We start from the raw sequence: 55,749 nt of genomic DNA, 5'->3' as shown, positions 1-55,749 counted from the left end.
AGGGGTGCTCGTCGGTGTAGGCGTGCTGGTCCGCGACCGGGTGCTCGTCGGTGTACGGGTGTCCGTCGGCGACCGGGTGCTCGTCGGTGTAGGCGTGCTCATCGGTGTACGGGTGCTCGTCGGTGACCGGGTGGTCGTCCCGGGCGGTGCCGGTGGCCACGGGGGCGTGCCGGTCGGTGGCGTCCTCGTCGTCCCAGCGGGCCAGCGGCTCGGGGGCGCGCACCGCGGGGCGCTCGCCGGTGGACCCGAGGACCAGGCCGGACAGGGCCGACACCGGGGGTCGCGGCAGCGGACCGCGGGCGGACGGGCGGGCGCCGGGCACCAGCGGGGTGCGCCGGGTGGCGTCGTCGTCGGGCTCGGCGGGGGCGGCGGGCCGCACCTCGCGGGCGGCCTCCTCGGCCGCCCGGCGCCGGGCCCGGCGACCGCTGGTCAGCGGACCGGTCGGGTCGTCGGTGACCACCGGGATCTCCCCGGTCTGCCACTCGCGCAGGATGTCCGCGGCGGGTCGGCCCTCGCCCTCGCCCTCGCCGCCGTGCCTGCGCCGTCGTCCGGTGCCCTCGTCGCTCACGCGGTCACCGACCGCCCGCTGTGCGGCTGCGATCCAGGTGGCTCTGCAGGATCACCACGGCGGCCTCCTGGTCGATCACGGAGCGCTGCCGACGGGCGTCGATGCCGCGCGCACGCAGGTGACTGGCTGCGGTCACGGTGGAGAGCCTTTCGTCGACGAGACGCACCGGGACGTCCCCGATCCGAGTGGCCAGTGAACCAGCGTAGGCGCCCGCATCGGCGGCAGAGGCCCCGGACGCACCCGAGAGGTGCCTCGGGTCCCCCACCACCACCTCCACCACCTCGTGTTCCACCACGAGCGCGGCCAACCGGTCGAGATCGGTGCCCTTGCCCGAGCGCCGCAGGGTCACCAGCGGCGAGGCCAGAAATCCGGTGGCGTCGGACATCGCCACGCCGACCCGGACGGTGCCGACGTCCACCCCGAGCCGCCGGCCGGGTACCCACACCGGCGGCTCCGGGGAGGTCACGCCTGCAGCGCCTGCTCGACGGCAGCCAGCGCGGCCGGGATGCCGGCCGGGTCGGTGCCACCGCCCTGGGCGACGTCGGCCTTGCCGCCGCCACGCCCACCCACCGGGCCGGCCGCGGCCTTGAGCAGGTCGTTGGCCGACAGCCCGCGCTCCTGGGCGACCGGGTTGACCGCGGCGACCAGCGCGACCTTGCCCTCGGACTCCGACGCCAGGACGACGGCGGCCGGCCGCTCGGTGCCCAGCCGGCCGCGGACGTCGAGCACGAGCCCGCGCAGGTCGCCGCCGGACAGGCCGGCCGGCGACCCGGTGACCAGCTGGACGCCGCCCACCTCGCGGGCCGCCGCGGCCAGGTCACCGGCGGCGGCGAGCGTCTGCGCGCCGCGCAGCTCGGCCAGCTCCCGCTCGGCCTCGCGCTGGCGGGCCAGCATGCCCGACACCCGCTCGACCAGGCCGTCCTGCGGGGTCTTGAGCAGGTCGGCGAGCTGGCGCACCAGGTCGCGCTCGCGGGCCAGGTAGCGGAAGCCCTCCAGGCTGACGACGGCCTCCACGCGGCGGGAGCCCGAGCCGACCGAGCTCTCGCCGGTCAGCGCCAGCGGGCCGATCTGCGCGCTGCCGCGGACGTGGGTGCCACCGCACAGCTCGCGGGACCACTCGCCGCCGATCTCGACGACGCGGACCTGCTCGCCGTAGGTCTCGCCGAACAGCGCCAGCGCGCCGAACTCGCGGGCCTCGGGCAGCGACATCCACAGCGCGCGGACCGCCTGGTCCTCCCGCACGGCGGCGTTGGCGACGTCCTCGATGTCGCTGCGCTGCTGCGCGGTCAGCGCCCCCTGCCAGGCGAAGTCCAGCCGGAGGTAGCCGGGGCGGTTGTAGGACCCGGCCTGCAGCGCCTGGGGGCCGAGCACCCGGCGCAGCGCCGCGTGCACCACGTGGGTGCCCGAGTGCGCCTGGCAGGCCGACCGGCGCCACTCCAGGTCGACCTCGGCGGCCAGCTCCACGCCACCGCGCAGCTCGCCCTCCAGCACCCGCACCTGGTGGGCCACCAGGCCCTTGACCGGGCGCTGCACGTCGACGACCTCGGCCCGGCCGCCGTCCCAGACCAGGTGCCCGGCGTCGGCCACCTGCCCGCCGGACTCGGCGTAGAAGGGCGTGGCGTCCAGGACGACGCGGGTCAGCTCGCCCGGGCCGGCGACGTCGGCGTCGCCGACCACGCCGAGCACCCGGCTCTCGGTGCGCAGCGTCTCGTAGGCCAGCCAGTCGGTCGGACCGTGCTGGGCCAGCAGCTCGGAGAACCGGGAGACGTCGACCCCGCCGGTGCGCTTGGACCGGGCGTCGGCCCGGGCGCGGTCCCGCTGCTCGGCCATGAGGGCGCGGAACCCCGCCTCGTCGACGGTGACGCCCTGCTCGGCGGCCATCTCCAGGGTCAGGTCGATCGGGAAGCCGTAGGTGTCGTGCAGCTGGAAGGCCTGCGCCCCGGGCAGCTGCGGGGTGCCGGCGTCCTTGAGCTGGGTGACCGCGGTGTCCAGCAGCGCGGTGCCGGCGACGAGGGTGCGCGCGAACGCCTCCTCCTCGGCGTAGGCGACCGAGCTGATCCGTTCGAAGTCGGTGGCCAGGTCGGGGTAGCTCGGGCTCATGGCGTCCCGGCTGACCGGCAGCAGGGTGGGCAGCACCGCGCCCTCCACCCCGAGCAGCCGCATCGAGCGGACCGCGCGGCGCAGCAGGCGGCGCAGGATGTAGCCGCGGCCCTCGTTGCCGGGCGTGACGCCATCGCCGATGATCATCAGCCCGGAGCGGACGTGGTCGGCGACCACCCGCAGCCGGACGTCGGTGTCGTGGTCGGCGCCGTAGGTGACCCCGGCGAGCTCGGCGGCCCTGCGCAGGACCGGGGCGACCTCGTCGATCTCGTACATGTTGTCCACGCCCTGCAGCAGGAACGCGACCCGCTCCAGGCCCATGCCGGTGTCGATGTTCTTGCGGGGCAGCTCGCCGAGGATCGGGAAGTCCTTGCCCTCCCCGTCGCCCCGCTCGAACTGCATGAAGACGAGGTTCCAGATCTCCAGGAACCGGTCACCGGTCGGGTCGTTCTCCGGCCCGCCGTCGGGGCCGTAGGCCGGCCCGCGGTCGTAGTGGATCTCCGAGCAGGGTCCGGCCGGGCCCGAGGCACCGGTGGACCAGTAGTTGTCGTCCATGCCCCGGCGCTGGATGCGCTCGGCCGGGACGTAGGCCTGCCACGCCTCGAACGCCTCGTCGTCGTCCAGGTAGACCGTCGGCCAGATGCGGTCGGCCGCCAGACCCAGCCCGCCGTCGTCCACGCTGCCGGTGACCAGCTCCCAGGCGAACCGGATGGCCTCGGCCTTGAAGTAGTCGCCGAAGGAGAAGTTGCCGTTCATCTGGAAGAACGTGCCGTGCCGCGTGGTCTTGCCGACCTCCTCGATGTCGAGGGTGCGCACGCACTTCTGCACGCTGGTGGCCCGCGGGTACGGGGCCGGCTCGCGACCGGTCAGGTACGGGATGAACGGCACCATGCCGGCGACGGTGAACAGCAGTGACGGGTCCGGGGACACCAGCGAGGCGCTGGCGACGACGGTGTGCCCGCGCGCCTCGAAGTGCTCCAGGAAACGACGGCGGATCTCGGCGGTCTGCATCTCAGCTCGTTCTCGGTCGGGCCCGGCGGGGCGCCCGGGGTGCGGTGGGGTGGGTCAGGAGTCGGCGGCGTGCGCGCCGCGGCGGGCGTTGATCGCGGCCTGGCCGCCGGCGGTGGCCTCGTCGCGGGTGGGGAGCGGGGCGTCCAGGCCGGTGCCCTCGCGCAGCTCGTCCTCGCGCGAGGCGGCCGCGGCCCGGACGTCGGCGCCGAAGTCGGCGATGGCGTCGCCCAGGTCGCGCAGGCCGTCGGCGAGCTGACCGGCGATCGACTGCGGGGTCAGCCGCTCGGCGGCGGCGGACATCTTGCGGACGACGAGCACGCCGATCGTGGCGCCCATGGCCAGCCAGAAGATGCGGCGCATCAGGCGGCCCGCCGTGCTGCCCGGCGAGCTCGGCGCTCGGCCTTCTGGTCACGCTGGCTGGAGGCGAGGGCCTGCCCCTCGCGCTTCTTGCTGACCGCGCTGCGCACGCCGTAGCTGAAGGCGGCGGCCTTGATCAGCGGGCTGCCCAGGGTGGCGGCGAACACGCTGGTCAGGGCTGCGACGTTGCTGGAGACGTTGGCGGCGTTGCCGGTGATGTCGTCGACCCGCTCCAGGTTGGCGTTCACGTGGGTGACCGTCGTGGAGGCCTGGCTGAGGATGGGCTGGCTCTGCTCGCGGACCTGGCGGATGGTCAGCGTGGTCTCGTCGAGCGTGCGGCCCAGCTTGAGCAGCGGCACGGCGAGCAGCACCACCAGCAGCACCAACGCGCCGGCGGCGACCAGCCCGGCGATCTCTCCTGCGGACACGTGGTGTCTCCCTGTACTCGTCGATGGGTGTTCGTCGATCGGTCTGCGGGCCCGGGTGTCTCCAGGCTCGGGTCACCCTAGCCGCGGGCCCCGACGGTCAGCGTCGGCGCCGGACGATCGCGCGCAGCTTGGCCAGCCGGGCGCCGATCGCGGCCTCGGCGCCGCGGCCGGTCGGGCGGTAGTAGTCCCGGCCCACCAGGGCGTCGGGTGGGTACTGCTGGGCCAGCACGCCGTCGGGGTGGTCGTGCGGGTAGCTGTAGGTCGACCCGTGGCCCAGCTTCTTCGCCCCGGCGTAGTGCGCGTCGCGCAGGCCCGGCGGCACCGGCCCGGCCAGCCCCGCCCGGACGTCGCCCACGGACTCCCCGATCGCCACGGTCAGCGCGTTGGACTTCGGCGCGGTCGCCAGGTGGACGGTGGCCTGGGCGAGGGCGAAGTGGCCCTCGGGCATGCCGATGAACGCCACCGCGTCGGCCGCGGCGACGGCCACCTGCAGGGCGGTCGGGTCGGCCATGCCGATGTCCTCGCTGGCGCTGATCACCAGCCGGCGGGCGATGAAGCGGGGGTCCTCCCCCGCCTCCACCATCCGGGCCAGGTAGTGCATCGCGGCGTCGACGTCGGACCCGCGGATGCTCTTGATCAGCGCGCTGGCGACGTCGTAGTGCTGGTCGCCCTGGCGGTCGTAGCGCACGGCGGCCTGGGCGACCGCGGTCTCCAGGGTGGCCAGGTCCAGCACGTCGACCCCGGCCGCCGTCGCCGCCCCGGCACCGGACTCCAGCGCGGTGAGCGCCTTGCGGGCATCGCCCCCGGCCACCCGCAGCAGGTGGTCCTCGGCGTCCTGCGCCAGCGTGATCGCGCCGGCCAGGCCGCGCTCGGAGGCGATCGCCCGGTGCAGCACCTCCCGGACGTCGTCGTCGGACAGCGACTGCAGGGCGAGCACCAGCGACCGGGACAGCAGCGGGCTGACCACCGAGAAGAACGGGTTCTCCGTGGTGGCGGCGATCAGGCTGACGATCCGGTCCTCCACCGCGGACAGCAGGGAGTCCTGCTGGGTCTTGGAGAACCGGTGCACCTCGTCGATGAAGAGCACCGTGCGCCGGTTGCCGTGCACCAGCTCGCTCTTGGCGGCCGCGATGACCGCGCGGACCTCCTTGACCCCGGCGTCCAGGGCCGACAGCTGCACGAACTTGCGCTTGGTGGCCAGCGAGATGACGTGCGCGAGGGTGGTCTTGCCGGTGCCCGGCGGGCCGTAGAGGACCAGCGACATGGGCTCGTCGGCCTCGACCAGGCGGCGCAGCGGGGCGCGCGGGCCGAGCAGGTGCTTCTGGCCGACCACCTCGTCCAGCGCGCGCGGGCGCATCCGGACGGCGAGCGGGGACCCGGGGTCCACGACGGTCGACCGTTCCTCCGGGTCGGGGTCGAACAGCGTGCTCACGGTTCGACGCTACCTGCGTGGGCAGTCACACCCGACGGATCTCCAGACCGAGAGGACCCCCTCGTGCAGCACCGCACCATCGGCAACGACGTCGTCGGCCGGGTCACCGTGTCGGCCATCGGCCTGGGCGCCATGCCCCTGTCCATCACCCCCCAGCGCCCGTCGGCGGAGGCGGCCGAGGCCGTCGTCCACGCGGCGCTGGACGCCGGGGTCACCCTCATCGACACCGCGGACGCCTACTGCCTCGACGACACCGAGGTGGGCCACAACGAGCGCACGGTGGCGGCCGCCGTCCGGTCGTGGGGCGGGACGGACGACGTCCTCATCGCGACCAAGGGCGGGCACACCCGGCCCGGCGGCACCGAGTGGGGCCTGGACGGCTCACCTGAGTACCTGGAGCGGGCGTGCGACGCCTCGCTGCAGGCCCTCGGCGTGGACGCCATCGGGCTCTACCAGTTCCACCGGCCCGACCCGCAGACCCCGTGGGCGGACTCGATGGGCGCGCTCAAGGACCTCTACGACGCCGGCAAGGTGCGGATGGTCGGGGTGTCCAACGCCGACATCGGCCAGATCGACGAGGCCCGGGCCATCTGCGGCGACGCCTTCGTCAGCGTGCAGAACCAGTTCTCCCCCGGCTACCGCTCGTCGGCCGGCGAGCTGGCGCACTGCGCGGCCAACGGCATCGCCTGGTTCCCCTGGAGCCCGTTCGGCGGGATGGGCGACGCCGGCTCGCTGGCGACCACCGCCGCCGAGTTCGGCGCGGTCGCCGAGGAGCTGGGTGTCTCGGTGTACCAGGTGACGCTGGCCTGGCACCTCGCCCAGGCCGACGTGGTCATCCCCATCCCCGGCGCGAGCAAGCCGCGGAGCATCCAGGACTCGGCCGCCGCCACCCACGTGCAGCTGACCGCCGAGCACCTGGCCAGGCTGAACAACGCCTGACCCCGCCCCCGCCCGGCGGAGTTGATCATCGTCAGCTGCAGGTCGGACACGCCGTCCCCCGGCGCGCCCTGGCTGCACCTGACGATGATCAACTCCCTGGGGGTTGGCCTAGCAGGCTGCACGGCCGGGCGTTCGTGGGCGTGCACATCAGGGGGTGTTGTCCACCGGTCGCCCGACCGGCCTCCACGGATGTCTGCGGCGGTCCACGGTCGCCGGCATGGACGTCCCCCGGGTGCTGACCTCCGCCGCAGCGACCGCCGCCGGTGCCGGCCGGGGTCGGCGGCAGGGCGCCGACTGGCTGCACCTGGCGCACGACCGCTGGGTCCAGCTCGACGACGCGCTCGACGGCAGGGAGCAGCTCGCGCTGCTCGCCCAGGGACTGCCGGACGACGCCGCCTTCAGCCACCTCACCGCCGCGCACCTGCTGGGCGCCCACGTCGACCTGCCGGCGCGGCCCACCGTCGCGCTCACCCCGCGCCGCGTGCTCCCCCAGCGGGCCGAGGTGGTCACCCGGATCCGCACGCTGGCCCACGAGGACGTCGTCGAGCGCGACGGGATGCGGGTGACCAGCGGAGCGCAGACCTTCCTGGACTGCGCTGCCGTGATGTCCGCCGACGAGCTGTGCGCCGTCGGCGACGCGCTGCTGCGCTCGGGAGCCGTGACCGCCGAGGAGCTGGCCGACCGCCTGGCCCGGGCCGGGCGGGCCCGCGGCGTGGTCCGGGCCCGGGCGGTGGCGCCGCACCTGGACGCCCGGGCGATGTCCCGGCCGGAGAGCCAGATCCGCTGGTGGCTGGTCGACAGCGACCTGCCGCCGGTCCAGCCGCAGGTGCCCGTCCGCGACCGGTGGGGCACGGTCGTCGCCCACGGCGACCTCGGGTGGGAGGAGTGGCGCGTGCTGGAGGAGTACGAGGGACGCCAGCACGCCGAGCGCGACCAGTTCGAGCGGGACGTCGACCGGTACTCGCTGATGGCCGCCGACGGCTACCTGCTGCTGCGCTTCGCCGCCCGGCACCGCAACGCCCGCACGGTCGTGGACCGCAGCCGCCGTGCGCTGCTCACCCGCGGCTGGCGCCCACCCCGTCGTTGATCATCGCCTCGTGCAGGTGGGACACGCCGTCGGAGGGCGTGTCCCACCTGCAGCTGACGATGATCAACAGGCCCCTCAGGCGAGGACGGCGTCCAGGGCGGCCAGGACGAGGGCGACCGAGTCCGGGCGGGCGTTGTGGCCCATCAGGCCGATCCGCCAGACGGTGGCGGCGAACTCGCCGACGCCGCCGCCGATCTCGATGCCGTACTCGTCCAGCAGGCGCTTGCGCACGGCGGCGGAGTCGACGCCGTCGGGCACCCACACGGTGGTCAGCTCCGGCAGCCGGTGGCCGGCCGCGGCGAACAGCCGCATGCCGCGGGCCTCGAGGCCGGACTGCAGCGCAGCACCGGCGGCGGCGTGCCGGGCGTGGACGGCGTCCAGGCCCTCCTCGAGCACCCGGCCCAGGCCGGCGTGCAGCGAGACGACCATGCCGGTCGGCGCGGTGTGGTGGTAGGTCCGCCCACCCGAGCCGCCGGCCTCGCCGGCGTACCCGCCGAGCAGACCGAGGTCGAGGTACCAGGACTGCGGCCGGGTGATCCGCCGCTCCCACGCCCGGTCGCTGATGGTGAACGGCGCCAGGCCGGGCGCGACGCCCAGGCACTTCTGCGAGCCCGAGTAGGCGATGTCCACGCCCCACTCGTCCAGGGCGACCGGGATGCCGCCCAGCGACGTCACGCAGTCGGCGACCAGCAGCGCATCGCCCTTGCCGGCGCCCAGCGCGGCCATGTCGGACTCCACGCCGGTGGAGGTCTCGGCGTGCACCGCGGCGATGACCTTGGGCGAGGGGTGCGCGGCCAGCACCCGGTCGGCGTCGACCGGCTGCCCCCACTCGTGGTCGACGGTGACCACCTCGGCGCCGGTGCGGGAGGCGACCTCGGCCATCCGTTGGCCGAAGAGCCCGTTGACCGCGACGACGGCGACGTCGCCGGGGCCCAGCGTGTTGACGAACGCCGCCTCCATGCCCGCGGACCCGGTGGCCGACAGCGGCAGCGTGCGCCGGTTCTGCGTGCCGAAGACGGTGCGCAGACGGTCGGACGTCTCGTCCAGCACCTGGAGGAAGAGCGGGTCGAGGTGACCCAGCAGCGGCTGCCCGAGGGCGACCGTCGCCTCCGGGTAGGGGTTGCAGGGTCCGGGTCCGAGCAGGGTGCGGGCGCGCAGCATGTGAGCCACGCTACCCAGCACCCCTGGACGTCCGGGTCAGGCCTCCGCGGCGGCCGGCTTCGCGGGGGGCTCGACCCAGTCGATGCCGGCCTCCTTGCGCTGCGCGTCGCTGATCGGCGTCGGGGCACCGGTCAGCGGGTCGTAGCCGGCCCCGGTCTTCGGGAAGGCGATGACCTCGCGGATGGAGTCCACGCCGGCCAGCAGCGCGGTCAGCCGGTCCCAGCCCAGCGCGGCGCCGGCGTGCGGCGGCGGGCCGTAGGCGAAGGCCTCCAGGAAGAACCCGAACCGGTCGCGGGCCTCCTCGCGGGACATGCCGAGGGTCTCGAACACCCGCTCCTGCAGCGCGGCGTCGTGGATGCGGACCGAGCCGGACATGCACTCGTTGCCGTTGATCACCAGGTCGTAGGCGTCGGACAGCGCCGCACCCTTGTCGTCGGCGAACCGCTCCCGCCACTCCGGGGTGGGCGAGGTGAAGGGGTGGTGCATGAAGGTCCACCCCCCCTCCTCGGTCTCCTCGAACATCGGGAAGTCCACGACGAACAGGAACGACCAGGACCCGGGCTCGATGAGCTCCAGCCGCTTGGCGATCTCGTTGCGGGCGGCGCCCAGCAGCTCCTGGGAGGTCCGGCGCTGGCCGGCGGCGAAGAAGATGCAGTCGCCGGGCTTCGCGCCCACGGCCTCGACCAGGCCGGCCCGCTCGGTGTCGGAGATGTTCTTGGTGACCGGGCCGCCCAGCGTGCCGTCCTCGGCGACGGTGACGTAGGCCAGGCCCTTGGCCCCGCGCGAGCGGGCCCAGTCCTGCCAGGCGTCGAACGTGCGGCGGGGCTGCGAGCCACCGCCGGGCATGACGACGGCGCCGACGTAGGGCGACTGGAACACCCGGAACGGGGTGTCGGCGAAGAACTCGGTCAGCTCGGTGAGCTCGAGGCCGAACCGCAGGTCGGGCTTGTCGGACCCGAAGCGGTCCATCGCCTCGCGGTAGGTCATCCGCGGGATCTCGCCGACGTCGTGGGCGGCGAGCTCCTTCCACAGCGCGGTGACCACGGAGGAGGCCACGTCCAGGACGTCGTCCCGGTCGACGAAGCTCATCTCGAAGTCCAGCTGGGTGAACTCCGGCTGCCGGTCGGCGCGGAAGTCCTCGTCCCGGAAGCACCGGGCGATCTGGTAGTACCGCTCGAGCCCGCCGATCATCAGCAGCTGCTTGAACAGCTGCGGCGACTGCGGCAGCGCGTACCAGGAGCCGGGCTGCAGGCGCACCGGGACGACGAAGTCGCGGGCGCCCTCGGGGGTGGAGCGGGTCAGCGACGGCGTCTCGACCTCGGTGAACCCCTTGCCGGCCATGACGCCGCGGGCCACCCGGTTGATCTCGCTGCGCAGCTTCATGACCGATGCCGGGCCCTGCCGCCGCAGGTCGAGGTAGCGGTAGGTGTAGCGGACGTCGTCCCCGGCGGCCTGCGCGGTCTCGATCGGGAACGGCAGCGGCGCCGACGTCGACAGCACCTGCAGGGTCGAGGCGACGACCTCGATCTCGCCCGAGGGCAGCTCCGGGTTCTCGTTGCCGTCCGGGCGGGCCTGCACCTGCCCGGTCACCAGCACGCAGAACTCGTTGCGCAGCGCGTGCGCGTCGGACTCCCGGACGACGACCTGGGCGTAGCCGGAGCCGTCGCGCAGGTCCAGGAAGACCACCCCGCCGTGGTCGCGGCGGCGGGCGATCCAGCCGGCGAGGGTGACGGTGGTGCCGGCGTCGGCAGCGCGGAGGGTGCCGGCGTCGTGGGTGCGGAGCACGGGAGTGCCTTTCGGGGCGGCGGGGTGGGACAGGACGCAGAGAGGTGGGACCTACCAGCGGGCGTGCACGTGGGCGCGGATGCGCTCGTCGTACACCCGCTCGAGGTCGGCGAGCTGGCCGTCGGTCAGCGGGGCGAGCGAGGCGGCGGCGACGTTGCCGAGCACCTGCTCGACGTTGCGCGCCCCGGGGATGACGCTGGTGACGCCGGGCTGGTCGATCACCCAGCGCAGCGCGAACGCCGCGGTGGTGGCCCCCTCGGGGGCGATCGCGGCGACCTCGCGGGCGGCGGCCAGGCCGACGTCGTAGGGCACGCCGGAGAACGTCTCGCCGACGTCGAAGGCCTCGCCGTTGCGGTTGAAGTTGCGGTGGTCGTCGGCGGCGAACGTCGTCGACTCGTCGTACTTGCCGGTCAGCAGACCGCTGGCCAGCGGCACCCGGGCCAGGATGCCGACGCCGGCGCGGGCCGCGGCGGGCAGCAGCTGCTCCAGCGGCTTGCGCCGGAAGACGTTGAGGATCACCTGGATGGACTGCACGCCCTCGTGCTGGAGCGCGGTCAGGCCCTCCTCGACCGTCTCGACCGAGACGCCGTAGGCAGCGATCGAGCCGTCGGCGACGAACCCGTCGAGGGTGTCGTAGACCCGCTGGTCGGAGTAGACGGCCGGGGGCGGGCAGTGCAGCTGGACCAGGTCGAGGGTGTCCACGCCCAGGTTGCGGCGGGACCGGTCGACCCAGGCCCGCAGGTTCTCCGGCGTGTAGGTGGCGGCCTCGAACGGGTCCGCGCGGCGGCCGGCCTTGGTGGCCACGAACGGGCGGTCCGACCGGGGTGCCAGGGCCTGCCGGATCCGCTCCTCGGAGCGGCCGTCGCCGTACACGTCGGCGGTGTCCAGCAGGGTGACGCCGGCGTCGAGGGCGGCGTCCAGGACCTCGGCGGCGCCCTCGGAGCTGACGTCGCCCCAGTCCCCGCCGAGCTGCCAGGTCCCAAGACCCACGACGGACACATCGGCACCGGTACGACCCAGGGGGCGCTGCTCCATGCTCATGCCCCCACCGTCGCACGCACCCGGTCGACCAGCTCGCCCAGGGGCACGGCCACCTGCTCGCCGGTGGCCATCGTCTTCAGCTGCGCGACGCCGTCGGCCAGGTCCCGGTCCCCGACCACGACGACCTGGGCCGCACCCGATCGGTCGGCGGCCTTCATGGCGCCCTTGAGCCCGCGGTCGCCGTACACGGTGTCGGCGGACACCCCGGCGGCGCGCAGCTGGCCCACCCACCGGACGGCGAGCTTCTTCGCCTCGGCGCCCAGCGGCACCACGAAGGCCTGCACGCCGGACTCGACGGCGATGTCCAGGCCCTCGGCCTGCACCGCGAGGATGGTGCGGTCGACCCCGACGGCGTAGCCGATGCCCGACACGTCGGGCCCGCCCAGCGCGGCGGACAGCCCGTCGTACCGGCCGCCGCCGCCGATCCCGGACTGGGAGCCCAGGCCGCCGTGCACGAACTCGAAGGTGGTCTTCGTGTAGTAGTCCAGCCCGCGGACCAGCCGGGGCGCCTCGACCCAGGCCACGCCGAGGTCGGCCAGGTGCTGCCGGACGGCGTCGTAGTGCGCCTTCGTGGCGTCGGAGAGGTGGTCGACCATCAGTGGGGCGTCGACCAGCTGGGCCTGCACCTCGGGGCGCTTGTCGTCCAGCACCCGCAGCGGGTTGATCCCCGCCCGGCGCCGGGTGTCCTCGTCGAGGTCCAGCTTGGCCAGGAACGCCGTCAGCAGCTCGCGGTACTGCGGCCGGCAGGTGCTGTCGCCCAGCGACGTCAGCTGGAGCTCGTACCCGGTGAGGCCCAGGTCGCGGTAGCCCTGGTCGGCCAGGGCGACCACCTCGGCGTCCAGCGCCGGGTCGTCGATGCCCAGGGCCTCGACGTCGACCTGGGTGAAGTGCCGGTAGCGGCCGGCCTGCGGGCGCTCGTAGCGGAACGCCGAGCCCACGCTCCACAGCTTCACCGGCAGCGGGCCGGAGTAGAGGCGGTGCTCGATGAAGGACCGCATCAGCCCGGCGGTCAGCTCGGGCCGCAGGGTCAGCGAGCGGCCGCCCTTGTCGGTGAAGGTGTACATCTCCTTGCTGACGACGTCGGTGGACTCCCCCACGCCGCGGGCGAACACCGCGGTGTCCTCGAAGACCGGGGTCTCCACGTAGCCGTAGCCGGCCCGGCGCAGCGGCGCGGTCAGCGTCTCGCGGACGGCGAGGAACCGCGCGGAGTCCGGGGGCAGGACGTCGAAGGTGCCCTTCGGGGCGACGAGGTCGCTCACAGCCCGCGGCCCTTCGGCGCGGCCGAGGCCTCGGCCAGGTAGGGGTTCGTGGCCCGCTCGCGCCCGATCGTGGTGGCCGGGCCGTGCCCGGGGAGGACGACGGTGGCGTCGTCCAGCGGCAGGACGACGTCGCGCAGCGAGCCCAGCATCGACTCCCACGACCCGCCGGGCAGGTCGACCCGGCCGACCGACCCGGCGAACAGCACGTCGCCGGCCAGCAGACCCGGGGAGTCGTCGAGGTCCAGGGAGAACATCACCGAGCCCTGGGTGTGGCCCGGGGCGTGCCGGACGGTGAGGTCGACGCCGGCCAGCGACAGGGTGGCGCCGTCGTCCAGGGCGAGCACGTCGGCCGGGTCGGGCAGCCGCACCCCGGAGATCAACGGGGCCAGGGCCGGGCCGTGCCAGCGCGCGGGGTCCGAGAGCATCCCGGAGTCGGCGGGGTGCAGGTAGGCCGGGATGCCGTACCCGTCGCAGACCGGCAGGACCGAGAACGTGTGGTCGAGGTGGCCGTGGGTCAGCACGACGGCGACCGGCTTCAGGCCGTCGGCGGCGAGCATCTCCGCGAGGGGCTCGACGGCCTCCATGCCGGGGTCGACGACGACGCACTCCGACCGCGGGCCGGACGCCACGGCGTAGCAGTTGGTGCCGAACGCGCCGGCGGGGAAGGAGCGGATGAGCACCTGCGCAGGGTACGTGCCACCCCCGACACGACCGGCGTCACAGCAGACCGCCAGGAAGGGTTGCCTAGACTCGGCACCCGTGGTCAGCAACAAGCAGCGCCGTCAGAACGCCCAACGTCACCTGCAGCGGCAGCTGGAGCGGCGGGCGGCCCAGCAGCGTCGCCGTCGGCGCAACGTCCTGATCGGGGTCACCGTCGCCGCCGTCGTGGTGGTCGTCGGTGCCGCCCTGCTGGTCACCGGCCTGGGCGGGGACGACGACAGCTCCACCGCCTCGGCCAGCTCGAGCGCGGCCACCTCCGCCCCGGCCGCCCCCACCCCCGGCCCGGGCGCCGAGCGGGCCGGCCAGACCACCACCGCCGGGGCGTGCACCTACACCTACGACGCGCAGGGCAGCTCCGGCACCTTCGCCGTCGACGCGCCCACCGGTGACCTGCCCACCGGCACCCAGGCCGAGACGATCTCGACCAGCGCCGGCGACATCGGCATCACGCTGGACTACACCGGCCCCGGCGCCTGCGCCGCGGACAGCTTCGCCACGCTGGCCTCGCAGAGCTTCTTCGACTCGACGCTGTGCCACCGGCTGACCACCTCCGACGGCCTGAAGGTGCTGCAGTGCGGCGACCCGTCGGCGACCGGCTCCGGTGGCCCCGGGTACTCGTTCCCGACCGCCGTGGCCGGCTCGGAGACCTACGGCCGCGGCGTGCTGGCGATGGCCAACGCCGGTGACGGCACCGACGGCAGCCAGTTCTTCCTGGTCTACGGCGACAGCCAGCTCGACCCGGCCTACACCGTCTTCGGCACCATCGACGAGGCCGGCCTCGGCGTCCTCGACCAGGTCGCCGCGCTCGGCACCGCCGACGGCAGCCAGGACGGCCAGCCCGCCACCGCGGTGACGATCGCCGGAGTGACCCCCGCCGGCTGAGCTCATCGCGATCCTCCGGATCGCACCGCGGCCGTCCCGACGACGGGAGGGCGCCGAGGAACGAGGCGTCCTCCCCGAGGAGGGACTCGTCCCCGTCCCGCCGACGGTCAGGGGCCGAGGCACGAGCGCCCCTGACCCGAGGCGGGAGCAGCGTCGCTCGTCGCCCCCGGGGCACGGCTCCTGGCCGCGGTGCGATCCGGAGGATCGCAATTCACGCCGTGACGCGCTCCACGTCGAAGACGCCTTCCACGTTGCGCACCGTCTGCAGCACCGCGCCGAGGTGGGCCGGGTCGGCCAGCTCGAAGGTGAACCGGCTGATGGCCACCCGGTCGCGGCTGGTCTGCACCGACGCCGAGAGGATGTTGACCCGCTCGTCGGCCAGGGCCTTCGTGACGTCGGAGAGCAGCCGGTGCCGGTCGAGGGCCTCGACCTGGATGGCGACCAGGAACACCGCGCCGGGCTGCGCGGCCCAGGCCACCTCGACCAGCCGCTCGGGCTTGCGCTGCAGGTCGTCGGCGTTGGTGCAGTCGGTGCGGTGCACGCTGACGCCGCCGCCGCGGGTGACGAAGCCCAGGATGTCGTCGCCGGGCACCGGGGTGCAGCACTTGGCGAGCTTGGCCCACACGTCGGTGCGGCCGGTGACCTCGATGCCGGGGTCGCCGCTGGCGGTGCGGGCCACCGAGCGGCGGGTGGGGATGGCGGTCTCGGCGATGTCCTCCGCGGCGCCCTCGGAGCCGCCCAGGGCGACCAGCAGCTTCTCCACGACCGAGGACGCCGAGAGGTGGTTCTCCCCCACCGCGGCGTAGAGCGCGCTGACGTCGGCGTGGTGCAGGTCAGCGGCCAGCGTGCTGAGCGCGTCGCCGCCCATGAGCCGCTGCAGCGGCAGGCCGGCCTTGCGCATCGCCTTGGTGAGCGCGTCCTTGCCGGCGTCGACGGCGTCCTCGCGGCGCTCCTTGGTGAACCACTGCCGGATCTTGGTGCGCGCCCGGGAGGACCCGACGAACTCCAGCCAGTCGCGGCTGGGGCCGGCGGTGGGCGACCGGGAGGTGAAGACCTCGACGACGTCGCCGTTGGCGAGCTTGCTGTCCAGGGACACCAGCGAGCCGTTGACCCGGGCGCCGATGCAGCGGTAGCCGACCTCGGTGTGCACCGCGAAGGCGAAGTCCACCGGCGTGGACTGCTCGGGCAGGCTGATCACGTCGCCCTTGGGCGTGAAGACGAAGACCTCCTGCGGGCCCAGGTCGTAGCGCAGGGTCTCCAGGAACTCGCCGGGCTCCTGCGCCTCGCGCTGCCAGTCCAGCAGCTGGCGCAGCCACAGCATGTCGTCGCCGGTGGACCCGGGCTTCATCGGCGTGACCGGGCCGCCGCCGCGCGCCTTCTCCTTGTACTTCCAGTGCGCGGCGATGCCGTACTCGGCCGTGCGGTGCATGTCGTGGGTGCGGATCTGCAGCTCGACCGGCTTGCCCTGCGGGCCGATCACCGTCGTGTGCAGCGACTGGTACATGTTGAACTTCGGCATGGCCACGAAGTCCTTGAAGCGGCCGGGGACCGGCTGCCAGTGGGCGTGCATGATCCCCAGCGCCGCGTAGACGTCGCGGACGGAGTCCACCAGGATCCGGATGCCGACGAGGTCCCAGATGTCGGTGAAGTCACGGCCGCGGACGATCATCTTCTGGTAGATCGAGTAGTAGTGCTTGGGCCGGCCGGTGACGGCGGCCTCGACCTTGGCTGCCTTGAGCTGCTCGGTGACCGCGCTGGTCACCTCGGACAGGTAGGTGTCCCGGGACGGCGCCCGCTCGGCGACCAGCCGCACGATCTCGTCGTAGCGCTTGGGGTACAGCGTGGCGAACGCGAGGTCCTCCAGCTCCCACTTGATGGTGTTCATGCCCAGCCGGTGGGCCAGCGGCGCGAGGATCTCCAGCGTCTCGCGGGCCTTCTTCTCCTGCTTCTCCGGCGGGAGGAAGCGCAGGGTGCGCATGTTGTGCAGCCGGTCGGCCAGCTTGATGACCAGCACCCGGGGGTCCTTGGCCATCGCCACGATCATCTTGCGGATGGTCTCGGCCTGGGCGCCGTCCCCGAAGCTGACCTTGTCGATCTTGGTGACGCCGTCGACGAGGTGGGCCACCTCGGGCCCGAAGTCCGCGGTGATGGTGTCCAGGGCGACCCCGGTGTCCTCCACCGTGTCGTGCAGCAGCGCGGCCACCAGCGTGGTGGTGTCCATGCCCAGCCCGGCCAGCACCGTGGCCACCGCGAGCGGGTGGGTGATGTAGGGGTCGCCGGACTTGCGCTTCTGGCTGGCGTGCGCGGCCTCGGCCACGTCGTAGGCCCGCTGCAGCAGGGCCAGGTCGGCCTTGGGGTGGCTGGAGCGGTGCAGGGCCGCCAACGGCTCCAGGACGGGCCGGACGACGGTCGAGCGCTGGCCGGCGACGATCCGGCGGGCCAGCCGGTCGCGGACCCGCCGACGCGGGACCGACTCCAGCGCGGTGCCCTCGTCGACGACCTCGAGCGGGGCGTCGCTCGGGACGTCGGTCGGCCGGGCGTCGGGCAGCTGCACGGCCGGCCGGTCGGGCAGCGCGGCCCGCGGCGTCGGGTCGGCCGGTGCAGCCCCGGACGCGGCAGGGGAAGCCACCTCGGATGCCATGGCCACTCCTGGGTCCTGGGGGGACTGGACCCACACCATGCTAGCCACGCCCTCCCGGCGGCGGACCGCTCGGGAGGGTGACCTGCGTCAGGTGGTCCAGAGGGCGTGCACGGTGTGCGGCGCCACCCGCTGCCGGCCGCCGAGCGCCGGGAGCTCGATCACCACCGAGACGGAGGTGACCACCCCGCCGACCCGCTCGACCAGCCCGATGGCGGCCTCCAGCGTGCCGCCGGTGGCCAGCACGTCGTCGACGACCAGCACCCGCTGGCCCGGGGTGATCGAGTCGGTGTGCAGCTCGAGGGTCGCCGTCCCGTACTCGAGCGTGTAGTCCGCCGAGACCGTGGACCGCGGGAGCTTGCCGGCCTTGCGGACCGGCACGACGCCGGTGCCGGCGACCACCGCGACGGCGGCCGCGAGCAGGAAGCCGCGGGCCTCCACCCCGACCACGACGTCGAACCCCGGGTCGTCCGGCCCGGTCCGCAGCGCCGCGCCCCGCGGGTCCTCCAGCACCGACCCGGCCAGAGCCTCGGCGACCTGCCGGAACGCCGAGGCGTCGGCGAACACCGGCGTCAGGTCGCGGAACACCACCCCGGGCTCCGGGAAGTCCGGGATGTCGACCGCGATGGAGGCGATCAGCTCCGCGAGCGGGGTGGTGCTCACCGACGCTTCTTGCCGCCGCCGGGCCGCTGCGGCCGGGCGCCCGGCTTGGGGGCCGTCGCCGTCCGGGTCACCGAGGCCGGCGACTCGACCTGCTCGAAGGACTCCGGGCGCTCGGGCAGCTCGTCCCGGTCGACCAGGGCGGTCGCCGAGCGGGCCGGCCGGGCCCGCCGGGCGCTGGCCACCGGGCCGGCCGCGGTCGCCCCGCCGGCCGCGCGGGCGTCGGCCGCGCGGCGGGCCAGCACCCGCTTGCGCAGCGCCTGCACGCCGGGCTCCCGGGCCTTGAGGTCGGCCAGCACCGGGGTGGCCAGGAAGATCGAGCTGTAGGTGCCGGCGGCCAGGCCGACGGTGAGCACCAGGGCCAGGTCCTGCAGGGTGCCGACGCCGAGGACGACGACCCCGACGACCAGCAGCCCCAGCACCGGCAGCAGCGCGATGACCGAGGTGTTGATCGAGCGCATCAGGGTCTGGTTGACCGCGAGGTTGGCCGCCTCGCCCCAGGTCATGCGGGCGCCCTTCTCCAGGTCCTTGACGTTCTCGTCGACCTTGTCGAAGACCACCACGGTGTCGTAGAGGCTGAACCCGAGGATGGTCAGGAAGCCGATGACGGTGGACGGCGTGACCTCGAAACCGACGATGGAGTACACGCCGGCGGTCAGGATGATGTCGTGCGCCAGGGCGACGATCGCGCCCACGGCCATCTTGGGCTGGAAGCGGATGGCCAGGAACACGACCACCGCGGCCAGGAAGACCAGCAGGGCGATCAGGGCCTGGTCGGTGATGTCCCGGCCCCAGTCGGCGCTGACCGACTCCGGGCTCACCTGGGCGTCGGTGACGCCGGCGGCATCGGCGATGGCCGACACCACGGTCGCCTCGGCGGCGTTGTCCAGCGTGCCGGTGCGCAGCAGCACGGTGTTGCCGCCGACGATCTGCGCGGTGGAGACCTGCGCGCCGGCCTCCTCGGCCGCCTCGCGGATGTCGGCCAGCTGGGACGTCGAGGCCGGCACCCGGAAGCTGTTGCCGCCCTCGAAGTCGATGCCGAAGTTGAACCCGCGGAAGATCATCGACGCGACGCAGACCAGCACCACGACGGCGGTGACCTTGTACCAGAACCGGCTGCGCCCCACGACGTCCAGCCCGGCCTCGCCGTTGTAGAGCCGGTGGGCCAGCGACGCCTTCCGCGGCGCCGTCCGCACCGCGGCGGAGTCGGCCGGGGTGTCCCCCTCGGTGGGCAGCCCGGCGTCCGCCAGGGCGCCGTCGTCGGCGTCCCGCGCGGCGTCCTCCCGGATGTCGGCGTCGGACTCGTCCGGCGTCTCGTCGGCGTCGGTCCCGACCGGGACGTCGGGCCCGTCGACGGGCTCCTCGGCGGGGTCGCTGCCGCCGTCGCGGGGGGTGCCGGTCATCGGTCGCTCCTGTCGCTGGCCGTGCTGGCCGTGCTGGCCGTGGGCCGCTGACCCGGCCGCGGCGCGGTCGTCGCGCGGCGGGTGACGTCGACGGCACCGAGGCCGGAGAACCGGCTCGAGCCGAACGAGCGGAACCGGCTGAGCACCGCCATCAGCGGGTGGGTGAAGAGGAAGACCACGAGCAGGTCGAGCACCGTGGACAGGCCGAGGGTGAACGCGAAGCCCTTCACGTCGCCGATCGCGAGCAGGTAGAGGATCGCGGCGGCCAGGAAGCTGACCGAGTCGGCGCTCAGGATCGTGCGCCGGGCGCGGACCCAGGCCCGCGGGACGGCGCTGCGCAGCGTCCGTCCCTCGCGGATCTCGTCCTTGAGTCTCTCGAAGTAGACGACGAAGGAGTCCGCGGTGATGCCGATGCTCACGATGAACCCGGCGATGCCGGCCAGGCTCAGCGTGAAGCCGATCTCCCGGCCCAGCAGGACCAGGCTGGCGTAGACCACGACCGCGGACAGCAGCAGGCTGGCGATCATGACCAGGCCGAGCGCGCGGTAGTAGAGCAGGGCGTAGAGGAACACCAGGGCGATGCCCACGGCCCCGGCGATCAGGCCGGCGCGCAGCTGCTCGCCGCCCAGCTCGGTGGTGATCGTCTGCGCGGTGGCCTGGGTGAAGGTCAGCGGCAGCGCGCCGTACTCCAGCTGGTTGGCCAGCGTCTGCGCCTCGGTCTGGCTGAACGAGCCGGTGATCTGGGTGGTGCCGCCGGTGATCGCGCTGTTGATGGTCGGGGCGGACACGACCCGGCCGTCGAGCACGATGCCGACCGCGCTGCCGACGCTGGCGGTGGTGTAGGCCGCCCAGGTTGAGGAGCCCTGCGAGGAGAAGTCGACGTTCACGACCCACTCGCCGGTCTGCGCCGTGGTGCCGGCGCTGGCCGAGGAGACCTCGGTGCCCTCGACGACGGCCGGGCCCAGCAGGTACTTGGCGGTGCCGTCCTCCGAGCAGGCGGCGAGGTAGGACTCGGCCAGGTCGACGTCGCCGGTGGAGGTGTCGTCGGCCGAGCAGATCAGGGTGGCGTACTCGGCGGCGGCCTGCTCCTGGGTCAGCGGGGTCGCGGCCGCGCCGTCCGTGGTCCCGTCGGTCGACCCGTCCGTCGCGGCGGGGGCAGTGGTCGCCGCGGCCGGGTCGGTGGTCGGCGTCGCGTCCGTGGCCGGGGCGGTGGTGTCCTCCGCGGCCAGCGAGTCCGGGGCGACCGAGCTGGTCGCGGCCGGGTCCGTCGTCGGCGCTGCGGGGTCCGTCGTCGGCGCTGCCGGGTCGGTCGTGGGCGCTGCCGGGTCGGTCGTGGGTGCGGCCGGGTCCGTTGCCGCCGGATCGGTGGCCGTGGTGGCCGCCTCGGGTCCGCCGACGACCGGCCGGAAGCGCAGCTGGGCGGTCTGGCCCAGCTCGCGGGCCTGGTCGCCGTCCTCGCCGGGCACCGAGATGATGATGTTGGAGTCACCCTCGGTGACCACCTCGGCCTCGGCGACGCCGAGACCGTTGACGCGCTGCTCGATGATCTGGCGCGCCAGCTCCAGGTCCTCGCGGCTGGGGGTGCCGCCACCGGGGACCGCGGCGGTGAGCGTCACCGTGGTGCCGCCCTGCAGGTCCAGACCCAGCTGCGGGGTCCGCTGCGAACCGGTGAGGAAGATCAGGCCGTACATGAGGGCCACGATCAGGATGAACGCCCCGAAGTACCGGGACGCCGGGAGCTGGCGGGAGGCCATGTCAGTCCTTGCGGTCGGTGGTCGAGCCCGGGTCGCCGTCGCCGTCCACGTACCCGGTGCGCTCGGCCGTCGGCGGGACGACCTCGCCGGCCTGCGCGTCGAGGACGGCGCCGTCCTTCGTGCGCACCTCCATCACGGCCGGGCGGGCGAAGGTGGCGACGACGCCGGGGGCGATCTCGATGTCGACGGTGCCCTCGCCGATCGCGGCGACCGTGCCGTGCAGGCCGCTGGTCAGCATGACCGGCGTGCCGACGGTCAGGGACTCCTGCAGCGCCTGGGCGTTGGCGGCCATCTTCTTGCGCTGCCGGGCAGGCAGGACGATCAGCAGTGCGAAGGCGAGCACCAGCAGGATCAGCGGGAAGAACTCCACGGTTGTCGTGCCTCTCCACCGCGCAGGGTTCGCGCGGTCGTTGTGGCCACCGGGGGGCGGCCACGTCGGGGACGTCGGCTGCGGTACGCCCGCAGGCGTGACCGGGCCAGGGCGCACCTCACCCAGGGGCGGGCGCTCCGGCGCCGAGGAGTCTAGGCGTCGAACAAGGTGGGCGACGCAGGCTGGTCACCCGGCGTGCCCCCGCGCAGCCACACGCCGTCGGGCACGGGCAGCCCCAGGTGGGTCCAGGCGGCCTCCGTGGCGACCCGCCCGCGGGGGGTCCGGGCCAGCAGCCCGGCCCGTACCAGGAACGGTTCGCACACCTCCTCGACGGTGTGCGGCTCCTCCCCCACGGCCACCGCCAGGGTGGCCACGCCGACCGGCCCGCCGTTGAACTTGGCGACCAGGGCATGCAGCACCTCGCGGTCCAGCCGGTCCAGGCCCAGCTCGTCGACGTCGTAGAGCGCCAGCGCGGCCCGGGCCACCGCCCGGGTCACCCGGCCGTCGGCGCGCACCTCGGCGTAGTCGCGCACCCGGCGCAGCAGCCGGTTGGCGATCCGCGGGGTGCCGCGGGAGCGGCCGGCGATCTCGGCAGCGCCCTCGGCGTCGATGGCCACCCCCAGCAGGTCAGCGCTGCGGCGCAGCACCAGCTGCAGGTCCTCGGTCGAGTAGAACTCCATCTGGCCCACGAAGCCGAACCGGTCGCGCAGCGGACCGGTCAGCAGGCCGGCGCGGGTGGTGGCCCCGACCAGCGTGAACGGCGAGATCTCCAGCGGGATCGCGGTGGCACCGGGCCCCTTGCCGACCACGACGTCGACCCGGAAGTCCTCCATCGCCATGTAGAGCAGTTCCTCGGCGGGCCGGGCGATCCGGTGGATCTCGTCGATGAAGAGCACGTCGCCCTCGCCGAGGTTGGACAGCATCGCGGCGAGGTCCCCGGACCGCTCGATCGCCGGGCCCGAGGTGATCTTCACGGTGGTGCCGAGCTCGGCCCCGATGATCAGCGCCAGCGACGTCTTGCCCAGGCCGGGCGGTCCGGACAGCAGCACGTGGTCCGGCGGCCGACCGCGGCGCTTGGCGCCCTCGAGCACCAGGTCCAGCTGCCGGGCGACCTTCGGCTGGCCGACGAACTCCCCCAGCGAGTGCGGGCGCAGCGCGGACTCCACGACGCGCTCCTCGTCACCGGCCCACGGGCTCGCCGCGGAGCCGGGCTCGGACTCGGGCGAGGTCATGCGCGGCCCAGCAGCCGCAGCGCCTGCCGGAGCAGGACGGCGACGTCGACGCTGCCGTTCTCCGCGATCTGCTCGTCGACGACCGGGGCGAGCTGGGCCAGCGCGCCCTCGGCCTCGCGCACGCTCCAGCCCAGCCCGACCAGGGCGGTGGTGAGCTGGTCGCGCCAGGGGGCGACCGGGGCGACCTGGCGACCGGTGGCACCGGCCGCGGCGCTGGCGGCGTCCAGGCTGGTGTCCCCGGTGGGCGAGCCCAACCGGTCGCGCAGCTCCAGGACCAGCCGCTCGGCGCCCTTCTTGCCGATGCCGGGCACCTGCATGAGCGCCTTGAGGTCGGCGGTGGCCACCGCCCGGCGCACGTCGCGCGGCGGGTGGATCGCCAGCACCGCCTGGGCCAGCCGGGGGCCGACGCCGTTGGCGGTCTGCAGCAGCTCGAACAGCTGGCGCTCGTCGTCGTCGGCGAAGCCGTAGAGGGTCAGCGAGTCCTCGCGCACCACCAGGCTGGTCGCCAGCCGGGCGTCCTCGCCGACCTGCAGGCGGGCGATCGTGCCCGGGGTGCACTGCACGGACAGGCCGATGCCGCCGACCTCGACGACGGCGCCGTCCGGGGAGACCGCGGCCACCCGTCCCGCGACGCTGGCGATCACGAGGCCATCACGACACGCTCCCGATGCCCTGCCAGCGGCTGGCCCGCACGGCCGGCCGCGGTGCGGTGGTCAGCGGGCCCTGCGCGATGCCGGCGCCGGTGGCCAGCGCGGCGACCCGCAGCCGGTCCTGGGTGGGGCCGCGCCAGACGTGGCAGACCGCCAGCGCCAGCGCGTCGGCGGCGTCGGCGGGCCGGGGTGGGGTGTCCAGCCCGAGGATCCGGGTGACCATCAGCGTGACCTGCTCCTTGCCGGCGCGGCCGCTGCCGGAGATGGCGGCCTTGACCTCGCTCGGGGTGTGCCAGTGCACCGGCCGGCTGGCCTGGGCGGCGGCGAGGGCGGCGACCCCGGCGGCCTGCGCGGTGCCGATCGCCGTCCCCTTGTTGTTCTGCTGGAAGACCCGCTCGATGGCCACCACGTCGGGCTGGTGCTCGCGGACCAGCGCGGTGACCGCGGTGTGCAGCTCGAGCAGGCGCAGCTCCAGGGCCAGGGTGTGGTCGCTGCGGACCACCCCGACCCCGACGGCCGCCGGACGGGCCCCGGGCCGACCGTCGACGACGCCCCACCCGCACCGGGTCAACCCCGGGTCGATCCCCAGCACGCGCACGGCTCCCCCTCGGACGAACAAGTGTTCGACAGGGTACGGGCCACCGAGGCCCGACCCGGGCGCGACACGTCAGGCGTCAGCGGCGATCTTCTCCATGACGTCGTCGGACACGTCGTAGTTGGCGTACACGTTCTGCACGTCGTCGCAGTCCTCGAGGGCGTCGATCAGCCGGAAGACCTTGCCCGCGGCGTCCTCGTCCAGCTCGACCTGCACGCTGGGCACGAAGGCGGCCTCGGCGGAGTCGTAGTCGATCCCGGCGTCCTGCAGCGCGGTGCGGACGGCGACCAGGTCGGTGGGCTCGCTGACCACCTCGAAGGTGTCGCCGAGGTCGCGCACCTCCTCGGCGCCGGCGTCCAGCACGGCCTCCATGACGGCGTCCTCGCTGGTGCCGGTCGAGGGCACGACCACGACGCCCTTGCGGCTGAACATGTAGGACACCGAGCCGGGATCGGCCATCGAACCGCCGTTGCGGGTCATGGCGGTGCGGACCTCCATGGCCGAGCGGTTCTTGTTGTCGGTGAGGCACTCGATGAGCACCGCGACACCGCCGGCGGCGTAGCCCTCGTAGGTGATGCCCTGGTACTCGACACCGCCGGCCTCCAGGCCCGCACCGCGCTTGACCGCGCGGTTGATGTTGTCGATCGGCACCGAGGACTTCTTGGCGCGCTGGACGGCGTCGAACAGCGTCGGGTTGCCCTGCACGTCACCGCCGCCGGTGCGCGCCGCGACCTCGATGTTCTTGATCAGCTTCGCGAAGAGCTTGCTCCGCTTGGCGTCGATGCCAGCCTTCTTGTGCTTGGTCGTCGCCCACTTGGAATGGCCGCTCATCGCTGCTCCTCACCTGGTGGCGCCGTCGTCGGCGCCGTCCGCACGTCTCCTCCGCTCAGGCGGCGGCGCGCACCAACTCGACGAAGAGCCGGTGCAGCCGGGTGTCGCCGGTGAGCTCCGGGTGGAAGCTGGTGGCGACGACGCTGCCCTGGCGGACCGCGACGATCCTACCGTCGGCCGGTCCGCCGGAGACCCGGCCGAGGACCTGCACCTGCTCGCCGGCCTCCTCGACCCACGGCGCGCGGATGAAGACCGCGTGCACCGGGCCACCCGGGACCCCGGCTACGTCGACCTCGGACTCGAAGCTGTCGACCTGCCGGCCGAAGGCGTTGCGCCGCACGGTGACGTCCAGCCCGCCGATGGTCTGCTGGTCGGCCGGGGCGTCCAGCAGCCGGTCGGCCAGCAGGATCATCCCGGCGCAGGACCCGTAGGCGGGCAGCCCGCCGCGGACGGCAGCGCGCAGCGGCTCCAGCAGCCCCCAGCGGTGGGCGAGCTTGGCGATGGTCGTGGACTCCCCGCCCGGGAGCACGAGGCCGTCGAGGCCGTCGAGCTCCTCGGGCCGCCGGACGGCCGACGTACGGGCGCCCTGCGCCTCGAGCACGGCGCGGTGCTCCCGGACGTCGCCCTGCAGCGCGAGCACCCCGATGCGGGGCGCGCTCACCAGCCGCGGTTCGCGTACCGCTGCTCGGCCGGGATCTGGTCGATGTTGATCCCGACCATGGCCTCGCCGAGACCGCGGCTGACCTTGGCGATCACCGACGGGTCGTCGTGGAAGGTGGTGGCCTGCACGATGGCGGCCGCGCGCTGCGCCGGGTCGCCGGACTTGAAGATGCCCGAGCCGACGAAGACGCCGTCGGCGCCCAGCTGCATCATCATCGCCGCGTCCGCGGGGGTGGCGATGCCGCCGGCGGTGAACAGCACGGTCGGGAGCTTCCCGGTGCGGGCGACCTCGAGGACCAGGTCGTAGGGCGCGCGCAGCTCCTTGGCCGCCACGTAGAGCTCGGTCTCGTCCAGGGTCGACAGCCGGCGGATGCCCGCACGGATCGAGCGCATGTGCCGGGTGGCCTCCACGACGTTGCCGGTGCCGGCCTCGCCCTTGGAGCGGATCATCGCCGCGCCCTCGGAGATCCGCCGCAGCGCCTCGCCCAGGTCGGTGGCACCGCAGACGAAGGGCACGGTGAAGTCGGTCTTGACGATGTGGTGCGCCTCGTCGGCCGGGGTCAGCACCTCGGACTCGTCGATGTAGTCCACGCCCAGGCTCTGCAGCACGCGGGCCTCGACGAAGTGCCCGATCCGGGCCTTGGCCATCACCGGGATGGAGACCGCGGCGATGATGCCGTCGATCATGTCCGGGTCGCTCATGCGGGCGATGCCGCCCTGGGCGCGGATGTCGGCGGGGACCCGCTCGAGGGCCATCACGGCGACGGCGCCGGCGTCCTCGGCGATCCGGGCCTGCGCGGCGTCGACGACGTCCATGATCACGCCGCCCTTGAGCTGCTCGGCCATGCCGCGCTTGACGCGGTCGGTGCCGGTGGTGCTCGGGGTGGTCTCGGACATGGTGGTGCCTGCCTCGGAGTCGGGTCGGTTGCGGACGACCCATCCTAGGTCCGTGTCAGCGGCCCTCCGACCGCCCGGCACCGACCACCGCGTCCAGGCCGTCGTCGATGTCGAAGAACCGGGGCAGCGGACGACGGCCGGGCAGCCGCAGCACCCGCGCCAGCGGCCGGCGGCGCAGGGCCCGGGTGTCCCGGACCGCGTCGTTGTAGAACCGGCGGGCCAGCCCGACGCGCCAGCCGGCGTCGTCCAGCTCGGGTCCGCGCAAGGACCCGGGCAGCTCCCGCAGCACGCGGCCCAGCGCGTTCTCCGCGGCCTCCCGGTCCCCGCCCGGGGGACGGCGGGACACCTCGACGGCGCCGGTGAGCGCGGCGCCCCGGTCGGGGCCCAGCTCGGCCGAACGCTCCCGGCCCACCGCGGCCAGCAGGTCGGCCCGCCGGGCCAGCGCGACGTCCAGCACGTCCCAGGCGCGGGTCACCCGGCTCTCCAGCCGGCGCAGGCGGGTGAGGGTGAACGTGACCCAGACCAGCAGCAGGACGAGCAGCACCCCGGCGACGAGGAGGGTCCAGCTGGTCGGTGCCACGCCGGAGGACGCTACCGCCGTCCTCAGGCCCCCGGTCCGCGGCGCAGCCAGCGGGGCAGGAACCGGTCGGCGGCCGGGGTCTCCGCGGGCTCGACGTCGGGCGGGTCGTCGTCGGCCGCGGTGACCTCGCCGCCGCCCGGCGGCGCGACGGTCTCGTAGACGGCGAGCACCTGCTGGGCCAGCGTGGCCCAGTCGAAGTCCGCGGCCCGGCGGTGCCCGGCGGCGGTCAGCTCCGCCCGCCGCGCCGGGGAGGCCAGCAGGTCGACCAGCACCCGGGCCAGGGCGCTGGCGTCGCCGCGGCGGACCAGCACGCCGGCGTCGCCGTCCTCGAGCACGCGGGCGAACGCGTCGAGGTCGGCGGCGACCACGGGGGCACCGGCGGCCATGGCCTCGACCAGCACGATGCCGAAGCTCTCCCCCATCAGGTTGGGGGCGCAGTACACGTCGACCGACCGCAGGAAGGCGGCCTTGTCCGGCTCGGACAGCTCGCCGAGCAACGTCACGGCCGGTTCCAGGTCCGGCCCCAGCAGGGCGCGCAGCTCGTCGGGGTCGCCGCGGCCGGCGACCAGCAACCGGGCACCGGGGCACTCCCGGACGACGGTGCGCATCGCCTCCAGCAGCACCGGCAGGCCCTTGCGCGGCTCGTCGTAGCGGCCCAGGAAGCCCACCGTCGGCGTGCTGCTCCCCCGCTGGTACCCGGGCAGCACCGGGCCCTCGGCGAAGGCGTGCACGTGCACGCCGTTGGGGATGACGACGGCGTCCCCGCCCAGGTGCTCGACCTGCAGCCGGCGGGCGAAGTCCGACACCGCGATCCGGCCGGCGATCCGCTCCAGCCACGGGCGCACGACCGGGCCCCAGGCGGAGAGGAACAGCGAGCGGATGGCGGCGGCGTGGAAGGTGGCCACGATCGGCCCGCGGGCCAGCATGCAGACCAGCAGCGACACCGACGGCGGCGCCGGCTCGTGCACGTGGACGACGTCGAAGTGCCCGTCGCGCAGCCAGCGGCGGACCCGGGTGGCCGACACGGGGCCGAACTGCCAGCTGGCCATGGACCCGTTGTAGGGCACCGCGTTGGCCCGGCCGGCCCAGGTGACGTGCTCGGCGGGCAGGTTCTCCTCGTGCAGGGCCGGGGTGAGGATCTCGACGTGGTGGCCCAGCCCGCGCAGCGTGTCGGCGAGGTCGCGCACGTGGTACTGCACCCCGCCGGGCACGTCCCACTGGTACGGGCAGACCAGGCCGATCCTCACCGGGCCGGGTCCGGGGTGACGTCGGCCCAGATCCGGCCGAGCTGGTGCCAGTCCACGGGCCGCTGGGCGATGCTGACCGCGAAGGCGTCGGCCACCCCCTGCATGCCGGCGTGCACCCGCTCGCGCAGCCGGCCCGCGCCGTGCACGTCGACCTCGGCGTGGACGGTGTGCCGCCAGCCCGTGCCGTCGAAGTGCGAGACCACCGGCATCAGCGCGGCACCGGTCTGCGCGGCCAGCAGGGCCGGGCCGCCGGGCATCGTGGTGGGCCGGTCGAAGAAGGTGACCGGGATGCCGGCCGCGGTCAGGTCGCGGTCCACCAGCAGGCACGCCGACCGGCCCGCGCCCAGCCACTCCTTGAGCAGCGCGGAACTCGGCCGGGCTCCCCCGGTGAGCGGCACGACGCGGAAGCCCAGGGACTCCCGGTAGGCCAGGAAGCGCTCGTACAGCGCCTCGGGCCGCAGCCGCTCGGCGACGGTCATGAACGGCCCGCCGAGCCAGTCGACGAGCCAGACCCCGGCGGCGTCCCAGTTGCCGCTGTGCGGCAGCGCGAGGACGACGGGCCGGCCGGCGGCGCGGGCGGCGTCCAGGTGCTCGGTGCCGACGACGGTGGTGCCGGCCAGCAGCCGGGGCACCCCCAGCGTGGGCAGCCGGAAGGCCTCCATCCAGTACCGGGCGTAGGAGCGCAGCGCGTCGGCGGTCAGGGCGTCGAGGTCGTCCCCGGTCAGCCCGGTGACGACGGCGAGGTTGGCCCGCAGCTGGCGGACGCCCTTCCCCTGCCGGCCGGCGGCCCAGCCGCCGGCCCGGTCGAACGCCGCGCGGGCCACCGGCTCGGGCAGCGCCTTGACCGCGCCCCAGCCAGCGGCGTACCCGGCGTCGACCAGGCGGTCCCGCAGGGCCTCGACCCGGCTCACGGGGTCGGGGGCGTCACCGGCAGCGCCTGCCCGCGGGACTGCTGGTAGACCGTGGCGAACCGCTGCCCGACCGTGATCGTGGAGCCCACCAGCAGCAGCCAGAGGCAGACCTGCAGCGCGTACGGGATGCCCAGGCCGGTGAAGCCGGTGCCGACCAGGATCAGGATCAGCCGCTCGGTGCGCTCGACCAGGCCGACGTCGCAGGTCAGGCCCATTCCCTCGGCGCGGGCCTTGACGTAGGAGGTCAGCACGCCCAGCACCAGGCAGGTCAGCGACAGCCACACGACCATGCGGTTGTCGCCCTCGCCGGAGAACCACCAGACCAGCCCGGCGAAGATCGCCGCGTCGGCGGCCCGGTCGCCGGTGGAGTCCAGCACCGCGCCGAAGACCGAGCCGCCGCCGCGGGCCCGGGCCAGCGCGCCGTCGAGCATGTCCAGCAGCACGAACACGGTGACCGCGAAGGCGCCCCAGAACAGCACGCCGTTGCCGATGACGAACACCGCGGAGACCACCGCCCCGACCGTGCCGAGGAGGGTGATCGCGTCGGCGGTGACCCCGAGCCGCAGCAGGGTGCGGACGACGGGCGCCCACACCTTGGCCACGGCCGGCCGCAGGTTGACCCCGAGCATCAGCCGGCCTCGGGGGCGGGCCAGGCGTCGGCGAGCAGCTGCCGGGTGTCGGTGAGCACCTGCGGCAGCACCCGGGTCAGCCCGAGCACCGGCATGAAGTTGGTGTCCCCGCCCCAGCGCGGGACGGCGTGCTGGTGCAGGTGGTCGGCGATGCCGGCCCCGGCCACCGAGCCCTGGTTCATCCCGATGTTGAACCCGTGCGCGCCGCTGACCTCGCGCACCACGGCCATCGCGGTCTGGGTGCAGGCCCCGAGCTCGGCGACCTCGGCGACGGTGAGGTCGGTGTAGTCGGCGACGTGCCGGTACGGGACGACCATCAGGTGCCCGGGGTTGTACGGGAACTTGTTCAGCACGGCGTAGACGGTCTCGCCGCGGGCCACGACCAACCCGTCGACGTCGCTCATCGCCGGGATCAGGCAGAACGGGCAGTCGTGGGCGTCGGTCGGCTTGCCCTCGCCCTGGATGTAGGCCATCCGGTACGGGGTCCAGAGCCGCTCGAAGACCGTCGTCGGCCCTCCGTCGTCCGGGTTCACGCGGTGGTCTCGGCGGCGGCGACCTCGGCCGGGGCCGTCGGGTCGTCGTTGCGGCGCTGGGCGACCCAGTCGGCGACCGCCTCGACGGCCTCGGCGACGGGCACCCCGTTGCGCTGGCTGCCGTCCCGGTAGCGGAAGGACACCGCGCCGGCCTCGGCGTCGGTGGCCCCGGCGATGAGCACGAAGGGCACCTTCTGCTTGGAGGCGTTGCGGATCTTCTTCTGCATCCGGTCGTCGGAGTCGTCGACCTCGACCCGCAGGCCGCGGGCCCGCAGCTGCCGGGCGACGTCCTCCAGGTACGGGATCTGGTCGTCGGTGATCGGGATGCCGACCACCTGCACCGGGGCCAGCCACGCCGGGAAGGCGCCGGCGTAGTGCTCGGTGAGCACGCCGAAGAACCGCTCGATGGAGCCGAACAGCGCCCGGTGCAGCATCACCGGCCGCTGCCGGGACCCGTCGGCGGCGGTGTACTCCAGACCGAAGCGCTCGGGCAGGTTGAAGTCGACCTGGATGGTCGACATCTGCCAGGTGCGCCCGATGGCGTCCTTGGCCTGCACGGAGATCTTCGGGCCGTAGAACGCCGCGCCGCCCGGGTCCGGGAAGAGCTCGAGGCCGGAGTCGACGGCGGCCTGGCGCAGCGCCTCGGTGGCCCGCTCCCAGCTCTCGTCGGTGCCCACGGACTTCTCCGGGTTGCGGGTGGACAGCTCCAGGTAGAAGTCGCTGAGGCCGTAGTCGGCCAGCAGGCCCAGCACGAAGTCCAGCAGGGCCTTGAGCTCGCCGGCCATCTGCTCGGGGGTGCAGTAGATGTGCGCGTCGTCCTGGGTGAACCCGCGGGCCCGGGTCAGGCCGTGCACCACACCGGACTTCTCGTACCGGTAGACGGTGCCGAACTCGAACAGCCGCAGCGGCAGCTCGCGGTAGGACCGGCCGCGGGAGTCGAAGACCAGGTTGTGCATCGGGCAGTTCATCGGCTTGAGGTAGTAGTCCTGCCCCTGCCGGCGGACGACGCCCTCGCTGTCGCGCTCCTCGTCGAGCTGCATCGCCGGGTACATGCCCTCGGCGTACCAGTCCAGGTGGCCCGAGGTCTCGAACAGCTGGCCCTTGGTGATGTGCGGGGTGTTGACGAAGGAGTAGCCGGCCTCCTCGTGCCGCCGCTGGCTGTACTTCTCCAGCTCGCGCCGGATGATCCCGCCCTTGGGGTGGAAGACCGCCAGCCCGGACCCGACCTGGTCGGGGAAGCTGAAGAGGTCCAGCTCGGCGCCCAGCTTGCGGTGGTCGCGGCGCTCGGCCTCGGCCTGCTGCTCCTGGTGGGCCTTCAGGGCGTCCTTGGACTCCCACGCGGTGCCGTACACCCGCTGCAGCTGCGGGTTCTTCTCGCTGCCGCGCCAGTAGGCGGCGGCCGCCCGGGTCAGCGCGAACGCCGGGATGGTCGAGGTGCGCGGCAGGTGCGGGCCGCGGCACAGGTCGGTCCAGACCCGTTCCTTCGACCTCGGGTCGAGGTTGTCGTACATGGTCAGCTGCGCGCCGCCCACCTCGACGTCGGCACCCTCGGCTGCCTCACCGGCCCCGCCCTTGAGGCCGATCAGCTCGAGCTTGTACGGCTCGTGCGCCAGCTCGGCCCGGGCGTCGTCGTCGCTGATCTCGCGGCGGGCGAAGAACTGGCCCTCCTTGACGATGGCCTGCATGCGCTTCTCGATCGCCTGCAGGTCCTCGGGGGTGAAGGGCCGCTCGGGGTCGACGTCGTAGTAGAAGCCGTTCTCCACCGGCGGGCCGATGCCCAGCCGGGTGCCGGGAAACAGGTCCTGCACGGCCTGGGCGAGCACGTGGGCGGTGGAGTGCCGGATCACCGCGCGGCCGTCCGGGCTCGCGGCCGGGACGGGCTCGACCTCGGTGTCGGCGTCGGGGACCCAGGCGAGGTCCTTGAGCTCACCGGCGACCCGCACGACGACCGCGCCGTCGGGACCCTTGAGCGGGACCCCGGCGTCCTTGAGCGCCTGGGTGGCCGTGGTCCCGGCCGGCACCAGGACGGTGACGACGGCGGATTCGGCGGGCGCGGCAGACACAGGGGGCTCCTGACGATCGGGGTGTTCGGGCTCCTGCGAGCGTAGTGGCCGGGCGCCAGCACCCCGACCGGCGCGACGGTGCCCCGGCCTACCCGGCCCGCAGCCGGCGGAGCTGGGCGTCCAGGTGCGGGCGGGCCCGGCGCTGACCGCCCCGCTCGGCGACCGCCGCGGCCAGGGCATCCAGCGCCCGGGCCACCCGCTCGGCGTCGGGCTGCCAGCCCCGGGCCCGGCACTCGGTCAGCCACTCGACGGCCCCGCGGTGGCCGCGCTCGGCGTTGCAGCGGCTGCACGCGGCGACCTCGTTCTCGGCCCACGACGGACCGCCCCGCACCCGCGGCACCAGGTGCTCGGTGGTCGGGTGCACCCAGCGGTCGAACGTGCGCCCGCACCACACGCAGGTCGGGCCGTCCCGGTCCAGCGCCGCGGACAGGCGCGCGGCGCGGTCGGGCTGGGCGGACACGGGGTCCATGCTCCCCCCGGACGCGGCCGCGTGCCGGGGACGATGAGTCCTGGGGCCCGTGCCGGTCCTGACGACGACGAACCACCCACCGACCCCGGGAGCGCACGCCATGGGCAGCATCAAGGTCCACCTGTTCACCACCGTCGACGGGGTGGTCGACGCCCCGATGTGGACGATGCCCTACGGGTTCCCCGAGGACCTGGCCGCCGCGGTCGGCGGCCTCACCGCCGGCGCGACGGGCATCCTGCTGGGCCGCACGACCTACGAGATGTTCGGCCCGGCCTGGTCCACCCGCACGGCCGCCGATGACCCCGGCGCGCCGTTCTTCAACGACACCGAGAAGTTCGTCGTCTCCGGGACCCTGACCGACCCGTCCTGGGGCCCGGCGACGGTCCTGGGCGGCTACGACGCCGACCGCATCCGGGCACTGCGCGCCGAGCACGACCTGTACGTCAGCGGCAGCGCCACGCTGGTGCGGGCCCTGGTCGCCGACGGCCTGGTCGACGAGCTGCACCTCTTCGTCTACCCGGTCGCCGTCGGCACCGGGATCACGCTCTTCCCGCCGGGCACGCCGCAGACCGCGCTGTCGCTGCTGTCGGCCGACCGGCTCAGCAACGGCGTCGCGCACCTGGTCTACGGACCGGCCTGAGACGACGACGGCCCCCTCCCGGCGCGGGAGGGGGCCGTGTGCGGTGGGCGATACTGGGATCGAACCAGTGACCTCTTCGGTGTGAACGCTGGTGGACCTCCGCGCTGACCTGGGCGAGAGCTGCTGACCTGGCGGTTCAGGTGTCGAGGGTGTCAGGGATGCAGGCGCTGTCCGTCGTCCTGGCGCACCAGCGGTGCACGGGCCGGGTCAGCCGAGCGAGACGTCGAAGCTCCAGCCATCCGCCTCGAGCTCGGCGGCGCTCTTGCTGATCTGGCCTTGGTCGCCGACCTCGACGGAGTAGAAGGCCGCGTCACCGAGGTCAGAGACCGTCACCGACCGAAGGCAGCCGCCGCCGATGTACGCGCCGTCCCCGAGGCTGGCCGCTCCGAGCAGAGCGCCGTCCCCATCGGTCACCCGGACCGGCGTCCCGGAGCCAATGTCGCTGTACCCGCCGGTGCCGTTGCAGCTCTTTCCCAGGTCGGAGTCGGTGAGCGAGAACGACACGTCGACGTCCTGGCCGCCGCGGAACGCGCCGGTGCTGATCAGTACGGAGACGACGAGCCCGATGGCCAGCAGCCCAGCGACGCCGGCAGCAACGCCAACGCCGACACCCGCTGGGACAACGCTAATCTCACGCTGCTGGCGACCTGGGGTGCTCTCCGCTCAGTCCCATAGCCTCAGCCGGCGCTTGGTGTCGAGCGCGACCGTGGCTGGGTCTCCGCCACATAAGGCGTCACCGCTTCGCTGTCTGTCCTCAATCCAAACGGGCCGGGCCGCTCGGCCAACATGACCGCGGCCGCCAGTGGCTCAAGACCGCGATAGATGATCCGGCCAGCCGCCAGCACAGTCAGCCGTAGCGCGCTCTCGGACTCCGCCCGCAGGTGCGCCAGCAGCTCCTTCTCAGGTGGTGCTGCGTCGTAGTGCACGCCGCCTTCTCGGTTGGCGTAGTGCTTGATCAACTCCCGGATGGTGACCTTCTCGTCACCCCGAACAAGGGTGTCGTGGCTCAGGAACTGCTGGAGCGTCCCCTCCCAGGGTGGGGAGTCGGCATTGACGCGACGAAGTTCTTCCGACTGCATCTCCGGGTGCAGATCCAGGAGAATTGGGTCAAGCCAGCTACCCGGCACCCACGCGACTCCCCCTTCGGCTCCGGTCGCTACACGCAGGCGCCCCCACCTAAAGCTGAGACGAAGACAAAACTGCCTGTTGACTTCGGCGTACAGCGGCCGACCATCCATCACCAGGCGGCGGATGAGCCCGGAGGCCTGGACCATGTCGTACTCGGACGCCCGCAGATCAGTCCTTCGACGGAGATCTTCGAGGGTGTCGATGAACAGGTCATCAGCATCCATGGTGCAACCGTAGGACGGTCCGAGAGGATGGGTTGCGTGACCAGTACAGACCAGCAGCGTCACCGGGCGCTGACGGCCGCGGCGCTCACTGCTGCGCTGTCGCTCGTGGGTTTGGTCTACACCGACAGGTGGCCGGGCTTGTGGGTCATCCTGCTCGCGGTCACGCTGGTCCAGGTGGCGTACTGGGCATGGATCGGACGACCGGGGACCCGTGGCAGTGCTTCCACTTCAGCCCGCTCCAGCACGGGCAAGTCTGGTTGCGTCCCGGGCTCGCGGTAGATCCGGTGGTCTGCTCGACCACCGACCGAACCATCTGCTCGATTTGCCTCTCCGAGATGGGTGCCGGCGATCGTGCGGCGATGATCAGCGCAATCAGCGCAATGACCGCGCTGATCCACATGCCGACCTCCATCCGGTTGTTCTGGTTGGACAGCCACATGGCCACCGGGGCGAGAGCCGGGTCGGTAGTCGTCAACCGGTTGGCAAGCTCCGCCTGACTCACCCCGGTCCCCCGCATGGATCGCAGCTCCGACTGCAGACCCTCCAGCTGAGACCGATCGAGGCCCCGCAGGGTCTTCGCGGCGAACTGGGTCATCTTCAGGTAGCCGTCGGAGACGACGCCATCTCCGCCGCAGCGAGGACAGGGTCCGATCGTCATCTCGGAGAACGATCCGTCGCCGTCCACGGCGAACTGAGTCTCCCAGGGCAGCCCACACTTGGTGCACCACGCCGGCAGCCAGTCGGTGCGCTCTCCCTCGGGGATGGGCTTGACCGTGATCATCGGCTGATCCTCTGGCGGCACGCCCTCAGAGCTAAGCTTGCCCATGTCGATCCCCCAGATCGGCCACGCCCCGGGTCGATGCCAGTCGACGCCGGGGCCCTTGCTGTCGGGCGGACGCTACCTGCACGGAGGTTTCTGGGCCGTCCAGTATTGCCCATTAGGACGGGGTGGGAACCTCGTAGCACTCCCACCCCGCCCGCGCCGTCTGCCCTACTTCGTCTCGCGAAGCAGAAACCGCAGAATGATCAAGCAGAGCACTATGAGCTCCACCCTCCACCTCCCCCTACTGGCCTTTCTGGTTGAGAGGACCGGGAGTTAGCCGCAGGGGGGAGCGGTCGCGGAACCATCTTGCTGCGCTGACGCTTTGTCGTCTATCTCCGGCATCCTGCGCCCGACCGTTGGTGCCCAGTTCCGGTCGGCTGTGCCCGACACGACGCGCCCGTCGCGGGTTGCACACCCATAGGGGTCCGGGGGTAGGACTGCGGCCATGACTGAGACCGCACGCCACGCCATTAAGCCCAACACCACCTACGACCCGCAGAAAGCAACGGAGAGCGTCGACTGCATTTGCGGCGACCGGGTGCCTTCCGCGCAGATCGAACAGCACGTCCGCGACGGCAACGGGGAATAGACCAGGCAGTGCTGCCGCCAGACCCTCGGGCCGGCGGCAGCCCGCCCGCCGCCGGCAGACCAGCGCCACTACCGGCCACAACAGAAGTGAGGACAACGCCAGCGCCCCCACTCGGCTACGGCCGGGCGGGGGCGCTGGCGTCGTGGTGGTGGCGCACGGTCGACACCTAACGGACCGTGTTGCCGCCGATCACACGCAGGCCGTGGTGCTGCGTTCCTGTGTAAGGGCCGAGGTCGTCCCCCGTCGCGTAGCCGACCATCACCGCGATGTCCTGCGTGGTCAGCCCACTCGCGCGCATCGCGTCGCCGATGCTGGCGGCCAGCGTCGGGTGCTCAACAGCAACCTCCTCGCTGCCTGGCTCGCTGGTCTTCCACCCCAGAGCTGAGATCTGCCGGTAGAGAGCCGAACGCCTCTGCCCTGTGATCGTGCCCAGACTCGCCGCCCTCTCGATTAATGCCTGCACGGACACCCCCCACTCACGCTTTAGGTGGAGCAGTCGGCCCAGTTCGGGGTTCCGAAGCTGTGACTTGATGGCCTGCGAGGGCATCAGGAACTCGGCTGCGAACGCGAACGCGTCGCGCTCGATGTCGTCGGTGGGTTCGTTGCGGTGCAGGCACAGATGCCCCAGCTCGTGCGCCAGGGTGAGTCGCTTCCGGTCGGTCGGCGCGGTGCTGTTGATCAGCGCAACAGGGTGCCCGGCGATCCACTGCGACAAGCCCTCGACCCGACGGGTGCCGAAGTCCTCCTCGACCACAACGCAGCCAGCTGACTCCATCCACCCCATCAGCTGCCGGACCGGTCCAGCAGGCATCCGCCACTGCATCCGCACCATGCGCGCCGCGTCGTCAGGCGCAGTCTCGAACGGATCGAAGGTCGGCACGGTATTTCGCGCCTGCATCTGCACCTGCTCGAGCAGCTTGCCCGCGCGGAGCCGGTGAAGGTTCAGGCGCGCCTCTAGCATCCGCCATTTGGTAGGTGGGGCGGTCTTCGACTTGCGCATATGCACGTCGACGCCCAGCGCGCCCTCAATGTCTCGACCGCGAAGAAGGATGTCGGGGGTCACGCCCACCGCCGCCGCGATTGACCGAAGGTCTTCGTCGCTCGGAGTGCGGAGGTCGTGCTCCCACCGAGACAACGTCGCCTGAGTCACGCCAGCGCGCTCTGCGATCTCGCCCTGTGTCCATCCTCCGGCCCGGCGGGCCATCTCGATGGCCGCTCCGAGCGTGCTCATCCTCGGCCAATCTCCCGCGCGGGTGCGCTCGGCATCACGATGGTGGGCAGCTGCGGCCCGTCGACCGGGCCCTGGATCACCGAAATGTCGCCGCTGCCCTCGCCGCCGATCCTGGGCAGCTCGATCACCCACAGCGGCTTGTCCATGCTGACGTGCAAGCTCATAACGGCCCGGCCCATACTGCCCAGGTTCTTGTCCCACTCGTAGCCGACCGCGAGGTTGACGCATTCCATCGACGGCAGGGTGGCTGGCGGCTCGGCCCAGAAGTCGAGCGCGGTCTGGGTCGGGTAGCTGACCACCCCTCCGGCGCTGTCGTGCAGCTTGAACCGCACCTGGAACTGGCTGCCGATGTGCAGATTTCGCGTGGTGCCCTTCTCCACAGCGTGCAGACCGTCGAGGTCCTCACTCAGGTCGACGACCCGGTGCCAGATGCGCTCGTGGATCAGGTTGAACGTCATCCGTCCGCAGTCCTGCGCTGCCCAGACGGGGAAGGCGCCGACGTACCGGTTGTAGTCCTCGCGTGCTCCGTCCACCGCCGTCCGGAAGAGCTCCATCGACTTATCGCCGAGGAGCATCACCACGTTGTCGGGCGAGGCCGTGTAGATCATACCGCGAAATATACCACTCTTCCCGGTCGACCGCGCCCACCACGTCGGCAGCCGTCAGGCCTGCGGCAGGAGGCCAACCGTCGCTGACCACCGCCACCAAGTGCGCCCGTGGTCGTCGACGTCGTCGTCCAGGTCGGTGACGACCATGACGTCCAATCGGGGTGCGCGCCGGCGTCGGCGGCGGCCAGGCGCAGCCGGCCCCGAAGCGCGGCCTCGGCTCGGGCCCGGCCCGGGGACGGGAAGGACACCGTCGCCTCGAGCTGCTGCACGACCACCTCGCATATGGCTCCCGCCGGCCACGGGGGTAACCGGCGGGAGCAGCTTCCACGGTATGCCCGGTCACCGACAGAACGAAGCCCCACTGACCACCCGCATGGGTGGTCGGTAGGGCTTACTCATCGTCCGGGTACTACCGGTTGGCGTCGGCGATCTGGATCAATACCAGCAGCACGCCGACGACGGTCACCCAGAAGAAGACCTGCAGGATCAACTTGATCGTCGACACGTCCCGGGCCTGGGCCTCGATGGCCCTCGTCTGCCGCTCCAGGTGGCTAGCCTGGTACTGCTCGAACGTCTGGGGCATCCCAGCTGGGTTGGTCATGGTTCCCCCGTGGTCATGGTCGTTCCGAGACGCTAGCGCGCGGCTCGGCCGCGCATCCGGCTGCCGCGCAGCCGTCGCACGAGCAGCGGCTGAGCGGCCAGCGCATCAGGTCGACCGCATCGCCATGTTCCTGTCCGGGGGTGGCCGGGTGATCACGCAGGAGGGACCACGACTCCGAGCGCGGCCTGAGTGCCCGCGTCGTAGACCACTCGAGCGTCCGGGCAGTAGGCGTCAATGAAATAGGCCCGGTCCACCAACACCTCAGCCAGCTCGCTCTCGGTGTAGAGCGACTGCATCCCGGTCACCAGGCCAGACATGTCCGCGACGGTGTTGTCGCAGGTGTTGCCTGCGACGCTGACGGCCTCCTGCTCGGTGATGCCCGGGGAGATGCCGCGAGCCGAGACGGCGTCGGTGTAGGCCTCATAGGGCTCAACCGGCTCCGGAGCCGCGCTGGTGGTGGCCGACGAGCTGCTGGACGTAACCGTTGGGCCAGTGCTGGAGGAATCGTTGTCGGTCCCCCCGCACGCTGCGAGGAGAAGAGCTGGCAGGCAGAGCAGGGCAGCGCGGCGCATCGAGTCCCCCGTGGTCGTGGTGTCCCGCACGGTACCGACACTGCCTCGTCCACAAGGTCGACTCGCCGCGTGCGACCTGGAACGCCATCCGCCAGCACGACGCTAATGAGCCTGGCGCACCAGCGGCGCACGCCCAGGAACGCAGCAGGGGCCGCACCCTAGTGGATGCGGCCCCTGACCTGGGGGTTCTTGCTGTGGGCGATACTGGGATCGAACCAGTGACCTCTTCGGTGTGAACGAAGCGCTCTACCGCTGAGCCAATCGCCCGGCTGCGGTGCTCGCAACAGTGTGCCAGACGGCTACCGCCAGAGCGGCACCCACCCCGGGACCCAGGACGGGACGCCGAGCAGGTGCAGCACGACCACGATGACGCCGTACACGAACGCCGCCGTCACCAGCGCGACCAGCCCGCGCACCCAGATCGGCTGCCGGCCGAGCCAGTCGGTCCAGACCTTCACGTTGCGCTTGGTGAACTCCAGCAGCCGCTCGGCCCAGGTGAACTCCGTGGCCAGCACGAACAGCGCGGCGATGACCGTCAGCCAGCCCGGGCCGGGCAGCGGGATGGTGACCAGGCCGAAGGCCAGCAGCAGCCCGCCGACGACGCCCACCCCGGCGCGGTAGGCGGTGTCCGAGGTCCGGTTGGCGGCCAACCGCTTCCGCCACGGCCGGCGGCCGATCCGCTCGCGCAGGCTGACCGTGTCGTCGCCGTCGTAGCGCGCCCGGCGCTCGTCGGCGGACTCCCGGGGACGACGTCCCCCGGGTGCGGTCGCCGTGTCCGACCCGCTGCTGCTCAACTGGTCACCTGCCCGTTCGCGACGATCTCCGACGGGGACGCCGGAGCGGTGCGACCGGGCTCGATGCTGATGCCGTAGGCGGTGTAGTCGTCCAACCCGGTCGCGTCGGACCCTACGGTCCGCAGGTCGACCCCGTCGGCCACCACGTCGAACGTGCCCAGCGCCACCGGGGTGCCCTGGGTCATCCCCCACAGCACGTAGGTGCTGTCGGTCCGGTCGTTGGCGGTCATGCCGTCCACCACGACCTGGGCCTGCCCGTCGCGGGCGAGGACGGTGGCCACGGTGCGGCCGTCGTGCTGCATCGGGGCGACCGTGACCTCACCGGGCGAGAGCAGCGAGGACATCACCGAGGCCTGGGAGTCAGCGGTGGCCTGCGCGGAGTCGCGGTCCTGGGTCAGGACGACGTTCCACGCACCCAGGGCGAGGATCGCCGCCACCCCGGCGGCCACCAGGGCGTTGGGCAGCGCGTGCCGCCACCCGGTGCGGGAAGGGCGGTGCCGGGCCGCGCGGGCGGCCGGGCCGGGGAACGCCACGACGGTCGCGGGCACCTCGGGTGCGAACCCGCGGTCGACCACGGCGTCCCGGTCGTCCTCGGGGCGGTGCACCTGCTCCGTCTCGGCCACCGCGGCGCGCAGACGGTCGCGCAGGCCCGGCGAGGGCTCGGCGGCCGGCAGGTCGGACGCCATCGCGGCCATGGCCTCGGTGGTGTCGGCGACGGTCGCGGTGCAGCGGGCGCAGCCGGCGAGGTGGGCCTCGAAGCCGGCCTCGTCCTCGGGCTCGAGCGCGTGGAGGGCCCAGCCCACGGCCAGCTCGTCGAACAGCTGGTGGTCGGCGTCCTCGCGACGTGCCTGCCGCCCGCTCATCGGGTACCCCCCTCGATCGCAGCCGCGCCGAGCGCCCCGCCCAGCGAGCTGCCCATGTTCTCCTTCAGCCGGCGCATGCCGGCCAGCATCCTGGTCTTCACCGTGCCCAGCGGGGTGTCGGTCAGCGCCGCGACCTCGCGCTGGGTGTAGCCGCCGTAGTAGGCCAGCGTCAGCGCCTCGCGCTGGGCGGCGGGCAGCCCCTGCAGCGCCTTCCGCACGCGCTCGGCGACCACCCGGTCGGCGGCCTCGTCCTCGACGTCGCCGTGCGCGGTGGGCTCGGTCAGCCGCAGGTCGTCCTCGGCCCGGGTCTGCCGCCGCCGGTGGGACTCCTCGCGCCGGACGGCGTCGACGGCCTTGTGGTGGACCATCGCCAACAACCAGGACGCGAAGCTGCCCCGCGCACCGTCGAAGGCACCCGGGTCCTTCCACACCGCGAGGAACACGTCCTGCAGCACGTCCTCGGCCAGGGTGTCGTCGGCGAGCACGCGGCGGGCCAGCGCGAAGGCCGGACGGCGGAACCGGTCGTAGAGGTCGTCGATCGCACCGCGGTCCCCCGCCTGCACGCGGCGCACCAGCTCTGCATCGGCGGCCGCGTCCTCCGCACGCCTCGGGGGTCGGGTCACGAGTCCCATGGTCACACGTCGCATTCGCCACGGGGGCGCTTTCCGGTTCAGCGCGCGGCCCGGGCCACCCGTGCGGGTGGTCGCCGGACACGCCGCCCGATCCGTCACCTCCCCGCCGCCCGGTCGTTGTGCGGGCATGGCGAGTCCTGTGATGCCGGGTTGCTCGACCCGCACGACGCTGCAGCTGGTCGGCCCCACCTCGTGGACGGAGGTGTCGGCGGCCCTGCGCTACGACTCCGGTGACCCCTTCGCCGTCCGGATCCGCTTCGGCGGCCGCGCCGAGGCCGTCGACGGCGACGACGCAGGCAGCGGCGTGGAGTGGCTGGTCGCCCGCGACCTGCTGCACGCCGGGCTGAGCCGGCCCTCGGGCGACGGGGACATCCGGCTGTGGCCGGCCCGCACCCCCGGCGACGTGCTCTTCCTGGAGCTGCGCGCCCCCTCCGGGCACGCGCTGTTCGAGCTGTCCCGCGCCGTGCTGGCCGGGTTCGTGGCCGACACCGAGCGGCTGGTCCCCCGCGGTCAGGAGTCCGAGGTCGTCGACGTCGAGCCCGAGCTCGTCGCGCTGCTGCGCTGCGAACGGCCCGACGCGGACGGCCGCTGACCGCTGACCTGCGGGTTCACCCGGCGGACACCCCCCGGTGACCCCCCTGTGCAGAGGCGTCTGAGGGGTCGTCTAGAGTTGTCGATGCACTGCGGATGTGGCTCAGTGGTAGAGCATCACCTTGCCAAGGTGAGGGTCGCGGGTTCGAATCCCGTCATCCGCTCGGAACCGGGCCCCGATCTCACGATCGGGGCTCGTGTGCGGTGGAGTGGCCGAGAGGCGAGGCAACGGCCTGCAAAGCCGTCTACACGGGTTCAAATCCCGTCTCCACCTCGACGGCCCCCGGGCGTGATCGAGGCGGGGGTCGGGAACAGCACGGGCGATTGGCGCAGCGGTAGCGCGCTTCCCTGACACGGAAGAGGTCACTGGTTCGATCCCAGTATCGCCCACAGAACGCAAGGCCCCGGAGCAGCTGCTCCGGGGCCTTCGTCGTCCTCAGACCCGGCCGGCGACCCGCTGCGCCCAGAAGGCGGCCACCTGGTCGGCGAGCTCGTCCCTGGTGCCGTCGTTGACCAGCACCACGTCGGCGACCGCGGCCCGCTGCTCGTCGGTCGCCTGGCCGCGGATCCGCGCCTGGGCGTCCTCCCGGGTCATCCCGCGCTCCACCAGCCGGGTCAGCCGGACCTCCAGGTCGGCCTGCACGACCAGGACGACGTCGAAGGAGCCGGCCTGGCCGGTCTCGACCAGCAGCGGCACGTCCTGCACCACCACGGCGCCCTCGGGCGCGGCGGCGACCAGCTCGGCGGCCCGGGCCCGGACCAGCGGGTGCACGACGGCGTCCAACCGGGCGCGCTGCTCGGGGTCGGCGAAGACCACCGCCGCCAGGGCAGGACGGTCCAGGCCGCCGTCCGGGCCCAGCACGCCGTCCCCGAACGCCTCGACGACCGCGGCCAACCCCGGGGTGCCCGGTGCCACCACCTCGCGGGCTAAGCGGTCGGCGTCGACCAACCGGGCCCCGCGCTCCACGAGCAACGCGGCCACGGTGCTCTTGCCCGACCCGATGCCCCCGGTCAACCCGATCCTCAGCATGCCGCGACCCTCGCACACCCCGGCCCGGACCTCACCCGCACGCCGTCGAGGTCACGATCCGATGACGACGGGCCCTGCAGCCCCAGGAGTCCGGCGCGTCGCACCAGTCCCACGCGTCACACGACCTACGTTCCTCCCTGACGCCTTCCCTCCCCCGACCGAGGGCGCCGCCGAGAGAGGTAGGCACGACCATGTCCCGTTCCACGACGCTGGAGTCCCCGTCGGCCGTCGCCGACCGCCGCGCTCCGGGTCGGCACCGGCTCGACGTCGCCGGCGGCGTCCGCTGCTCGGAGCTGCCCGCCGTGGCCGCCCGCCTGGAGCGCTCCGCGACGCCGCGCACGGGCCTGGTGGCCTGGCTGCGTGCCCTGCTGCCGTCGGTGCCCACCGGGCGCCACACGTGGGACTTCCTGAGCAACGCCGGTGGCCGACCGCGCTCGGCGTTCGCGATCATCCTCAGCCTCTGACCGCGACGGCCGGCGCTCAGCCGGTCGGTGCGCTCGTCGACGTCCCCGCTGGCCGCCCGGTCGGCGGGGACGTCGTCGTCCCCGCAGCGGGTTCGGCAGCGGGCCCGGCAGCGGCGACGGCGAGGGCCGTCAGGGCCGTCCGGGTCCCGGGCGCGTCGAGCAGGCCCGGCACGAGGGTGACCACGTAGGTCCGGGCGGCCACCACGGCGACCAGGGTGGTGTCGGCCGGACCGGCGACCAGGACGGCGTCGGTACCCGGCACGACGGCGTCCTCGACCACCGCTCCGGCAGCCCGCCCCGACTCGGCGGCCAGCTCGAGCCGGGCCGCCGCCGACGCGGTGTCGGTGTAGGTCGCCACGGTGACCTGCAGCAGCGGGTCACTGGCCCCGGCAGTGCCGGTGGCCGGGGTGACGCCGTACCCGCAGGTGACCCGACCGGTGCGGCCGACCCCGGGCTCGGCCTGCCCGAGCAGGTAGGTCGACGTGCCCGGCAGCCGCACCCCGAGCGCCTCGTTCACCTCGCTGACGGTGAGCAGGTCGGCGCAGGTGGCAGGCAGCTGGAAGGCCGGGGCCGCCGCCGTGGTCGCCACGGGGGCGGCCGAGGTGGTGGGGGCGGTGCTGGTCGTCGGCGCGGGGTCCGGTGCCGCCCCGGCGAACCCGGCGCACCCCGCCGTCCCCAGCAGGCCCACCAGCCCCAGGGACGACAGTGCGCCGCCCACCCGGTGGGGTGGACGGCGCACGGTCATGCGATCAGCGGGTCACTCGCCGCCGGCGAGCTTGGCCCGCAGCGCGGCCAGCGCCTCGTCGGAGGCCAGGGTGCCGCCGCCCGAGGACGGAGCACCGGTGCTCGCGGCCGGACCGGAGTCCGACTCGGGAGCGTCGCTGGAGTAGCTGCCACCGGCCGCAGCCTCGGCGTCGGCCTCGCGGGCCGCGACGATCTGCTTCTGGTGCGCCTCGAAGCGGGCCTGGGCCTCGGCGTACTGCCGCTCCCACTCCTCGCGCTGGGTGTCGAAGCCCTCGCGCCACTCGCCGGTGTCGGAGTCGAAGCCCTCGGGGTACACGTAGTTCCCCTGCTCGTCGTACGACGCGGCCATGCCGTAGGCGGCCGGGTCGAACTGGTCGTCCTCGGCGATGACGCCCTCGTTGGCCTGCTTCAGCGACAGCGAGATGCGACGACGGTCGAGGTCGATGTCGATGACCTTGACCAGGATCTCGTCGCCGACCTGCGCGACCTGCTCCGGGATCTCGACGTGGCGCTCGGCCAGCTCGGAGATGTGCACCAGGCCCTCGATGCCCTCGTCGACGCGCACGAACGCACCGAAGGGGACGAGCTTGGTGACCTTGCCGGGCACGACCTGCCCGATCTGGTGGGTCCGGGCGAACTGACGCCACGGGTCCTCCTGGGTCGCCTTCAGCGACAGGGAGACGCGCTCGCGGTCCAGGTCGACGTCGAGGACCTCGACGGTGACCTCCTGGCCGACCTCGACGACCTCGGACGGGTGGTCGATGTGCTTCCAGGACAGCTCGGAGACGTGCACCAGGCCGTCGACGCCGCCCAGGTCCACGAAGGCACCGAAGTTGACGATCGAGGAGACCTGACCGGTGCGGACCTGGCCCTTGGCGAGCTTGTTGAGGAACTCGCTGCGCACCTCGGACTGGGTCTGCTCCAGCCACTGGCGGCGGGACAGGACCACGTTGTTGCGGTTCTTGTCGAGCTCGATGATCTTGGCCTCGAGCTCGCGGCCCACGTAGGGCTGCAGGTCGCGGACGCGACGCATCTCGACCAGCGAGGCGGGGAGGAACCCGCGCAGGCCGATGTCGAGGATCAGGCCGCCCTTGACGACCTCGATGACGGTGCCGGTGACGACCTCGTCGGCTTCCTTCTTCGCCTCGATCGTGCCCCAGGCGCGCTCGTACTGCGCGCGCTTCTTGGAGAGGATCAGCCGGCCTTCCTTGTCCTCCTTCTGGAGGACGAGGGCTTCCACCTCGTCGCCGACCTTGACGACCTCGTTGGGGTCGACGTCGTGCTTGATGGAGAGCTCGCGCGAGGGGATGACGCCCTCGGTCTTGTAGCCGATGTCCAGCAGCACCTCGTCGCGGTCGACCTTGACGATGACTCCCTCGACGATGTCTCCGTCGTTGAAGTACTTGATCGTCAGGTCGATGGCTGCGAGGAAGTCCGCCTCGGAGCCGATGTCGTTGATGGCGACCTGCGGGGTGGTGGTGCTGTCGGGACGGACCTGGGTGGAGGTCATGTGGTCGAGTGCTCCGGACGGGGGGTGTGGAGGGACAGGGACGTGCCCCGGCCGCGATGACCGGGGTGGGGTTCACGGGAGAGGTGGGAGGGCGACCCGGGGGCCGCCGGCACCACAGACCTCTGGCGCACGTCCCATGGTACGTACCCCTCCCGGGTGGGTCCACCACGGCCTCCCGCCCCGGACGCCGGCCGTGCCAGCATCGCCGGATGCCCGCTCCCCTCCCCCTCGCCTCCGACGGCTACCCGCTGGCCGGCGGGGTGGAGCGCCGCGAGGTGTCCGAGGCCGAGTCGGTGCGGGCCAACCGCGGCTGGTGGGACGCGGCGGCTCCCGCCTACCTCGCCGAGCACGGCGCCGACCTGGGCGACGCGGACTTCCTGTGGGGTCCCGAGGGGCTGCGCGAGGCCGACGCCCGACTGCTCGGCGACGTCGCCGGCCGCCGGGTCCTCGAGGTCGGCTGCGGCTCGGCCCCGTGCGCCCGCTGGCTGACCGCCGCCGGCGCGCAGGTGGTGGCCCTGGACCTGTCGGCCGGGATGCTGGCCCGGGCGCGCGAGCTCAACGCGAGCACCGGGCTGTCCCCCACCCTGCTGCAGGCCGACATCGGTGCCCTGCCGCTGGCCGACCACAGCGTCGACCTGGCGTGCTCGGCGTTCGGCGGTCTGCCGTTCGTGGCCGACGTCCGCGGCGCGCTGGCGGAGGTGGCCCGGGTGCTGCGCCCGGGCGGGCGGTTCGTCGCCTCGGTGAACCACCCGCTGCGCTGGCCGTTCCCCGACTCCCCCGACCCGGCCGACCTCACCGTGGTGGGGTCCTACTTCGACCGCACGCCCTACGTGGAGACCGACGGCGCCGGCACCGTGGTCTACGTCGAGCACCACCGCACGGTTGGGGACTGGGTGCGCGACGTGGTGGCGGCCGGGTTCGTGCTGGCCGACCTGGTGGAGCCCGAGTGGACCCCGGGCCGGACCGAGACCTGGGGCCAGTGGTCCCCGGCCCGCGGTGCGCTCGTCCCCGGGACGCTGGTCCTGGTCTGCGACCTGCCCCGCTGAGCTACCGGCCGACCGGCAGCACCAGCCGGGACGCCCCGCCGGCGACGGCGACCGTCCGGGTGGAGACGACGGTGCGCACGGCGGTGTCCGGCGGCTCGCCGGTGCCGGTGTTGCGGGCGTAGTGCGGGTGCGAGGACCCGGCCACCACCAGCCGCAGCCGTGAGCCCGCGGCGAACCGGTGGGCCACCGCGTCCAGCGGCAGCCGCACCGGGCCGCCGTCCGCGGTCGTGCCCTCGTCGCCGGGGACCAGGCGCACGTACCCGTCGCTCACGTTGCGGGAGCGCCCGCGCCGGTCCACCTCGGACAGCCGGACGGCGAGGTCGACGTGCTCGACGTCGGTGCCGTGGCGCAGCTCGACCACCGGGACCCCCAGCACCTCCAGGGCGGTCGGCAGCGGTTCGGACAGCCAGACCGCGACGTCGTCCCGGGCGCCGAGCGCGGTGTCGTCGGTGTAGCCGCCGCTGCGGTTGTCCAGCAGCCGCCCGCCGAAGCTGGGGGTGGGGTCGGCCGGGTCGCTGCGGAAGGTGACCGGTGCGGCGTCCGGCCCGGGGGCGGCGTCCGCGAGCTGTCCGTCGGCGGTCAGCAGCAGGGTCCGGTCGGTGGTGGTCGGGGGCCAGCTGGGCAGGTGCCGCCACTCGTCGGCGCCGGTGACGTGCACGTGCACCGGGGCGGGACGGCGGTGGGGACCGGTCCCCGCGAGGTGCTCACCCAGCCAGTCCAGCGACTCCCGGGTGACGAGGCCGCCGCCCTTGGACAGCGTCTCGACGTGGGTCCAGGGACCCACCGTGAGCGCGACGTCGACGCCGCGTTCGGTCAACCTCGAGTACTGGTCGAGGGTCTGGTCGAGGAAGAGGTCCTGCCAGCCGCTGATCAGCAGCACCGGGATCTGCACGTTCTCCAGTGCCCGGTCCAGCTGCACCGGCGCCCACCAGGGGTCGGTGCGGTCGGGGTGGCCGACCCACTCGCGGTACCAGGGCGCGCGGCCGGCCAGCAGGCGCTCGCCGGCGTCGCGCAGCGGGAGCGCGTCGAGGGCGGGCCCCATCCGGCGGGCGCCGGTCGCCTGGCGGACCAGGCCGCGGATCCGGCCGGGGTCCTCCTGGTGGGCGACCATGTCGCTCCAGCCGAGGAAGTCGTTGACGGTGAAGGCGCCGGTGCCCCAGGTGGCGCGGGAGAAGTCGTGCGGCCCGACCAGGACGACGGAGGCGACGAGCTCCGGCGGCGGGTCGGCCAGCAGGGCCCACTGGGTGAAGCCGAGGTAGGACAGCCCGACGGTGCCGAAGGTGCCGGTGAACCAGGGCTGCTCGCGGAGCCAGGCGACGGTGTCGGCGCCGTCGTCGACCTCGCGGAACATGGGCTGGAACTCGTCCCCGGACCCGTAGGTGCCGCGGACGCTCTGGAAGACCATGTGGTAGCCGCGGGCGGCGTAGGCGGTGCCGAACAGCAAGGAGAACGGGAACGCCCGCCCGTAGGGCCCGCGCACCAGCAGCGTGCCCAGCACGGTCCCGGTGGGTGCGTAGTGGTCGGCGACCAGCTCGACCCCGTCCCGCATCGGAACCCTCAACCCTCGAGTCACGGTGTAGCCCCCCGTCGCCGGCGGCAGCTTCAGCACCCGAGACGCAACCCGATCCACCAGACCCATACCCAGATGATGCAGGTCACCCCCGCCCCCCACCAGCACCCCACGCAGGGCCCGACCGGAGTTGCAGCCACCCACCCAACAGACGCCCAACACCCCGTCCCGCCGACGGGAGGGCGAGGAACGACCCCTCCCCGAGGCGGGACCCGCCCTCAGTCCCGCCGACGGCTGGGGGCCGAGGAACGAGCGCCCCCCGCCCGAGGCGGGAGCAGCATCGCTCGCCGCCCCAGGGGCACGGCTCCTGGCCGCGGTGCGATCCGGAGGATCGCGATCAGCTCAGTGCGCCGCCTGGTCCCAGCTCTGCCCGACGCCGACGCTGACGTCCAGGGAGACCGACAGCTCGGCGGCGCCGGCCATCTCGGTGCGGACGAGCTCCTCGAGCTGCTCGCGCTCGCCGGGGGCGACCTCGAGGACGAGTTCGTCGTGCACCTGCAGCAGCATCCGGCTGGTCAGGCCGCGCTCGGCGATCCCGCGCTCGACCCGCAGCATGGCGACCTTGATGACGTCGGCGGCCGAGCCCTGGATGGGGGCGTTGAGCGCCATCCGCTCGGCCATGTCGCGGCGCTGCTTGTTGTCGCTGGTGAGGTCGGGCAGGTAGCGGCGGCGGCCCATGGTGGTCTGGGTGTAGCCGGTCTGCCGGGCGTCGTCGACGACGGTGTCGAGGTAGTCGCGGATGCCGCCGAACCGCTCGAAGTAGGCGTGCATCTGCACCCGGGCCTCCTCCGGCGTGATCTTGAGCTGCTGGGAGAGCCCGTAGGCGCTGAGCCCGTAGGCCAGGCCGTAGCTCATGGCCTTGATCCGGCGGCGCATCTCGGGGTCGACGGACTCGATGGGGATGTCGAAGGCCCGGGCGGCGACGAAGGTGTGCAGGTCCTCCCCGGAGGTGAAGGCCTCGATCAGGCCGGCGTCCTCGGAGAGGTGGGCCATGATCCGCATCTCGATCTGGCTGTAGTCGGCGGTCATCAGCGACTCGTAGCCGGCGCCGACGACGAAGGCCTGCCGGATGCGGCGGCCCTCGGCCGAGCGGATCGGGATGTTCTGCAGGTTGGGGTCGACCGAGGACAGCCGGCCGGTGGCCGCGATGGTCTGCTGGAAGGTGGTGTGGATGCGGCCGGAGTCGTCGACCATCGGGATCAGCCCGTCGATGACGGTGCGCAGCCGGGTGACGTCGCGGTGCCGCAGCAGCGCCTCGAGGAACGGGTGCGGGCTGGTCTCCTGCAACCACGCCAGCGCATCGGCGTCGGTGGTGTAGCCGGTCTTGTTCTTCTTGGTCTTGGGCAGGCCCAGCTGGTCGAACAGCACCGCCTGCAGCTGCTTGGGCGAGCCGAGGTTGATCTCGGTGCCGATGGCCTCGTAGGCGTCGGCGGCGGCCTCGGCGACCTTGCCGGCGAACTCCGACTGCAGGTCGTGCAGGAGCTCGAGGTCGGCGGCGATGCCGCGCTGCTCCATGCGGGCCAGCACCTTGGTCAGCGGCAGCTCCAGCTCGGTGAGCAGCCGGTCGCCGCCCTTCTGGCCCAGCAGCTGCTCCAGGGCGTCGGAGAGGTCGTTGACCGCGACGGCCTTGCGGGCATCGGCGACGGCGGCCTCCTGGGCCAGGTCGGCCTCGGTGGGGCCCATGCCGTCCAGGGTGAGCTGCTGCTCGGTGGGGGTGGCCTCGGTCAGCTCGCGCCGCAGGTAGCGGACGGCGAGGTCGCCGAGGTCGAAGGACCGCTGACCAGGCAGCGCGAGGTAGGCGGCCAGCGCGGTGTCGCTGATCTCGCCCTCGAGCTCCCAGCCGCGGGCCCAGACCGCCAGCAGCGGGCCCTTCTCCTCGTGCACGACCTTCGTCGCGGTCGGGTCGGCCAGCCAGGCGGCCAGCGCCTGCTCGTCGGCGACGTCGAGGTCGGGGCCGAGGTCGACGAAGACGGTGTGGTCGTCGGAGGCGGCCAGGGCGATGCCGGTCAGCTCGCCGGTGCCGCGGCCCCAGGAGCCGCGGAAGACGATGCCGGTGTGGCCCTTGCGGCCGTGCGCGGCCAGCCAGTCGGCCAGCCCGCCGGCGGCGACGTTGTCGACGGTCACGTCGATGCCGCCGTCGACCTCGGGCTCGGCGCTGGACAGGGTGGCGAACAGCCGGTCGCGCAGCACCCGGAACTGCAGGTTGTCGAACAGGGTGTGCACCTCGGCCCGGTCCCAGGGCCGGACGGCGAGGTCGACCGGGTGCAGCTCCAGGGCCACGGTCCGGTCGAGCTCGGTGAGGCGGCGGTTCTGCAGCACCGAGGACAGGTGCTCGCGGAGCTTCTCGCCCACCTTGCCCTTGACGGTGTCGACCTGGTCGACGAGGGCGTCCAGCGAGCCGTACTCCCGGATCCACTTGGCGGCGGTCTTCTCCCCCACGCTCGGGATGCCGGGCAGGTTGTCCGAGGGGTCGCCCCGCAGCGCGGCGAAGTCGGGGTACTGCACCGGGCTCAGGCCGTACTTCTCCTCGACCGCCTCCGGGGTGAACCGGGTGAGGTCGGAGACGCCCTTGCGGGGGTAGAGCACGGTGACGTGGTCGTTGACCAGCTGCAGGGCGTCGCGGTCGCCGGTGCAGATCAGCACGTCCATGCCCGACTCGACGGCCTGCACGGTGAGCGTGGCGATGACGTCGTCGGCCTCGTAGCCCTCGGCGGTGAGCACCGGCACGTGCAGGGCAGCCAGCACCTCCTGGATGAGGCTGACCTGGCCGCGGAAGTCGGTCGGGCTCTCGGACCGGTTGGCCTTGTACTCGGCGAAGATCTCGCTGCGGAAGGTCTTGCGGCCGACGTCGAAGGCCACCGCCAGGTGGGTGGGCGCCTCGTCGCGCAGCACGTTGATCAGCATCGAGGTGAAGCCGTAGACGGCGTTCGTCGGCTGCCCGGTGGTGGTCGAGAAGTTCTCCACGGGCAGGGCGAAGAAGGCCCGGTAGGCCAGGGAGTGCCCGTCCAGCAGCAGCAGCCGCGGGCGCACGCCCGGGGTGGTGGAGGTGGATGGGTGGACCGTCTCGGACACCGGAGCAGACATCGCAGCCATCGTATGGCGGGGGTACGACGGTTCCTCCACCCCGACGGCGGCGTCCTGGCTAGCGTGCGGCGGGTGACCACCCCGCGCCCGGACTGGGCCCCCGCCGACCTGAGCCCCCTCGACAGCAAGCTCGGCATCGAGATCGTCGACTTCGACCCCGACCGGCTGGTCGCGACCATCCCGGTGCGCGGCAACGAGCAGCCCTTCGGCCTGCTGCACGGCGGGGCGACCTGCGCCCTGGCCGAGACCGTGGGGTCCTGGGCCGGGGCACTGCACGCCGGCCCGGACCGGCAGGTCGTGGGCATCGAGCTGAACGTGTCCTACCTGCGCGGGGCGACCGAGGGCACGGTCACCGCGGTCTGCACCCCGGTCCGCCGGGGACGGACGCTGGCGACCTTCCGGATCGACATGACCGACGACGCCGGCCGGCCCACCGCCAGCGCGCGGCTGACCACGATGATCAAGCCGGGTTAGCAGCTCCTCCTGCGACCCGGTCGCACCCGGATCGGACCGCCTGGGCCCGCAGGCCTGGGTCGCAGTTGTGTCACGGACCACGTCCGGGGACCCAGAACCGCAACAACCGTGCATTACTGTCCCGATCCGATCGCCTCGCAGCCACCTGCCGTCCACCCGGGCCACCCCCGGCCGGGCGCGGGGGCCGCACCACCCGAACGGCCCAGGAGGTCGAGTGACGCACGCACCCCACCGTGCCCCCGTGCACGGTGCCCGGACGGGGCCCCCGGGCCCGCCGGACGACCGGTCAGGACGCCGGAGGTGGTGGTCCGGCTCCTCGGTGCGGGGACGCCGCCCACTCGTGCTCGCCCTGCTCGTCGCGGCCTTCGCCATGGCCCTGGCCACCCTGCTCCCCTCGGGCATCGCCCAGGCCGAGGGAGAGACGGTCCGCGGCACGCTGCAGACCAGCAAGTCCGGCCCCATCGAGGGCATCGAGGTCACCGTCACCGACTCCTCCGGTGACGAGGTGGACTCGGTCGAGACCGACGACACCGGCCGCTTCGAGGTCGAGCTGCCCGACGGGCCCGGCCAGTACACCGTCAGCATCGACGCCGACTCGCTGCCCGACGGCGTCGAGCTCGGCGACAACGGCGCCGAGCGCACGGTGACCGTCCAGCCCAACGGCCAGCAGAACGTGCTGTTCGGCCTGGAGGACGGGTCGACCAACAGCGGCGGCGGCGGCATCCGCGCCATCCAGCTGCTGGTCGACGGCCTGCGCTTCGGCCTGATCATCGCCGTCTGCGCGGTCGGCCTGTCGCTGATCTTCGGCACCACCGGGTTGACCAACTTCGCCCACGGCGAGCTGGTCACCATCGGCGCCGTCGTCGCCTGGTACGTCAACGTGCAGGGCGGGGTGCCGCTGATCGCGGCCACCCTCATCGCGATGGTCGCCGGGGCCGCGGTCGGCGCGCTCAACGAGCTGGCGCTGTGGCGCCCGCTGCGCAAGCGCGGCACCGGCCTGGTCGCCGCGCTCGTGGTGTCCATCGGGTTGTCGCTGCTGCTGCGCTACCTGATCCAGATCGTCTACGGCGGGTTCTCCAACCCGTACGGGGACTACCAGTCCCAGCGGGCCGTGAACTACGGCGTGTTCACGATGACCAACCGGGCCCTGGCCTCGATCGTCATCGCTGTCGTCGTGCTCGTGCTGGTCGCCCTCATGCTGCAGCGCACCAAGATCGGCAAGGCCATGCGGGCGGTCGCGGACAACCGCGACCTCGCCGCCTCCTCGGGCATCGACGTCAACCGCGTCATCCTGGTCGTCTGGATGATGGGTGGCGCGCTCGCCGCCCTGGGCGGCGTCCTCCTCGGTCTGTCCGACCAGGTCCAGTGGGACATGGGCTTCCGGCTGCTGCTGCTCATGTTCGCCGGGGTCACCCTCGGCGGGCTCGGCACGGCCTACGGCGCCCTGGTCGGCAGCGTCATCATCGGTGTGTTCGTCCAGATGTCCACCCTGGTCATCCCGGACGACATCAAGTACGTCGGAGGTCTGCTCCTCTTGATCGTCATCCTCGTCATCCGGCCCCAGGGCATCCTGGGCAGCCGGGCCCGGATCGGCTGACCCGGTGAGCGACCTCCTCGACGCCCTCGCCATCGGCGTGAAGTCCGGCCTGGGGTTCCAGGCCATCTTCTTCGCGCTGCTGGCCATCGGCATCAACGTGCACTTCGGGTACACCGGGCTGCTGAACTTCGGCCAGATCGCCTTCGCCATGCTCGGCGGCTTCGGCATCGCCATCTCGGTCAGCCAGTGGGGCCTGCCCTTCTGGGTCGGCGTCGTCGTCGGCGTCGCCGCGGCGATCGTGCTGGCGCTGCTGCTGGGCCTGCCCACCCTCCGGCTGCGCGCGGACTACCTGGCGATCGTCACCATCGCTACCGCCGAGGGACTACGCCTGCTGTTCCGGTCGGTGTCGGCGACCCCGGTCACCAACGGCACCCGCGGGCTCTCGTCGTTCAACCAGAGCTTCATCGCCCTGGCGCCGTGGAGCACCCAGCGGCGGTACGACCTGCTCGGGACCTCCTGGAGCGGTGGCGAGCTCTGGGTCGCCCTCGTCGGGTGGACCCTGGTCGCGCTGGCCAGCCTGCTGGTGTTCCTGCTCATGCGCAGCCCCTGGGGCCGCGTGCTCAAGGCCATCCGCGAGGACGAGGACGCCGTCCGCGCACTGGGCAAGAACGTCTACAGCTACAAGATGCAGGCCCTGGTGCTCGGCGCCGTCTTCGGCGCCTTCGGCGGCATGGTCTACGCCGTCGGCACCGGGTCGGCCATCCCCGACCAGTACCAGAACGCCAACACGTTCCTGGCCTACGCGGCGCTGATCCTCGGCGGTGCGGCCCGGGTGCTCGGCCCGGTCGTGGGCTCGATCATCCTGCAGTTCGCCGACACGTTCCTGCGGGCACTGATCAGCAACGGCACCATCCCCGAGGCCCTGCTGTCCTCCACCGACGTCGCCCAGATCCGCTTCGTGCTGGTCGGCATCGGCCTCATGCTGCTGCTGATCTTCCGACCACAGGGCATCTTCGGTGACCGACGAGAGGTGATGCTCGATGCCCGCTGACCAGAACACCGGTTCGCACGCCGCGTCCGGCACCGGCGGGGGCCACAGCGCTCCCCCGGCCCGGCTGGCGCAGAAGGCCCTGGCCGACCTGCCCTGGGAGGTCGGCGTCGCCAAGCCGGACCCGGCCATGGTCGTGGACAAGGTCACCCGCACCTTCGGCGGCCTGACCGCCGTCTCGGTCGATCACCTGGAGATCCAGCGCGGCGGCATCACCGGCCTGATCGGCCCCAACGGTGCCGGCAAGACCACGCTGTTCAACCTGCTCACCGGGTTCGACCAGCCCAACACCGGCACCTGGACCTTCGACGGGCGCTCGCTGGGCCGGCTCTCGCCGCACCAGGTCGCCCGGCTGGGGGTCGTGCGCACCTTCCAGCTGACCAAGGCGCTGTCCCGGCTCACCGTGCTGCAGAACATGCTGCTCGGGGCGCAGGGCCAGACCGGTGAGTCCTTCCTCAAGGCGCTGATCCCCGGCACCTGGCGGGCCGAGGAGAAGGCCAACACCGAGAAGGCGATGGACCTGCTCCGGCGGTTCAAGCTCGACGCCAAGAAGGACGACTTCGCCGGGATCCTGTCCGGCGGCCAGCGCAAGCTGCTGGAGATGGCCCGGGCGCTCATGAGCGACCCGAAGGTCGTCATGCTCGACGAGCCGATGGCCGGGGTGAACCCGGCGCTGACCCAGTCGCTGCTCGGGCACGTCAAGGACCTCCGCGAGGAGGGCATGACGGTGGTCTTCGTCGAGCACGACATGGACGTCGTCCGGGACATCAGCGACTGGGTGGTCGTCATGGCCGCCGGCAAGGTCATCGCCGAGGGCCCGCCCGAGTCCATCTCGCAGAACAAGGCCGTGGTCGACGCCTACCTGGGCGCCCACCACGACGCGCCGCTGACCAACGAGGAGGAGGACCGCGTCCTCGCCGAGGCGGAGGCTGCCATCGCCCGCGAGGAAGGGGTCCCGCCCGGCGGCGGCACCCCCGAGACGATCTCCAGCGAGAAGGACGGGAAGCGATGAGCGAGCCGCTGTTCGAGGTCGACGAGACCGGCGAGGACGTCA

Annotated in this window: 57 protein-coding genes and 4 tRNA genes (2 of these 61 only partly in view); 16 read left to right on the top strand and 45 right to left on the bottom strand. The window is 73.1% G+C overall.

Features of this window, described 5'->3' with window-relative positions; all coding sequences use genetic code 11:
• From mltG to UXQ13_RS04880, 6 genes are all read right to left on the bottom strand, one after another.
• A protein-coding gene (gene mltG / locus UXQ13_RS04905; RefSeq protein WP_336391875.1) for an endolytic transglycosylase MltG crosses the window boundary here: on the bottom strand, positions 1-568 show its 5' end (the start). Its footprint begins 1,199 nt before the window's first position; only the first 568 of its 1,767 coding nucleotides appear in the window; it begins with the start codon at positions 566-568; its stop codon lies off the left edge, out of view.
• Between the two features lie 4 nt (positions 569-572).
• Positions 573-1,034: a Holliday junction resolvase RuvX gene (gene ruvX / locus UXQ13_RS04900; protein WP_225231869.1), complete on the bottom strand. Its 462-nt coding sequence runs from the start codon at positions 1,032-1,034 to the stop codon at positions 573-575.
• A complete protein-coding gene (gene alaS, locus UXQ13_RS04895; protein ID WP_225231870.1) occupies positions 1,031-3,679 on the bottom strand; it encodes an alanine--tRNA ligase in 2,649 nt (882 codons plus the stop codon). Before alaS ends, ruvX begins: the two co-directional genes overlap by 4 nt.
• 54 nt (positions 3,680-3,733) lie before the next feature.
• Positions 3,734-4,039, bottom strand: a complete 306-nt coding sequence (locus UXQ13_RS04890; protein WP_225231871.1) for a hypothetical protein — start codon at positions 4,037-4,039, stop codon at positions 3,734-3,736.
• Positions 4,039-4,464: a DUF948 domain-containing protein gene (locus UXQ13_RS04885; protein ID WP_225231872.1), complete on the bottom strand. Its 426-nt coding sequence runs from the start codon at positions 4,462-4,464 to the stop codon at positions 4,039-4,041. The genes UXQ13_RS04890 and UXQ13_RS04885 overlap by 1 nt, the downstream gene beginning before the upstream one ends.
• A 97-nt stretch (positions 4,465-4,561) precedes the next feature.
• Complete coding sequence (locus tag UXQ13_RS04880; RefSeq protein WP_225231873.1) at positions 4,562-5,896, bottom strand: replication-associated recombination protein A; 1,335 nt, start codon at positions 5,894-5,896, stop codon at positions 4,562-4,564.
• Between the two features lie 63 nt (positions 5,897-5,959).
• Between UXQ13_RS04880 and UXQ13_RS04875 the strand changes: the two genes are divergently transcribed.
• Entirely contained in the window at positions 5,960-6,835 is an 876-nt protein-coding gene (locus UXQ13_RS04875) for an aldo/keto reductase (protein WP_225231874.1), read from the top strand.
• Between the two features lie 217 nt (positions 6,836-7,052).
• The gene (locus UXQ13_RS04870) at positions 7,053-7,922 is read left to right on the top strand and encodes a hypothetical protein (protein ID WP_225231875.1); all 870 of its coding nucleotides are present in this window, start codon (positions 7,053-7,055) and stop codon (positions 7,920-7,922) included.
• Positions 7,923-7,997: 75 nt separating this feature from the next.
• On the opposite strand, the gene UXQ13_RS04865 is transcribed toward UXQ13_RS04870, so the two are convergent.
• Genes UXQ13_RS04865 through UXQ13_RS04845 form a run of 5 tightly spaced genes read right to left on the bottom strand, consistent with a single transcriptional unit; the run spans position 7,998 to position 13,848 of the window.
• Positions 7,998-9,083: a pyridoxal-phosphate-dependent aminotransferase family protein gene (locus UXQ13_RS04865; protein ID WP_225231876.1), complete on the bottom strand. Its 1,086-nt coding sequence runs from the start codon at positions 9,081-9,083 to the stop codon at positions 7,998-8,000.
• 36 nt (positions 9,084-9,119) lie between these two features.
• Complete coding sequence (aspS, locus tag UXQ13_RS04860) at positions 9,120-10,868, bottom strand: aspartate--tRNA ligase (RefSeq protein WP_225231877.1); 1,749 nt, start codon at positions 10,866-10,868, stop codon at positions 9,120-9,122.
• A gap of 51 nt (positions 10,869-10,919) precedes the next feature.
• On the bottom strand, positions 10,920-11,909 hold the full coding sequence (locus tag UXQ13_RS04855; RefSeq protein ID WP_225231878.1) for an aldo/keto reductase: 990 nt from the start codon (positions 11,907-11,909) through the stop codon (positions 10,920-10,922).
• The gene (gene hisS, locus UXQ13_RS04850; protein ID WP_225231879.1) at positions 11,906-13,168 is read right to left on the bottom strand and encodes a histidine--tRNA ligase; all 1,263 of its coding nucleotides are present in this window, start codon (positions 13,166-13,168) and stop codon (positions 11,906-11,908) included. Before hisS ends, UXQ13_RS04855 begins: the two co-directional genes overlap by 4 nt.
• Positions 13,165-13,848 (bottom strand): MBL fold metallo-hydrolase, encoded by a 684-nt coding sequence (locus tag UXQ13_RS04845; protein ID WP_225231880.1) that lies wholly within the window; start codon positions 13,846-13,848, stop codon positions 13,165-13,167. The genes hisS and UXQ13_RS04845 overlap by 4 nt, the downstream gene beginning before the upstream one ends.
• 79 nt (positions 13,849-13,927) lie before the next feature.
• On the opposite strand from UXQ13_RS04845, the gene UXQ13_RS04840 reads away from it, so the two are divergent.
• Complete coding sequence (locus UXQ13_RS04840; RefSeq protein WP_336391874.1) at positions 13,928-14,770, top strand: peptidylprolyl isomerase; 843 nt, start codon at positions 13,928-13,930, stop codon at positions 14,768-14,770.
• Between the two features lie 211 nt (positions 14,771-14,981).
• Here UXQ13_RS04840 and UXQ13_RS04835 read toward each other — a convergent pair whose 3' ends face one another.
• The 18 genes from UXQ13_RS04835 to UXQ13_RS04750 all read right to left on the bottom strand — a co-directional run bounded on the left by UXQ13_RS04835 (position 14,982) and on the right by UXQ13_RS04750 (position 32,892).
• The gene (locus UXQ13_RS04835) at positions 14,982-17,411 is read right to left on the bottom strand and encodes a RelA/SpoT family protein (RefSeq protein ID WP_225231882.1); all 2,430 of its coding nucleotides are present in this window, start codon (positions 17,409-17,411) and stop codon (positions 14,982-14,984) included.
• Positions 17,412-17,498: 87 nt separating this feature from the next.
• Positions 17,499-18,071, bottom strand: coding sequence for an adenine phosphoribosyltransferase (locus UXQ13_RS04830; RefSeq protein ID WP_318249949.1), 573 nt, complete (start codon positions 18,069-18,071; stop codon positions 17,499-17,501).
• Positions 18,068-19,471 carry a protein translocase subunit SecF gene (gene secF / locus UXQ13_RS04825; protein WP_225231883.1) on the bottom strand — a complete coding sequence of 468 codons (1,404 nt, stop codon included), beginning with the start codon at positions 19,469-19,471 and terminating at the stop codon, positions 18,068-18,070. Before secF ends, UXQ13_RS04830 begins: the two co-directional genes overlap by 4 nt.
• Complete coding sequence (gene secD, locus UXQ13_RS04820; RefSeq protein WP_225231884.1) at positions 19,468-21,225, bottom strand: protein translocase subunit SecD; 1,758 nt, start codon at positions 21,223-21,225, stop codon at positions 19,468-19,470. The genes secF and secD overlap by 4 nt, the downstream gene beginning before the upstream one ends.
• 1 nt (position 21,226) lies before the next feature.
• Positions 21,227-21,595 carry a preprotein translocase subunit YajC gene (yajC, locus tag UXQ13_RS04815; protein WP_225231885.1) on the bottom strand — a complete coding sequence of 123 codons (369 nt, stop codon included), beginning with the start codon at positions 21,593-21,595 and terminating at the stop codon, positions 21,227-21,229.
• Positions 21,596-21,747: 152 nt separating this feature from the next.
• Positions 21,748-22,827, bottom strand: coding sequence for a Holliday junction branch migration DNA helicase RuvB (ruvB, locus tag UXQ13_RS04810; protein WP_225231886.1), 1,080 nt, complete (start codon positions 22,825-22,827; stop codon positions 21,748-21,750).
• Positions 22,824-23,471 (bottom strand): Holliday junction branch migration protein RuvA, encoded by a 648-nt coding sequence (ruvA, locus tag UXQ13_RS04805; protein ID WP_225231887.1) that lies wholly within the window; start codon positions 23,469-23,471, stop codon positions 22,824-22,826. Before ruvA ends, ruvB begins: the two co-directional genes overlap by 4 nt.
• Before the next feature lie 7 nt (positions 23,472-23,478).
• Positions 23,479-24,069 (bottom strand): crossover junction endodeoxyribonuclease RuvC, encoded by a 591-nt coding sequence (ruvC, locus tag UXQ13_RS04800; protein ID WP_225231888.1) that lies wholly within the window; start codon positions 24,067-24,069, stop codon positions 23,479-23,481.
• Positions 24,070-24,144: 75 nt separating this feature from the next.
• A complete protein-coding gene (locus tag UXQ13_RS04795) occupies positions 24,145-24,903 on the bottom strand; it encodes a YebC/PmpR family DNA-binding transcriptional regulator (protein ID WP_056299502.1) in 759 nt (252 codons plus the stop codon).
• Positions 24,904-24,958: 55 nt separating this feature from the next.
• Positions 24,959-25,564: a pyridoxal 5'-phosphate synthase glutaminase subunit PdxT gene (gene pdxT / locus UXQ13_RS04790; RefSeq protein WP_225231889.1), complete on the bottom strand. Its 606-nt coding sequence runs from the start codon at positions 25,562-25,564 to the stop codon at positions 24,959-24,961.
• Positions 25,561-26,460, bottom strand: a complete 900-nt coding sequence (gene pdxS, locus UXQ13_RS04785; RefSeq protein WP_225231890.1) for a pyridoxal 5'-phosphate synthase lyase subunit PdxS — start codon at positions 26,458-26,460, stop codon at positions 25,561-25,563. Before pdxS ends, pdxT begins: the two co-directional genes overlap by 4 nt.
• Positions 26,461-26,515: 55 nt before the next feature.
• Positions 26,516-27,040 (bottom strand): LemA family protein, encoded by a 525-nt coding sequence (locus tag UXQ13_RS04780; protein WP_225231891.1) that lies wholly within the window; start codon positions 27,038-27,040, stop codon positions 26,516-26,518.
• A gap of 23 nt (positions 27,041-27,063) precedes the next feature.
• Positions 27,064-28,287, bottom strand: a complete 1,224-nt coding sequence (locus UXQ13_RS04775) for a glycosyltransferase family 4 protein (RefSeq protein ID WP_225231892.1) — start codon at positions 28,285-28,287, stop codon at positions 27,064-27,066.
• The gene (locus UXQ13_RS04770; protein ID WP_225231893.1) at positions 28,284-29,198 is read right to left on the bottom strand and encodes a phosphatidylinositol mannoside acyltransferase; all 915 of its coding nucleotides are present in this window, start codon (positions 29,196-29,198) and stop codon (positions 28,284-28,286) included. Before UXQ13_RS04770 ends, UXQ13_RS04775 begins: the two co-directional genes overlap by 4 nt.
• Positions 29,195-29,827 carry a phosphatidylinositol phosphate synthase gene (gene pgsA, locus UXQ13_RS04765; protein WP_225231894.1) on the bottom strand — a complete coding sequence of 211 codons (633 nt, stop codon included), beginning with the start codon at positions 29,825-29,827 and terminating at the stop codon, positions 29,195-29,197. The genes UXQ13_RS04770 and pgsA overlap by 4 nt, the downstream gene beginning before the upstream one ends.
• Positions 29,827-30,360: an HIT family protein gene (locus UXQ13_RS04760; RefSeq protein ID WP_225231895.1), complete on the bottom strand. Its 534-nt coding sequence runs from the start codon at positions 30,358-30,360 to the stop codon at positions 29,827-29,829. Before UXQ13_RS04760 ends, pgsA begins: the two co-directional genes overlap by 1 nt.
• The gene (gene thrS / locus UXQ13_RS04755) at positions 30,357-32,423 is read right to left on the bottom strand and encodes a threonine--tRNA ligase (protein ID WP_225231896.1); all 2,067 of its coding nucleotides are present in this window, start codon (positions 32,421-32,423) and stop codon (positions 30,357-30,359) included. Before thrS ends, UXQ13_RS04760 begins: the two co-directional genes overlap by 4 nt.
• Positions 32,424-32,511: 88 nt before the next feature.
• On the bottom strand, positions 32,512-32,892 hold the full coding sequence (locus tag UXQ13_RS04750) for an HNH endonuclease (protein WP_225231897.1): 381 nt from the start codon (positions 32,890-32,892) through the stop codon (positions 32,512-32,514).
• Positions 32,893-32,992: 100 nt separating this feature from the next.
• Between UXQ13_RS04750 and UXQ13_RS04745 the strand changes: the two genes are divergently transcribed.
• Complete coding sequence (locus UXQ13_RS04745) at positions 32,993-33,532, top strand: dihydrofolate reductase family protein (RefSeq protein WP_225231898.1); 540 nt, start codon at positions 32,993-32,995, stop codon at positions 33,530-33,532.
• A gap of 207 nt (positions 33,533-33,739) precedes the next feature.
• On the opposite strand, the gene UXQ13_RS04740 is transcribed toward UXQ13_RS04745, so the two are convergent.
• The 3 genes from UXQ13_RS04740 to UXQ13_RS04730 all read right to left on the bottom strand — a co-directional run bounded on the left by UXQ13_RS04740 (position 33,740) and on the right by UXQ13_RS04730 (position 35,665).
• Entirely contained in the window at positions 33,740-34,036 is a 297-nt protein-coding gene (locus tag UXQ13_RS04740; RefSeq protein ID WP_225231899.1) for a hypothetical protein, read from the bottom strand.
• 173 nt (positions 34,037-34,209) lie between these two features.
• Positions 34,210-34,884: a hypothetical protein gene (locus tag UXQ13_RS04735; protein ID WP_225231900.1), complete on the bottom strand. Its 675-nt coding sequence runs from the start codon at positions 34,882-34,884 to the stop codon at positions 34,210-34,212.
• A 160-nt stretch (positions 34,885-35,044) separates the two neighbouring features.
• The gene (locus UXQ13_RS04730) at positions 35,045-35,665 is read right to left on the bottom strand and encodes an SEC-C metal-binding domain-containing protein (RefSeq protein WP_225231901.1); all 621 of its coding nucleotides are present in this window, start codon (positions 35,663-35,665) and stop codon (positions 35,045-35,047) included.
• Between the two features lie 487 nt (positions 35,666-36,152).
• Here UXQ13_RS04730 and UXQ13_RS04725 point away from each other — a divergent pair, with 487 nt between their 5' ends.
• A complete protein-coding gene (locus UXQ13_RS04725) occupies positions 36,153-36,296 on the top strand; it encodes a hypothetical protein (RefSeq protein ID WP_225231902.1) in 144 nt (47 codons plus the stop codon).
• Positions 36,297-36,462: 166 nt separating this feature from the next.
• Here the strand turns inward: UXQ13_RS04725 and UXQ13_RS04720 are convergent, their stop codons facing one another.
• The 8 genes from UXQ13_RS04720 to UXQ13_RS04685 all read right to left on the bottom strand — a co-directional run bounded on the left by UXQ13_RS04720 (position 36,463) and on the right by UXQ13_RS04685 (position 41,597).
• The gene (locus UXQ13_RS04720) at positions 36,463-37,527 is read right to left on the bottom strand and encodes a helix-turn-helix domain-containing protein (protein ID WP_225231903.1); all 1,065 of its coding nucleotides are present in this window, start codon (positions 37,525-37,527) and stop codon (positions 36,463-36,465) included.
• Positions 37,524-38,135, bottom strand: coding sequence for a hypothetical protein (locus tag UXQ13_RS04715; RefSeq protein WP_225231904.1), 612 nt, complete (start codon positions 38,133-38,135; stop codon positions 37,524-37,526). The genes UXQ13_RS04720 and UXQ13_RS04715 overlap by 4 nt, the downstream gene beginning before the upstream one ends.
• Positions 38,136-38,544: 409 nt before the next feature.
• Positions 38,545-38,718, bottom strand: coding sequence for a hypothetical protein (locus UXQ13_RS04710; protein WP_225231905.1), 174 nt, complete (start codon positions 38,716-38,718; stop codon positions 38,545-38,547).
• 170 nt (positions 38,719-38,888) lie between these two features.
• On the bottom strand, positions 38,889-39,338 hold the full coding sequence (locus UXQ13_RS04705) for a hypothetical protein (RefSeq protein ID WP_225231906.1): 450 nt from the start codon (positions 39,336-39,338) through the stop codon (positions 38,889-38,891).
• Between the two features lie 165 nt (positions 39,339-39,503).
• Positions 39,504-39,575 (bottom strand) — tRNA-Val (locus UXQ13_RS04700).
• Between the two features lie 32 nt (positions 39,576-39,607).
• Entirely contained in the window at positions 39,608-40,102 is a 495-nt protein-coding gene (locus UXQ13_RS04695; RefSeq protein ID WP_225231907.1) for a TIGR02611 family protein, read from the bottom strand.
• Positions 40,099-40,965, bottom strand: a complete 867-nt coding sequence (locus UXQ13_RS04690; protein WP_225231908.1) for an anti-sigma factor — start codon at positions 40,963-40,965, stop codon at positions 40,099-40,101. The genes UXQ13_RS04695 and UXQ13_RS04690 overlap by 4 nt, the downstream gene beginning before the upstream one ends.
• The gene (locus UXQ13_RS04685) at positions 40,962-41,597 is read right to left on the bottom strand and encodes a sigma-70 family RNA polymerase sigma factor (RefSeq protein ID WP_225231909.1); all 636 of its coding nucleotides are present in this window, start codon (positions 41,595-41,597) and stop codon (positions 40,962-40,964) included. Before UXQ13_RS04685 ends, UXQ13_RS04690 begins: the two co-directional genes overlap by 4 nt.
• A 142-nt stretch (positions 41,598-41,739) precedes the next feature.
• Here UXQ13_RS04685 and UXQ13_RS04680 point away from each other — a divergent pair, with 142 nt between their 5' ends.
• From UXQ13_RS04680 to UXQ13_RS04665, 4 genes are all read left to right on the top strand, one after another.
• Entirely contained in the window at positions 41,740-42,189 is a 450-nt protein-coding gene (locus UXQ13_RS04680; RefSeq protein ID WP_336391873.1) for an SsgA family sporulation/cell division regulator, read from the top strand.
• A gap of 91 nt (positions 42,190-42,280) precedes the next feature.
• Positions 42,281-42,352, top strand: a tRNA-Gly gene (locus UXQ13_RS04675).
• Positions 42,353-42,391: 39 nt separating this feature from the next.
• Positions 42,392-42,462: transfer RNA gene (locus UXQ13_RS04670), tRNA-Cys, on the top strand.
• Between the two features lie 44 nt (positions 42,463-42,506).
• Positions 42,507-42,578, top strand: a tRNA-Val gene (locus tag UXQ13_RS04665).
• 46 nt (positions 42,579-42,624) lie between these two features.
• Here UXQ13_RS04665 and coaE read toward each other — a convergent pair.
• Positions 42,625-43,218, bottom strand: coding sequence for a dephospho-CoA kinase (gene coaE / locus UXQ13_RS04660; RefSeq protein WP_225231911.1), 594 nt, complete (start codon positions 43,216-43,218; stop codon positions 42,625-42,627).
• A gap of 191 nt (positions 43,219-43,409) precedes the next feature.
• Here coaE and UXQ13_RS04655 point away from each other — a divergent pair, with 191 nt between their 5' ends.
• On the top strand, positions 43,410-43,682 hold the full coding sequence (locus UXQ13_RS04655; protein ID WP_225231912.1) for a hypothetical protein: 273 nt from the start codon (positions 43,410-43,412) through the stop codon (positions 43,680-43,682).
• Positions 43,683-43,698: 16 nt separating this feature from the next.
• Here the strand turns inward: UXQ13_RS04655 and UXQ13_RS04650 are convergent, their stop codons facing one another.
• Together UXQ13_RS04650 and rpsA are read right to left on the bottom strand one after the other, a co-directional pair.
• Positions 43,699-44,427, bottom strand: a complete 729-nt coding sequence (locus UXQ13_RS04650) for a hypothetical protein (RefSeq protein ID WP_225231913.1) — start codon at positions 44,425-44,427, stop codon at positions 43,699-43,701.
• Between the two features lie 12 nt (positions 44,428-44,439).
• Positions 44,440-45,936, bottom strand: a complete 1,497-nt coding sequence (rpsA, locus tag UXQ13_RS04645; RefSeq protein ID WP_225231914.1) for a 30S ribosomal protein S1 — start codon at positions 45,934-45,936, stop codon at positions 44,440-44,442.
• Positions 45,937-46,145: 209 nt separating this feature from the next.
• On the opposite strand from rpsA, the gene UXQ13_RS04640 reads away from it, so the two are divergent.
• Positions 46,146-46,982 (top strand): class I SAM-dependent methyltransferase, encoded by an 837-nt coding sequence (locus UXQ13_RS04640; protein ID WP_225231737.1) that lies wholly within the window; start codon positions 46,146-46,148, stop codon positions 46,980-46,982.
• A 1-nt stretch (position 46,983) separates the two neighbouring features.
• On the opposite strand, the gene UXQ13_RS04635 is transcribed toward UXQ13_RS04640, so the two are convergent.
• Both UXQ13_RS04635 and polA read right to left on the bottom strand, forming a co-directional pair.
• A complete protein-coding gene (locus tag UXQ13_RS04635) occupies positions 46,984-48,543 on the bottom strand; it encodes a CocE/NonD family hydrolase (RefSeq protein ID WP_225231738.1) in 1,560 nt (519 codons plus the stop codon).
• Positions 48,544-48,894: 351 nt separating this feature from the next.
• A complete protein-coding gene (polA, locus tag UXQ13_RS04630; RefSeq protein WP_225231915.1) occupies positions 48,895-51,636 on the bottom strand; it encodes a DNA polymerase I in 2,742 nt (913 codons plus the stop codon).
• 72 nt (positions 51,637-51,708) lie between these two features.
• Here polA and UXQ13_RS04625 point away from each other — a divergent pair, with 72 nt between their 5' ends.
• From UXQ13_RS04625 to UXQ13_RS04605, 5 genes are all read left to right on the top strand, one after another.
• Positions 51,709-52,110, top strand: coding sequence for a PaaI family thioesterase (locus UXQ13_RS04625; RefSeq protein ID WP_225231916.1), 402 nt, complete (start codon positions 51,709-51,711; stop codon positions 52,108-52,110).
• A gap of 340 nt (positions 52,111-52,450) precedes the next feature.
• Positions 52,451-53,707, top strand: coding sequence for a branched-chain amino acid ABC transporter permease (locus UXQ13_RS04620; RefSeq protein ID WP_225231917.1), 1,257 nt, complete (start codon positions 52,451-52,453; stop codon positions 53,705-53,707).
• 4 nt (positions 53,708-53,711) lie between these two features.
• Positions 53,712-54,698 (top strand): branched-chain amino acid ABC transporter permease, encoded by a 987-nt coding sequence (locus tag UXQ13_RS04615; RefSeq protein WP_336391872.1) that lies wholly within the window; start codon positions 53,712-53,714, stop codon positions 54,696-54,698.
• Entirely contained in the window at positions 54,688-55,707 is a 1,020-nt protein-coding gene (locus tag UXQ13_RS04610; RefSeq protein ID WP_225231919.1) for an ABC transporter ATP-binding protein, read from the top strand. Before UXQ13_RS04615 ends, UXQ13_RS04610 begins: the two co-directional genes overlap by 11 nt.
• Positions 55,704-55,749 carry the 5' portion of an ABC transporter ATP-binding protein gene (locus UXQ13_RS04605; RefSeq protein ID WP_225231920.1) on the top strand. Its footprint extends 806 nt past the window's final position, so the window shows 46 of its 852 coding nt (coding positions 1-46); its start codon is at positions 55,704-55,706; its stop codon lies beyond the right edge, outside the window. The genes UXQ13_RS04610 and UXQ13_RS04605 overlap by 4 nt, the downstream gene beginning before the upstream one ends.

This window comes from Klenkia terrae (assembly GCF_037083865.1).
In the GTDB taxonomy this organism is placed as follows: domain Bacteria; phylum Actinomycetota; class Actinomycetes; order Mycobacteriales; family Geodermatophilaceae; genus Klenkia; species Klenkia terrae.
The sequence above is the reverse complement of the archived record's forward strand: the minus strand, read 5'-3'. Positions and strand labels throughout refer to the sequence as shown.

Coding starts and splice junctions, on each gene's coding strand:
- UXQ13_RS04750 (WP_225231897.1), bottom strand. CDS start 32,892: ATGGACCCCGTGTCCGCCCAGCCCGACCGCGCCGCGCGCCTGTCCGCG.
- UXQ13_RS04720 (WP_225231903.1), bottom strand. CDS start 37,527: ATGAGCACGCTCGGAGCGGCCATCGAGATGGCCCGCCGGGCCGGAGGA.
- UXQ13_RS04680 (WP_336391873.1), top strand. CDS start 41,740: ATGCCGGGTTGCTCGACCCGCACGACGCTGCAGCTGGTCGGCCCCACC.
- pdxS (WP_225231890.1), bottom strand. CDS start 26,460: ATGTCCGAGACCACCCCGAGCACCACCGGCACCGACCGCGTCAAGCGC.
- polA (WP_225231915.1), bottom strand. CDS start 51,636: ATGTCTGCTCCGGTGTCCGAGACGGTCCACCCATCCACCTCCACCACC.
- UXQ13_RS04690 (WP_225231908.1), bottom strand. CDS start 40,965: ATGAGCGGGCGGCAGGCACGTCGCGAGGACGCCGACCACCAGCTGTTC.
- UXQ13_RS04735 (WP_225231900.1), bottom strand. CDS start 34,884: ATGGATGCTGATGACCTGTTCATCGACACCCTCGAAGATCTCCGTCGA.
- UXQ13_RS04795 (WP_056299502.1), bottom strand. CDS start 24,903: ATGAGCGGCCATTCCAAGTGGGCGACGACCAAGCACAAGAAGGCTGGC.
- UXQ13_RS04870 (WP_225231875.1), top strand. CDS start 7,053: ATGGACGTCCCCCGGGTGCTGACCTCCGCCGCAGCGACCGCCGCCGGT.
- rpsA (WP_225231914.1), bottom strand. CDS start 45,936: ATGACCTCCACCCAGGTCCGTCCCGACAGCACCACCACCCCGCAGGTC.
- UXQ13_RS04730 (WP_225231901.1), bottom strand. CDS start 35,665: ATGATCACGGTCAAGCCCATCCCCGAGGGAGAGCGCACCGACTGGCTG.
- UXQ13_RS04835 (WP_225231882.1), bottom strand. CDS start 17,411: ATGGCATCCGAGGTGGCTTCCCCTGCCGCGTCCGGGGCTGCACCGGCC.
- UXQ13_RS04610 (WP_225231919.1), top strand. CDS start 54,688: ATGCCCGCTGACCAGAACACCGGTTCGCACGCCGCGTCCGGCACCGGC.
- UXQ13_RS04710 (WP_225231905.1), bottom strand. CDS start 38,718: ATGCCCCAGACGTTCGAGCAGTACCAGGCTAGCCACCTGGAGCGGCAG.
- UXQ13_RS04650 (WP_225231913.1), bottom strand. CDS start 44,427: ATGACCGTGCGCCGTCCACCCCACCGGGTGGGCGGCGCACTGTCGTCC.
- UXQ13_RS04640 (WP_225231737.1), top strand. CDS start 46,146: ATGCCCGCTCCCCTCCCCCTCGCCTCCGACGGCTACCCGCTGGCCGGC.
- coaE (WP_225231911.1), bottom strand. CDS start 43,218: ATGCTGAGGATCGGGTTGACCGGGGGCATCGGGTCGGGCAAGAGCACC.
- pgsA (WP_225231894.1), bottom strand. CDS start 29,827: ATGCTCGGGGTCAACCTGCGGCCGGCCGTGGCCAAGGTGTGGGCGCCC.
- UXQ13_RS04855 (WP_225231878.1), bottom strand. CDS start 11,909: ATGAGCATGGAGCAGCGCCCCCTGGGTCGTACCGGTGCCGATGTGTCC.
- secF (WP_225231883.1), bottom strand. CDS start 19,471: ATGACCGGCACCCCCCGCGACGGCGGCAGCGACCCCGCCGAGGAGCCC.
- UXQ13_RS04865 (WP_225231876.1), bottom strand. CDS start 9,083: ATGCTGCGCGCCCGCACCCTGCTCGGACCCGGACCCTGCAACCCCTAC.
- alaS (WP_225231870.1), bottom strand. CDS start 3,679: ATGCAGACCGCCGAGATCCGCCGTCGTTTCCTGGAGCACTTCGAGGCG.
- UXQ13_RS04715 (WP_225231904.1), bottom strand. CDS start 38,135: ATGATCTACACGGCCTCGCCCGACAACGTGGTGATGCTCCTCGGCGAT.
- UXQ13_RS04745 (WP_225231898.1), top strand. CDS start 32,993: ATGGGCAGCATCAAGGTCCACCTGTTCACCACCGTCGACGGGGTGGTC.
- UXQ13_RS04655 (WP_225231912.1), top strand. CDS start 43,410: ATGTCCCGTTCCACGACGCTGGAGTCCCCGTCGGCCGTCGCCGACCGC.
- UXQ13_RS04685 (WP_225231909.1), bottom strand. CDS start 41,597: ATGGGACTCGTGACCCGACCCCCGAGGCGTGCGGAGGACGCGGCCGCC.
- UXQ13_RS04890 (WP_225231871.1), bottom strand. CDS start 4,039: ATGCGCCGCATCTTCTGGCTGGCCATGGGCGCCACGATCGGCGTGCTC.
- UXQ13_RS04725 (WP_225231902.1), top strand. CDS start 36,153: ATGACTGAGACCGCACGCCACGCCATTAAGCCCAACACCACCTACGAC.
- ruvB (WP_225231886.1), bottom strand. CDS start 22,827: ATGACCTCGCCCGAGTCCGAGCCCGGCTCCGCGGCGAGCCCGTGGGCC.
- secD (WP_225231884.1), bottom strand. CDS start 21,225: ATGGCCTCCCGCCAGCTCCCGGCGTCCCGGTACTTCGGGGCGTTCATC.